General features: G+C 40.7%; 65 protein-coding genes, 1 tRNA gene and 2 riboswitches (2 of these 68 only partly in view). Of the genes, 18 read left to right on the top strand and 48 right to left on the bottom strand.

What is annotated here, in order from left to right; translation table 11 throughout:
• From BLR93_RS16850 to BLR93_RS16740, 23 genes are all read right to left on the bottom strand, one after another.
• Positions 1-584, bottom strand: the 5' portion of a protein-coding gene (locus tag BLR93_RS16850) for a TlyA family RNA methyltransferase (protein ID WP_093217152.1). 250 nt of this gene lie to the left of the window's left edge; the window shows 584 of its 834 coding nt (coding positions 1-584); its start codon is at positions 582-584; its stop codon lies beyond the left edge, outside the window.
• A complete protein-coding gene (gene dxs, locus BLR93_RS16845; RefSeq protein ID WP_093217150.1) occupies positions 581-2,473 on the bottom strand; it encodes a 1-deoxy-D-xylulose-5-phosphate synthase in 1,893 nt (630 codons plus the stop codon). The genes BLR93_RS16850 and dxs overlap by 4 nt, the downstream gene beginning before the upstream one ends.
• 166 nt (positions 2,474-2,639) lie before the next feature.
• Positions 2,640-3,215: a hypothetical protein gene (locus BLR93_RS16840; protein WP_093217147.1), complete on the bottom strand. Its 576-nt coding sequence runs from the start codon at positions 3,213-3,215 to the stop codon at positions 2,640-2,642.
• A 733-nt stretch (positions 3,216-3,948) separates the two neighbouring features.
• Positions 3,949-4,833 (bottom strand): polyprenyl synthetase family protein, encoded by an 885-nt coding sequence (locus BLR93_RS16835; RefSeq protein WP_245690184.1) that lies wholly within the window; start codon positions 4,831-4,833, stop codon positions 3,949-3,951.
• On the bottom strand, positions 4,834-5,064 hold the full coding sequence (locus BLR93_RS16830) for an exodeoxyribonuclease VII small subunit (protein ID WP_093217144.1): 231 nt from the start codon (positions 5,062-5,064) through the stop codon (positions 4,834-4,836).
• Positions 5,061-6,407: an exodeoxyribonuclease VII large subunit gene (xseA, locus tag BLR93_RS16825; protein WP_093217142.1), complete on the bottom strand. Its 1,347-nt coding sequence runs from the start codon at positions 6,405-6,407 to the stop codon at positions 5,061-5,063. The genes BLR93_RS16830 and xseA overlap by 4 nt, the downstream gene beginning before the upstream one ends.
• A 45-nt stretch (positions 6,408-6,452) precedes the next feature.
• A complete protein-coding gene (gene folD, locus BLR93_RS16820) occupies positions 6,453-7,307 on the bottom strand; it encodes a bifunctional methylenetetrahydrofolate dehydrogenase/methenyltetrahydrofolate cyclohydrolase FolD (protein ID WP_093217139.1) in 855 nt (284 codons plus the stop codon).
• Positions 7,308-7,318: 11 nt separating this feature from the next.
• Positions 7,319-7,699, bottom strand: coding sequence for a transcription antitermination factor NusB (nusB, locus tag BLR93_RS16815; RefSeq protein ID WP_093217182.1), 381 nt, complete (start codon positions 7,697-7,699; stop codon positions 7,319-7,321).
• Between the two features lie 289 nt (positions 7,700-7,988).
• A complete protein-coding gene (locus tag BLR93_RS16810) occupies positions 7,989-8,387 on the bottom strand; it encodes an Asp23/Gls24 family envelope stress response protein (RefSeq protein ID WP_093217137.1) in 399 nt (132 codons plus the stop codon).
• A 20-nt stretch (positions 8,388-8,407) separates the two neighbouring features.
• Positions 8,408-9,763, bottom strand: a complete 1,356-nt coding sequence (accC, locus tag BLR93_RS16805) for an acetyl-CoA carboxylase biotin carboxylase subunit (RefSeq protein WP_093217134.1) — start codon at positions 9,761-9,763, stop codon at positions 8,408-8,410.
• A 12-nt stretch (positions 9,764-9,775) separates the two neighbouring features.
• A complete protein-coding gene (gene accB, locus BLR93_RS16800; protein ID WP_093217132.1) occupies positions 9,776-10,264 on the bottom strand; it encodes an acetyl-CoA carboxylase biotin carboxyl carrier protein in 489 nt (162 codons plus the stop codon).
• 307 nt (positions 10,265-10,571) lie between these two features.
• Positions 10,572-11,144 carry a SpoIIIAH-like family protein gene (locus BLR93_RS16795; protein WP_093217129.1) on the bottom strand — a complete coding sequence of 191 codons (573 nt, stop codon included), beginning with the start codon at positions 11,142-11,144 and terminating at the stop codon, positions 10,572-10,574.
• Between the two features lie 12 nt (positions 11,145-11,156).
• Complete coding sequence (gene spoIIIAG, locus BLR93_RS16790; protein ID WP_093217127.1) at positions 11,157-11,804, bottom strand: stage III sporulation protein AG; 648 nt, start codon at positions 11,802-11,804, stop codon at positions 11,157-11,159.
• 1 nt (position 11,805) lies between these two features.
• Positions 11,806-12,360: a stage III sporulation protein AF gene (gene spoIIIAF, locus BLR93_RS16785; protein ID WP_245690188.1), complete on the bottom strand. Its 555-nt coding sequence runs from the start codon at positions 12,358-12,360 to the stop codon at positions 11,806-11,808.
• 70 nt (positions 12,361-12,430) lie between these two features.
• Entirely contained in the window at positions 12,431-13,621 is a 1,191-nt protein-coding gene (gene spoIIIAE, locus BLR93_RS16780) for a stage III sporulation protein AE (protein WP_093217123.1), read from the bottom strand.
• A gap of 28 nt (positions 13,622-13,649) precedes the next feature.
• Entirely contained in the window at positions 13,650-14,039 is a 390-nt protein-coding gene (spoIIIAD, locus tag BLR93_RS16775) for a stage III sporulation protein AD (protein ID WP_093217121.1), read from the bottom strand.
• A gap of 3 nt (positions 14,040-14,042) precedes the next feature.
• The gene (gene spoIIIAC / locus BLR93_RS16770) at positions 14,043-14,249 is read right to left on the bottom strand and encodes a stage III sporulation protein AC (RefSeq protein ID WP_093217118.1); all 207 of its coding nucleotides are present in this window, start codon (positions 14,247-14,249) and stop codon (positions 14,043-14,045) included.
• A 21-nt stretch (positions 14,250-14,270) separates the two neighbouring features.
• Positions 14,271-14,783 carry a stage III sporulation protein SpoIIIAB gene (gene spoIIIAB, locus BLR93_RS16765; protein WP_093217116.1) on the bottom strand — a complete coding sequence of 171 codons (513 nt, stop codon included), beginning with the start codon at positions 14,781-14,783 and terminating at the stop codon, positions 14,271-14,273.
• Positions 14,728-15,705 (bottom strand): stage III sporulation protein AA, encoded by a 978-nt coding sequence (gene spoIIIAA, locus BLR93_RS16760; RefSeq protein WP_093217113.1) that lies wholly within the window; start codon positions 15,703-15,705, stop codon positions 14,728-14,730. The genes spoIIIAB and spoIIIAA overlap by 56 nt, the downstream gene beginning before the upstream one ends.
• Positions 15,706-16,023: 318 nt before the next feature.
• Positions 16,024-16,581: an elongation factor P gene (gene efp / locus BLR93_RS16755; protein WP_093217111.1), complete on the bottom strand. Its 558-nt coding sequence runs from the start codon at positions 16,579-16,581 to the stop codon at positions 16,024-16,026.
• 27 nt (positions 16,582-16,608) lie between these two features.
• The gene (locus BLR93_RS16750) at positions 16,609-17,670 is read right to left on the bottom strand and encodes a M24 family metallopeptidase (protein WP_093217108.1); all 1,062 of its coding nucleotides are present in this window, start codon (positions 17,668-17,670) and stop codon (positions 16,609-16,611) included.
• A 5-nt stretch (positions 17,671-17,675) separates the two neighbouring features.
• Positions 17,676-18,116 carry a type II 3-dehydroquinate dehydratase gene (gene aroQ / locus BLR93_RS16745; RefSeq protein WP_093217106.1) on the bottom strand — a complete coding sequence of 147 codons (441 nt, stop codon included), beginning with the start codon at positions 18,114-18,116 and terminating at the stop codon, positions 17,676-17,678.
• 57 nt (positions 18,117-18,173) lie between these two features.
• Positions 18,174-18,686, bottom strand: coding sequence for a YqhR family membrane protein (locus tag BLR93_RS16740; RefSeq protein ID WP_093217103.1), 513 nt, complete (start codon positions 18,684-18,686; stop codon positions 18,174-18,176).
• Between the two features lie 284 nt (positions 18,687-18,970).
• Here BLR93_RS16740 and BLR93_RS18160 point away from each other — a divergent pair, with 284 nt between their 5' ends.
• Complete coding sequence (locus tag BLR93_RS18160; protein WP_175559396.1) at positions 18,971-19,189, top strand: hypothetical protein; 219 nt, start codon at positions 18,971-18,973, stop codon at positions 19,187-19,189.
• Between the two features lie 525 nt (positions 19,190-19,714).
• Entirely contained in the window at positions 19,715-20,101 is a 387-nt protein-coding gene (locus BLR93_RS16725) for an SA1362 family protein (protein WP_093217095.1), read from the top strand.
• A gap of 130 nt (positions 20,102-20,231) precedes the next feature.
• Here the strand turns inward: BLR93_RS16725 and mntR are convergent, their stop codons facing one another.
• Complete coding sequence (mntR, locus tag BLR93_RS16720) at positions 20,232-20,651, bottom strand: transcriptional regulator MntR (RefSeq protein WP_093217092.1); 420 nt, start codon at positions 20,649-20,651, stop codon at positions 20,232-20,234.
• Between the two features lie 303 nt (positions 20,652-20,954).
• On the bottom strand, positions 20,955-23,516 hold the full coding sequence (locus BLR93_RS16715; protein WP_093217090.1) for a vitamin B12-dependent ribonucleotide reductase: 2,562 nt from the start codon (positions 23,514-23,516) through the stop codon (positions 20,955-20,957).
• 376 nt (positions 23,517-23,892) lie between these two features.
• Between BLR93_RS16715 and BLR93_RS16710 the strand changes: the two genes are divergently transcribed.
• A complete protein-coding gene (locus BLR93_RS16710; RefSeq protein ID WP_093217087.1) occupies positions 23,893-24,285 on the top strand; it encodes a rhodanese-like domain-containing protein in 393 nt (130 codons plus the stop codon).
• A gap of 128 nt (positions 24,286-24,413) precedes the next feature.
• Here BLR93_RS16710 and gcvPB read toward each other — a convergent pair whose 3' ends face one another.
• From gcvPB to gcvT, 3 genes are read right to left on the bottom strand one after another with little or no spacing between them, the layout of a single operon-like run.
• Positions 24,414-25,874: an aminomethyl-transferring glycine dehydrogenase subunit GcvPB gene (gene gcvPB, locus BLR93_RS16705; protein ID WP_093217085.1), complete on the bottom strand. Its 1,461-nt coding sequence runs from the start codon at positions 25,872-25,874 to the stop codon at positions 24,414-24,416.
• Positions 25,867-27,213, bottom strand: a complete 1,347-nt coding sequence (gene gcvPA / locus BLR93_RS16700; protein ID WP_093217082.1) for an aminomethyl-transferring glycine dehydrogenase subunit GcvPA — start codon at positions 27,211-27,213, stop codon at positions 25,867-25,869. The genes gcvPB and gcvPA overlap by 8 nt, the downstream gene beginning before the upstream one ends.
• Before the next feature lie 22 nt (positions 27,214-27,235).
• Complete coding sequence (gene gcvT / locus BLR93_RS16695) at positions 27,236-28,345, bottom strand: glycine cleavage system aminomethyltransferase GcvT (protein ID WP_093217080.1); 1,110 nt, start codon at positions 28,343-28,345, stop codon at positions 27,236-27,238.
• A 159-nt stretch (positions 28,346-28,504) separates the two neighbouring features.
• Positions 28,505-28,589, bottom strand: a riboswitch (glycine riboswitch).
• A 3-nt stretch (positions 28,590-28,592) separates the two neighbouring features.
• Positions 28,593-28,682: riboswitch (glycine riboswitch) on the bottom strand.
• 168 nt (positions 28,683-28,850) lie between these two features.
• On the opposite strand from gcvT, the gene BLR93_RS16690 reads away from it, so the two are divergent.
• Entirely contained in the window at positions 28,851-30,524 is a 1,674-nt protein-coding gene (locus BLR93_RS16690) for a DEAD/DEAH box helicase (RefSeq protein WP_093217077.1), read from the top strand.
• Positions 30,502-31,317, top strand: coding sequence for a YqhG family protein (locus BLR93_RS16685; protein ID WP_093217075.1), 816 nt, complete (start codon positions 30,502-30,504; stop codon positions 31,315-31,317). Before BLR93_RS16690 ends, BLR93_RS16685 begins: the two co-directional genes overlap by 23 nt.
• Positions 31,318-31,372: 55 nt before the next feature.
• Here the strand turns inward: BLR93_RS16685 and BLR93_RS16680 are convergent, their stop codons facing one another.
• Together BLR93_RS16680 and BLR93_RS16675 are read right to left on the bottom strand one after the other, a co-directional pair.
• Positions 31,373-31,552, bottom strand: a complete 180-nt coding sequence (locus BLR93_RS16680) for a YqzE family protein (protein WP_093217072.1) — start codon at positions 31,550-31,552, stop codon at positions 31,373-31,375.
• Positions 31,553-31,587: 35 nt separating this feature from the next.
• Positions 31,588-32,091, bottom strand: coding sequence for a shikimate kinase (locus BLR93_RS16675; RefSeq protein ID WP_093217069.1), 504 nt, complete (start codon positions 32,089-32,091; stop codon positions 31,588-31,590).
• A gap of 109 nt (positions 32,092-32,200) precedes the next feature.
• Between BLR93_RS16675 and comGA the strand changes: the two genes are divergently transcribed.
• The 9 genes from comGA to BLR93_RS16630 all read left to right on the top strand — a co-directional run bounded on the left by comGA (position 32,201) and on the right by BLR93_RS16630 (position 36,574).
• On the top strand, positions 32,201-33,226 hold the full coding sequence (comGA, locus tag BLR93_RS16670; protein WP_093217067.1) for a competence type IV pilus ATPase ComGA: 1,026 nt from the start codon (positions 32,201-32,203) through the stop codon (positions 33,224-33,226).
• Complete coding sequence (gene comGB, locus BLR93_RS16665; protein WP_093217064.1) at positions 33,174-34,235, top strand: competence type IV pilus assembly protein ComGB; 1,062 nt, start codon at positions 33,174-33,176, stop codon at positions 34,233-34,235. The genes comGA and comGB overlap by 53 nt, the downstream gene beginning before the upstream one ends.
• An 11-nt stretch (positions 34,236-34,246) precedes the next feature.
• Positions 34,247-34,555 carry a competence type IV pilus major pilin ComGC gene (gene comGC / locus BLR93_RS16660; protein WP_093217062.1) on the top strand — a complete coding sequence of 103 codons (309 nt, stop codon included), beginning with the start codon at positions 34,247-34,249 and terminating at the stop codon, positions 34,553-34,555.
• Positions 34,539-34,991 carry a competence type IV pilus minor pilin ComGD gene (gene comGD, locus BLR93_RS16655; RefSeq protein WP_093217059.1) on the top strand — a complete coding sequence of 151 codons (453 nt, stop codon included), beginning with the start codon at positions 34,539-34,541 and terminating at the stop codon, positions 34,989-34,991. Before comGC ends, comGD begins: the two co-directional genes overlap by 17 nt.
• Entirely contained in the window at positions 34,978-35,316 is a 339-nt protein-coding gene (locus tag BLR93_RS16650) for a hypothetical protein (RefSeq protein ID WP_093217057.1), read from the top strand. The genes comGD and BLR93_RS16650 overlap by 14 nt, the downstream gene beginning before the upstream one ends.
• Before the next feature lie 22 nt (positions 35,317-35,338).
• Positions 35,339-35,710: a ComGF family competence protein gene (locus BLR93_RS16645; protein WP_245690187.1), complete on the top strand. Its 372-nt coding sequence runs from the start codon at positions 35,339-35,341 to the stop codon at positions 35,708-35,710.
• On the top strand, positions 35,685-36,077 hold the full coding sequence (locus BLR93_RS16640) for a hypothetical protein (RefSeq protein WP_093217052.1): 393 nt from the start codon (positions 35,685-35,687) through the stop codon (positions 36,075-36,077). The genes BLR93_RS16645 and BLR93_RS16640 overlap by 26 nt, the downstream gene beginning before the upstream one ends.
• A gap of 48 nt (positions 36,078-36,125) precedes the next feature.
• Positions 36,126-36,197 (top strand) — tRNA-Gln (locus tag BLR93_RS16635).
• A gap of 134 nt (positions 36,198-36,331) precedes the next feature.
• The gene (locus BLR93_RS16630; RefSeq protein WP_093217049.1) at positions 36,332-36,574 is read left to right on the top strand and encodes a DUF2626 domain-containing protein; all 243 of its coding nucleotides are present in this window, start codon (positions 36,332-36,334) and stop codon (positions 36,572-36,574) included.
• Between the two features lie 71 nt (positions 36,575-36,645).
• Here the strand turns inward: BLR93_RS16630 and BLR93_RS16625 are convergent, their stop codons facing one another.
• The gene (locus tag BLR93_RS16625; protein WP_093217047.1) at positions 36,646-37,266 is read right to left on the bottom strand and encodes an MBL fold metallo-hydrolase; all 621 of its coding nucleotides are present in this window, start codon (positions 37,264-37,266) and stop codon (positions 36,646-36,648) included.
• 157 nt (positions 37,267-37,423) lie between these two features.
• On the opposite strand from BLR93_RS16625, the gene BLR93_RS16620 reads away from it, so the two are divergent.
• On the top strand, positions 37,424-37,588 hold the full coding sequence (locus tag BLR93_RS16620; protein ID WP_093217044.1) for a DUF2759 domain-containing protein: 165 nt from the start codon (positions 37,424-37,426) through the stop codon (positions 37,586-37,588).
• Between the two features lie 70 nt (positions 37,589-37,658).
• On the opposite strand, the gene BLR93_RS16615 is transcribed toward BLR93_RS16620, so the two are convergent.
• The 6 genes from BLR93_RS16615 to BLR93_RS16590 all read right to left on the bottom strand — a co-directional run bounded on the left by BLR93_RS16615 (position 37,659) and on the right by BLR93_RS16590 (position 44,409).
• Positions 37,659-38,438 carry an ABC transporter permease gene (locus tag BLR93_RS16615; RefSeq protein ID WP_093217041.1) on the bottom strand — a complete coding sequence of 260 codons (780 nt, stop codon included), beginning with the start codon at positions 38,436-38,438 and terminating at the stop codon, positions 37,659-37,661.
• Between the two features lie 10 nt (positions 38,439-38,448).
• Complete coding sequence (locus tag BLR93_RS16610) at positions 38,449-39,147, bottom strand: ABC transporter ATP-binding protein (RefSeq protein ID WP_093217039.1); 699 nt, start codon at positions 39,145-39,147, stop codon at positions 38,449-38,451.
• Between the two features lie 319 nt (positions 39,148-39,466).
• Positions 39,467-41,383, bottom strand: coding sequence for an LTA synthase family protein (locus BLR93_RS16605; protein ID WP_093217037.1), 1,917 nt, complete (start codon positions 41,381-41,383; stop codon positions 39,467-39,469).
• Positions 41,384-41,662: 279 nt separating this feature from the next.
• Positions 41,663-42,628, bottom strand: a complete 966-nt coding sequence (locus tag BLR93_RS16600) for an ROK family glucokinase (protein ID WP_093217034.1) — start codon at positions 42,626-42,628, stop codon at positions 41,663-41,665.
• Positions 42,629-42,641: 13 nt separating this feature from the next.
• The gene (locus tag BLR93_RS16595) at positions 42,642-42,839 is read right to left on the bottom strand and encodes a YqgQ family protein (protein WP_093217032.1); all 198 of its coding nucleotides are present in this window, start codon (positions 42,837-42,839) and stop codon (positions 42,642-42,644) included.
• Between the two features lie 106 nt (positions 42,840-42,945).
• Positions 42,946-44,409, bottom strand: coding sequence for a spore germination protein (locus BLR93_RS16590; protein ID WP_093217030.1), 1,464 nt, complete (start codon positions 44,407-44,409; stop codon positions 42,946-42,948).
• Between the two features lie 209 nt (positions 44,410-44,618).
• Between BLR93_RS16590 and BLR93_RS16585 the strand changes: the two genes are divergently transcribed.
• Entirely contained in the window at positions 44,619-45,497 is an 879-nt protein-coding gene (locus BLR93_RS16585) for a hypothetical protein (protein WP_093217028.1), read from the top strand.
• Here the strand turns inward: BLR93_RS16585 and BLR93_RS16580 are convergent.
• The 4 genes from BLR93_RS16580 to rpmG all read right to left on the bottom strand — a co-directional run bounded on the left by BLR93_RS16580 (position 45,473) and on the right by rpmG (position 48,223).
• Positions 45,473-47,005: a rhomboid family protein gene (locus BLR93_RS16580; RefSeq protein WP_093217025.1), complete on the bottom strand. Its 1,533-nt coding sequence runs from the start codon at positions 47,003-47,005 to the stop codon at positions 45,473-45,475. The genes BLR93_RS16585 and BLR93_RS16580 overlap by 25 nt on opposite strands.
• 128 nt (positions 47,006-47,133) lie before the next feature.
• Entirely contained in the window at positions 47,134-47,322 is a 189-nt protein-coding gene (locus BLR93_RS16575; RefSeq protein WP_093217024.1) for a hypothetical protein, read from the bottom strand.
• Positions 47,323-47,398: 76 nt separating this feature from the next.
• Complete coding sequence (locus BLR93_RS16570) at positions 47,399-47,956, bottom strand: 5-formyltetrahydrofolate cyclo-ligase (RefSeq protein WP_093217021.1); 558 nt, start codon at positions 47,954-47,956, stop codon at positions 47,399-47,401.
• Between the two features lie 117 nt (positions 47,957-48,073).
• Entirely contained in the window at positions 48,074-48,223 is a 150-nt protein-coding gene (gene rpmG, locus BLR93_RS16565; RefSeq protein WP_093217019.1) for a 50S ribosomal protein L33, read from the bottom strand.
• A gap of 281 nt (positions 48,224-48,504) precedes the next feature.
• On the opposite strand from rpmG, the gene BLR93_RS16560 reads away from it, so the two are divergent.
• The gene (locus BLR93_RS16560) at positions 48,505-48,864 is read left to right on the top strand and encodes a hypothetical protein (protein ID WP_093217016.1); all 360 of its coding nucleotides are present in this window, start codon (positions 48,505-48,507) and stop codon (positions 48,862-48,864) included.
• An 11-nt stretch (positions 48,865-48,875) separates the two neighbouring features.
• A complete protein-coding gene (locus BLR93_RS16555) occupies positions 48,876-49,355 on the top strand; it encodes an endolytic transglycosylase MltG (protein WP_093217014.1) in 480 nt (159 codons plus the stop codon).
• Between the two features lie 35 nt (positions 49,356-49,390).
• On the opposite strand, the gene phoU is transcribed toward BLR93_RS16555, so the two are convergent.
• The 7 genes from phoU to BLR93_RS16520 all read right to left on the bottom strand — a co-directional run.
• Positions 49,391-50,050, bottom strand: a complete 660-nt coding sequence (gene phoU / locus BLR93_RS16550) for a phosphate signaling complex protein PhoU (RefSeq protein ID WP_093217011.1) — start codon at positions 50,048-50,050, stop codon at positions 49,391-49,393.
• Positions 50,051-50,072: 22 nt separating this feature from the next.
• Positions 50,073-50,849, bottom strand: a complete 777-nt coding sequence (gene pstB, locus BLR93_RS16545) for a phosphate ABC transporter ATP-binding protein PstB (protein ID WP_093217009.1) — start codon at positions 50,847-50,849, stop codon at positions 50,073-50,075.
• Between the two features lie 12 nt (positions 50,850-50,861).
• Positions 50,862-51,683, bottom strand: a complete 822-nt coding sequence (gene pstB / locus BLR93_RS16540; RefSeq protein ID WP_093217006.1) for a phosphate ABC transporter ATP-binding protein PstB — start codon at positions 51,681-51,683, stop codon at positions 50,862-50,864.
• Between the two features lie 23 nt (positions 51,684-51,706).
• On the bottom strand, positions 51,707-52,594 hold the full coding sequence (gene pstA / locus BLR93_RS16535; protein WP_093217004.1) for a phosphate ABC transporter permease PstA: 888 nt from the start codon (positions 52,592-52,594) through the stop codon (positions 51,707-51,709).
• A complete protein-coding gene (pstC, locus tag BLR93_RS16530; RefSeq protein WP_093217001.1) occupies positions 52,594-53,517 on the bottom strand; it encodes a phosphate ABC transporter permease subunit PstC in 924 nt (307 codons plus the stop codon). Before pstC ends, pstA begins: the two co-directional genes overlap by 1 nt.
• A gap of 78 nt (positions 53,518-53,595) precedes the next feature.
• Positions 53,596-54,561, bottom strand: coding sequence for a phosphate ABC transporter substrate-binding protein (locus BLR93_RS16525; RefSeq protein ID WP_093216998.1), 966 nt, complete (start codon positions 54,559-54,561; stop codon positions 53,596-53,598).
• A 228-nt stretch (positions 54,562-54,789) separates the two neighbouring features.
• Positions 54,790-56,175, bottom strand: partial view of a peptidoglycan D,D-transpeptidase FtsI family protein gene (locus tag BLR93_RS16520; protein WP_093216996.1) — the 3' portion only. It continues 747 nt past the right edge of the window; the window shows 1,386 of its 2,133 coding nt (coding positions 748-2,133); its start codon lies beyond the right edge, outside the window — the gene reads right to left on this strand; the stop codon is at positions 54,790-54,792.

Below are 56,175 nucleotides of genomic sequence, written 5' to 3'. Positions count from 1 at the left end.
ACTTGTTCCCTGCCGGCTTCAAATTGTGGTTTAATAAGTGCAACTACTTGTCCGCCGGCTTTGATAATCGTAGCTAATACTGGAAGTATTAATTTCAACGAAATGAAGGAAACATCAATGGATGCGAAATCAGGTAAACCCCTGTTAAACATATCAACCGTTACATAACGGAAATTCGTTCTCTCCATAACCTCTACCCGGGCATCATTGCGGAGTTTCCAGTCAAGCTGGTTATAGCCTACATCTATGGCATAACTCATGGTTGCGCCATTCTGCAAAGCGCAATCCGTAAACCCTCCGGTAGATGATCCGATGTCGACCACGGTTTTGCCCGACATATCGATAGAAAAATGTTTGATCGCTTTTTCCAGTTTTAGCCCGCCTCTTCCTACGTAAGGAAAAAGCTTGCCTTTGACTGTCAATGGAATGTCATCGTCCACCTTCATGCCTGGCTTATCCAATCGCGCCTGGCCCGAATAAACCAATCCAGCCATGATCGATCTTTTCGCTTTTTCTCTTGTTTCGATCAATTCCCTATCCACTAACAAAGTATCAAGCCTTGTCTTTTTACTCACTTCGATCATGCCCTTTGCTGTTTACTTGGCAGCATTTGCTGTATGTTTTGAACAGTTTTTTCTTTGGTAAGTCCGATTTCTTCCATCAGCTCTTCCACTTTGCCGTGTTCTATATAGCTGTCCGGAATTCCCATCCGCCTGATAGGTTGGTTGGTATAATTATTTTCTTCAGCAAATTCCAAAATAGAACTTCCGAAGCCGCCTTTTAAAACAGCTTCTTCTATTGTAAGAATAGGGATGTTTTTAGACATCAACCCATGAAGCATTTGTTCATCTAAAGGTTTAATGAATCTTGCGTTGACAACTTGGACAGAATAGCCCTTTGCCTGCAGCTCATTGCTTGCGTCCATCGCCATAGGCAAGGTTGTCCCAAATGTAAGAATTGCTGCATCGTTCCCCTCTCTGAGGGTTTCCCAGCTTCCAATATCAATCTTAGTTAATGTTTCATCCATTGGCACACCTAAACCATTCCCGCGTGGATAACGCAGGGCAATCGGGCCGTCATCATATTCAACTGAAGTATGGACCATGTGTTGGCATTCATTCTCATCCTTAGGCATCATCACTACCATATTTGGGATGCTTCGTAAAAATGCGATATCGAAGACTCCCTGATGCGTTTCGCCGTCTGCACCCACCAAGCCCGCTCGATCAATACCAAATATTACGTTTAGGTTCTGTCTGCAAACATCGTGTACCAATTGATCATAGGCTCTTTGTAAAAATGTTGAGTAAATTGCCAAGAAAGGCTTCATCCCCTGGGTGGCCAATCCTGCCGACATCGTCGTTGCATGCTGCTCTGCTATTCCCACATCAAACAGACGATCGGGAAATTCCTTTTGAAACTTCTCCAATTTTGAACCCAAAATCATTGCAGGTGTAATGACTGTAACCCGTTCATCCGTTCTAGCCTTTTGCTGTAACGTTCCGCTGACAACCTCACTCCATGCTGGCGGAGTATCTACAGGTTTAATTTTTTCCCCAGAATCAATTTTATACGGACCGACACCATGCCACCTGTCCTTCAAATCTGTTTCAGCGGGCTGGTATCCTTTGCCTTTCTGCGTAATCACATGGATTAAAACCGGTCCTTTTGTTTTCTTGGCATACTGCATATTTTCTTGCAAGGCTGAGAAGTCATGGCCGTCGACCGGGCCATAGTAGGTAAACCCAAATTCTTCAAACAACATACCAGGTACCATGAAATATTTCATGCTGTCTTTAACCCTTTCGGCGGTTTGCGCAATCCGGCCGCCAACAGCAGGAATTTTCTTCATTAACCATTCCAATTCATCTTTCACACGATGGTACTTGCCTGCGCTTCTCATTCTCCCTAACGCATTGTGTAAAGCGCCGACATTATTGGCTATGGACATCTCATTATCATTTAAAATTACGATTATATCTTTTTTCTCATGCCCTATATGGTTCAAAGCTTCCAGCGCCATTCCGCCGGTTAGTGCCCCATCCCCTATAATTGGCACTATATGGCTGTTTTCCTTCTTTAAATCCCGGGCAATTGTCATACCCATTGCGGCAGACAAAGAAGTAGAACTATGACCCGTTTCCCATACATCGTGCTCGCTTTCCCGCATCTTAGGGAAGCCGCACAAGCCTTTATACTGTCTTAAAGTATCGAATTGCTGGGATCTTCCTGTCAAAATTTTATGAATATACGATTGATGGCCAACATCAAAAATAAATTTATCTTTGGGGCTGTCAAAATATTTATGGAGTGCTAATGTCAGCTCTACAACTCCTAAGTTGGCACCAAGATGTCCACCTGTGACCGATAATTTTTCAATTAAAAACTGGCGTATATCTGCTGCTAATTGTTCTAATTCTTCGTTCGACATTGTTTTTAAAAACGAAGGATCTTTTATTTCTGTAAGATCCATAACGGGAGTCCTCCCCTACACGATAGTTTTCTTTCACAAATAATCCGGTTCATGCTGGATGTATGAGACGGAAGTAAATATTCATTTCTTTATAGTATAACAAATATCATTTTTTTACGTATCAATAATGATTTACACGAATCGAAACCAACCCTAATTATACCAACTAACTTTTATTAATCAATTGTATTTTAAACTTGGTTTCGATAAAAGCAATTACTTTTCCAACAAAAAAGATGATATTGGTGGAAGCATGGATGGCAAAGTATTTACCGATTGCCTTCCCCCCTACTGTCAATGCAGCGACAAGGCTGGTAAGAATCACTGAAATGACAATTTGAAAGGTGGAGCCTTCTGAATATCCAAAACCATTGGCTACCTGGATAACAACTATTGCCGATGCTGTTCCACTGACTATTCCGGAAATATCTCCAATCACGTCGTTACAAAAGCTGGCAAACCTGTCTGCATTACGGACAATTATCAGCGCTTGCTTGGAACCGCTTACCTTTTCTGCTGCCATTGCGTTGAACGGCACTTCATCAGCAGCTGTAGCAGCTATTCCGAGCATATCGAAAAAAATGCCGATAAGGACAATAACCAATACAATCAATAACCCCAGAATCCAAGCAACACCGCTTAACACCGAGGAGGATATGACTGAAAAAATAGCCGCTAGCACAAATGTGATAACGGCAATACTTAAACTGAATTTTAATGATTTCTGTAGTTGTATTTTCATTATTTACCCCATAATCAACATATATGTAGTCAGGAATGGTCATTTAAAAGGTAAAAACTGCGGCTTAGGTCCAGTAGGTTTTCCCAGATGGATACCGAATGTTGCCATTCTGGCGGTTCCCCTTTAAATCCACCTTAGCTTTGTTGCCAATAGCTAGACTGGATTACCACTTAGTCCGCACTATAATCCCTTTTAAATGTCCATTGGAACAGTCTAGGAGATTTCCTCGGCAGTCTTTGGCCGTTCCCTAGCCTCTTTTGCAGCACTGATTTCAAATGGAGCAAAAGCGGGAAAGAAAGTGGCCACTTTCCTTCCGCTTATACCATTATCCCCTCAGGGCCACTCAAGGCAGGCTACGCTGCGAATAGAGATTCCCTTTCCCTATTGCGCAGGTTCATACCCCATTCCATAGCGGCTACTAGGCTTAGCCTCCGCTACAGAGATGGGCCTCCGCGGAAGCAGGGTCCTCGCCCACATGCCTTTGTGGATCGCCCTGCAACCTTAACTCCCAGCACTGACCCAAGGCTGGGCGCCTCAAGCCAGCACAAGGAACTTCATCGATGTGCCCTTTGGCGGATTTTTAGGCCCGCCTTCAGGAACGGAGGACCGACTAGAATACTGCACCATTCCTTTTAAAGCTATTATAGCACAATTCCCTCTATTTCTCAATCCCGGACAATCGCCCTTACGCGCCATGCAACGTTATTTATCAGCCCTTCATATATGATAATATTTAATGGTCCCTTGAACTGAAATAATCGGTGATTTCCAACAGGATAGAACTTTCAACACCGGCTGCCTTTAATGCCTGTCTAGCCTTGTCCAAGTAAACATCTTTCTGGCGGATGGCTCCCTCTAATCCAAGTAATTTCGGATAAGTGCTTTTAAAGTTGCCCTCATCACTGCCAACTGGTTTTCCAATTAACGCTGGATCTCCATTGATATCCAAAATGTCATCCTGGACCTGGAAAATTAACCCTAGATAATAAGCATATTCTTCCAATGATAATAATTGCTCTTTCGCGGCTCCTCCGATTAATGCTCCTGCTACGACAGCATATTTTAGAAGCTGACCCGTCTTAAGTGTATGAATTTGTTCGAGTTCTTGCAAATTACTTTCCTTGTTTTCCGCCTGCATATCGAGAATTTGTCCGGCAACCATTCCTTTTGGTCCGGCAGCTTCTGATAGAAGCTTGATCAAGGTGACTTTCTGTCCGTCTGTCAATTGTTCTTCTCCTGAAATAATATCAAAACTGTATGTCAGCAGTCCGTCACCTGCCAAAATAGCAGTTGCTTCATCAAATTGTTTGTGATTGGTCGGCTTCCCTCTGCGGACATGGTCATCATCCATGGCTGGGAGGTCATCATGGATAAGCGAGTAGGTATGTACCATCTCCAGGGCAGCTGATGTTGAAAGGGCTGCTGATGTCTTGCCGCCATAAGATTCACAACTGGCTATCAATAAAACAGGCCGGAGCCTTTTCCCACCAGCTTCTGCTGAATATTTCATTGATTCTTTTAATCTGGAAGGGATAGATAACCTGCCGATCCTACTCATTAACTCATCATTGACAAGCTGTTGCTTTTCTTTTAAATATGCTGCTAAACTTCCCGTCACCTATTCGTCCTCCTGGATGGAAAAAGGAACAGAATCTCCCTGTTCGTTTACTATCTTAACCATTTGTTCTTCTACGTTTGACAGCTTATCACCGCAAAGCTTTGAAAGCTTCATGCCTTCCTGGTAATAATTAATCGCTTTTTCAAGCGGCACTTCCCCTTCTTCCAGCTTCTCCACGATTTCTTCTAATTGTTTCATTGCTTCCTCAAAAGAGATTTCCTGTTCACTCATTCTGTCTCCTCCTCAATTCCCCATACCTGGCAGTCCAATTGACCGTCGTATAGTTTCACAGTCACTTGCTCTCCAGGCTGAATATTTTTTGTCGAGGTTAATACTTTCCCGTTTTGATGATAGGAAATGGAATATCCCCTTTTCATCGTATTTAGTGGATTTAGTAAGGATAATTTATCAAGGTTTGTATTAAACCGGTCCTGATGCACCTTAAATTCCTTCTCAAAAGCACGCTGGTTTCTCTGATGTAACTGTAAGAGTTCACGATTCTGGTGATTAATCTGCATTTGCGGATGCTTTTGCATGAGCCGCTTATGCAGGTTTGTCCATCTTTCCTGTTTTTGGGTATATCTAACAGTTAATGCCTTTCGAAGTTTCTCTACATTCCGGTCAAGCTCTTGTTCCTTTTGTTTCAGCAGCTGTCCCGGATAGCGGAATGCATACGACTTTTGAATTTGTGCGAGTCGATCTCTTGCATTGGCCAGCCTTGTTTTTAATGCGCGGTTTAATGACCGGTCCATTGAGAATATTCTTTCTTTAATTTCTACTTGCGAAGGAACAGCAAGCTCGGCAGCTGCCGTTGGAGTTGCCGCCCGAACGTCTGCCGCTAAATCGCTGATTGTAAAGTCAGTTTCATGACCGACTGCCGAAATGATTGGAAGTCGGGAATCGTGAATTGCTCTTGCTACCACTTCCTCATTGAAGCTCCATAGCTCTTCAATGGAACCACCGCCTCTTCCGACAATCAATACATCAAAACCGGAAAAACGATTAGCTGCCTCAATTGCTTTCACTATAGAGGCAGCCGATTGATCGCCCTGCACCAAAACCGGAAACAAAACGACTTTGGCAATGGGAAATCGCCGGTTGATAGTGGTGATAATATCACGTACTGCTGCCCCTGTTGGAGAAGTTATCACACCGATTTGCCGGGGGTAAATAGGAATCCTCTGTTTTATTCTTTCATCAAAAATCCCTTCATTGCTGAGCTTCTCTTTTAATTGTTCATATGCCAGATACAGAGCACCAATTCCGTCAGGCTCCATATGAGTGATGTATAATTGATATTGGCCTTGCGGCTCATAGACACTTAGTTCTCCTCTGATAAGCACATTCATCCCATTTTCTGGTCTGAATTTCAGGGAACGATTGTTTCCTGCAAACATTACCGCCTGAATGCGTGACTTGTCATCTTTTAAGGTCAAGTACATATGTCCCCTGCTGTGGTGCTTGAAATTGGAGATTTCCCCTTTAAGCCATACTTCTTTTAAGTGCTTGTCCATTTCAAACTTCCGCTTAATATATTTCGTTAACGCACTAACTGTTAAATATTTGTCATTCATAGCAAAACACCTGCACATCTGTGGAATATTATTGCGGGCTTACCTTTACAGCTGATGATGTTGTTTAGCTGATTTAATTGTATTATGTAATAGCATTGTAATAGTCATCGGCCCTACGCCCCTGGGTACAGGCGTTATGTAAGACGCCTTTTCCAGCGCTGAGTCAAAATCAACATCACCTGTAAGCTTTCCATTATCCATCCGGTTAACACCAACATCAACCACCACGGCCCCGTCCTTGATATCATCGGCTTGGATAAAGTGAGCTTTACCTACTGCTACAATTAATATATCTGCGTTTTTTGTAAATTCATTCATGTTCTTGGTTCTTGAATGGCAGTAAGTTACCGTTGCGTTTTCGTTTAATAACAGTTGACCGACAGGCTTTCCTACAATGTTGCTCCTACCCACAATTACGACATGTTTTCCTTCGATTTGGATGTTTTTCGATTGGAGCATCGTTAAAATGCCATAGGGTGTGCATGGAAAAAATGTATCCTTTCCCGTGAGCATACGTCCAATATTAATAGGGTGAAAGCCATCAACATCCTTCTCCGGGTTAATCGCTTCGATAACTGCCTGTTCTTCGATATGGTCAGGCAGTGGCAGCTGAACGAGAATTCCATGGACCTCAACATCGTTGTTAAGTTCAGAAATTAGTTGAAGCAGCTCTTCCTGAGAGGTAGACGAAGGCAGTTCGATTAAACGTGAACGAACGCCAACTTCTTCGGAGGCTCTTTGCTTCCCTTTTACATAAGATTGAGAAGCAGGGTCATCACCAATTAAAACTACTGTGAGAGCAGGAATAACACCTTTATCCGCTAATTTTTCTACTTCCTTTTTCATTCCTTGTCTTAAATCCGCTGCTAATTCCTTGCCATAGATAATTTCTGCTACCATTTGTAATCCCCCTATTTTAACATCTTAGAAAGAACGCCATTGATAAATTTACCTGATTTTTCATCACCATAACTGTTCGCCAACTCGATCGCTTCGTTTATGGCTACACTATTCGGTACCTCTTCATTATAAAATAATTCATATGTCGCTATCCGCAGCAAAGTCTTTTCGACAGATGCCAGTCTGTTAAACGTCCAATGTTCCAAGTGTCCATCAATTTTCTGATCGATTTCCTGCCTGTATTTTGTTACCCCATGAACGAGGTCATTGAGAAATGAATCCTCCGAAGGGCCTTCCATGGCATGCTCTATTGCCTCGTCCGGTTCAATATCATTCACATCCATCTGGAAAAGGACTTGGAAGGATTTTTCTCTTGCTGTGCGTCTTTTCATCATTTCATTCTCCTTTTGTTCGTGTTCAAAAAGAAGGATAAACGGGTTAATTAAGAGAGAAAATTTAACTAAACAGTTGTTTCCAAGCTTTTCGAACTTCCGCTTAAGCATTTCTGTTTCAAATGATAACATTTTACATGATACAAAGCCATTTCCAAGCTAAAAACCCCATTAAAGTTTTTATAAATCATTTAACTGGTCATCATCAGCCGATTCAGAGCTCGACTTTTATTATCAAAACTTTCATCAAAAAAGGCCAAGAGACTGCTGCCTCCTTGGCCTTGGCTGACTATTCCATTAGCTCTTCCGTCTCGTCTTTCTGTTCAATTTGTACACCAACGATGTGGATATTGATCTCGTCTATTTCCAGAGCAGTCATATTTCTAAGCGCCTGCCGGATATTTGTTTGTATTTTTTGCGCAACTTCTGGAATGGACGAGCCGTAATCCAGCACAACAAACACATCGATTAAGACGCCGTTTTCTGTTAATTCCACCTTGATGCCTTTTCCGTGGGATTTTTTGCCGAACCTTTCAGCAACACCAGAAGCAAAGTTACCTCTCATAGCGTAAACACCTTTTATTTCTGTTGTCGCAATCCCAGCGATTACTTCAATTACTTCAGGAGCTATTTCCACTTTTCCCAAGTCCGAACCTTCACTCACATTCAATAAAGAGTTATCATTCATTGTGTTCACTCCTTTTTATGCTATTCATCTTCCATTATAGTATATTTCTCCAGGAATTTTGTATTAAAATCGCCATCGATGAATGTTGGATGTTCCATCATTTTGGAATGAAATGGAATAGTCGTATGGACGCCTTCAATAACATACTCGCCCAATGCCCTCTTCATCCTGCTTATCGCTTCTTTCCTGGTAGCTCCGTAGACGATAAGTTTAGCAATCATGGAATCATAATATGGAGGAATCCTATAACCAGGGTAAACAGCCGAATCTACACGAACTCCTAACCCTCCTGGAGGTAGATACATTTCTATCTTTCCAGGCGAAGGCATGAATTGCTTGAATGGATTCTCAGCATTAATTCTGCATTCGATTGCCCAGCCCTCGAATTCGATATCTTCCTGCTTGAATGACAATGGTTCGTTGTTTGCAATTTTAATTTGTTCTTTAATCAAATCGATTCCCGTCACCATCTCAGTCACAGGATGCTCTACTTGAATCCGTGTATTCATTTCCATGAAATAGAAAGTTTCTTCTTTTTTATCAAAAATAAATTCGATGGTCCCCGCTCCGGAGTAATCTACAGCCTTTGCAGCTTTAACCGCTGCGTCTCCCATTTTTTTCCGGATAGCAGGCGTGACTGCCGGCGATGGAGATTCTTCTATCAATTTTTGCAAGCGGCGCTGAATTGTGCAATCCCGTTCGCCTATATGCACGGCATCGCCATGATTGTCGGCTAATACTTGGATCTCTACATGGCGGAAGTCCTCGATATATTTTTCTAAATAAACACCTGGATTCCCAAATGCGGTCTCTGCCTCTTTTTGGGTCACTCGGATTCCTTTAACTAATTCTTCTTCTGTTTTAGCAACACGTATTCCTTTTCCGCCGCCGCCTGCAGTTGCTTTAATGATTACCGGATAGCCGATCTCTTTAGCAACTCTGCGTCCCTCTTCTTCATCAGCGATAATTCCTTCTGAACCAGGTACGATTGGTACCCCTGCAGCTTTCATTGTTTCTCTTGCCACATCTTTTGTACCCATCTTTTGAATGGCATAAGCACTTGGTCCGATAAAAGTGATATTGCAGGCTTTGCAAATTTCAGCAAAGTCGGCATTCTCGGACAAGAAACCATATCCTGGATGGACAGCATCAACTTCAGTCAACGTGGCAACACTCATTATGTTCGTAAAGTTTAAGTAGCTATCTTTACTAAGGATAGGCCCGATGCAATAAGCTTCATCGGCCAACTGTACATGGAGGGACTCCTTATCGCCTTCTGAGTAGATTGCTACTGTTTCTATATCCATTTCTTTACAAGCACGTATGATTCGAACAGCTATTTCTCCCCTGTTCGCAATCAGGATTTTCTTAATCACTTTGTCATCCCCTTACTTTGCCTTCACTCTGAATAATGGTTGTCCATACTCTACCAGCTCACCATTTTCGACGAGCACTTCGACGATTTCCCCGTTAACGTCTGCTTCGATTTCATTAAATAACTTCATTGCTTCAACGATACAGACAATCGTATCTTTAGAGACCGTGTCCCCTTTTCTTACGTATACTTCACTTTCGGGGGTAGGAGAACTATAAAAGGTTCCAACCATTGGCGAGACAATTTCATGGTCATAATTTTTCGCTGTATCCTCCTCCTGAGCAACCGGAGGATTTTCCTTAACCGGCTCTGGCTGTTGGACAGGGCTGGCAGGCACTGTCTCTTGTGGAGAAGCTGCCTCTTGAACAGTGGTTTTCTCCTTGATTTCGCCAGTCTGTTTTTTCATAGAAACCTTTGTTCCGTTTGATTCATAGCTGAATTCATCAATACTAGATTGATCAATCAGTTTAATTATTTCGCGTATTTCTTGTACTTTTAACATGCTTTTCGGCACCCCTTTTTATCTGCAATTTAACAACAGGTACTAATAACTCCTCTTAGTATTTTACGAAAAGCCAGCCAAAACATCAACTATCTGCTTATGAATGAGAATTTTCCCCTCTATATATATGATTATACCAATGTGTATCCGCAATGACTAATTTCTTTTCTTCAGGGTTCCCAACAGGAACCAGCTTTGCCTGGCAGCGGTTAAACAATAAAAAACCGATTCATCCGCTTTTAGCTTTAGGGCGGGAATCGGTTTTTCCAAGACTTCTATTCTAGCAAGTATGATAACTTGTCCTGAATTAATCTACTGGTTGGTACTTAACTTCTATTGTTACTTCTCCAAATTCATCTTTTACCATTTGAATGATATTATTTGCCTCTGTCCGTGATAATTCTTCTGCTTTGACGGTAACAACCACTTCATTATCTTCCGAGCGGACTAGAACATCTTCGTATTGATTCTCTGATAAGATGGTTTCTTCGATAATCGACTCTTTTTTGGCAGCCTCATCGAGTTGCTGCATTTCTTCATAGGCTGCATTTATTTCATCCGTAGAGGCGCTGCTGGAGGCAACAATTTCTTCCAGCCTTTCTTTCATGGAGCTTCTTTCATCCTGGATGTCCATCCGGATAGAGGTGAACAATTCATCAGTGGATGTTTGTGATATGACAGAATCCCCTTCCTCCAGAACTTCTGCATCTCCTTCCGCGGAGTCTGTTGTACTTGTAGATGTCGCTTGTTCCTCATTTCCCTCTGTGGAATTATTTAAAAATGCAAGTTCCTCATTATTAGGAGAACTCATATAAAATACGCTCAACACAATCATTAAACTCAACATTGTCAGTAACCAAACCGTTTGCTTTTTTAGCATTCCAATTCCTCCTTATTTATTTTTAGGCATCACAGAAATTCTGTGAGTCGGAACATCCAGGACTCTGGATACTGCTTCGACAACCCATTGCTTCACCTGCATGTGGTCAACTCCCTTAGCTACTATGAGGACCCCCCTTACATCCGGCTTTTTTGTATGGATAAGAAGCGGAACTTCTTTATCACCTTGTCTGACTAATACAACTTCTTGTTCTCTTGTAGAATCTTCAAGCGTACGTTCTCCCCCATTTTTGTCTGTTTCATCTGTCGTCTGCGTGCCAATGATTAAATTTTTTTCATATACTTTCTGTTTGGTAGAATCCAAATTAACCATCGTTTCTACTTCTGATACGCCCTGGATTTTTTCAAGCAAGGCTGTCAACTGATTCTCGTAGCTGCCTTCCAAATCGGAGATCGGCTCTTCTTTTTCTGTGTTTTTCTTATTAAGGAAGGCTTCCTGTTCTTCGTTAGCATCGGTATCAGGAGTGACAGAAAGCATCGTATCTTTCTGCGTATTGTCAGATGAAAAAATTCCGCTGACTAATATCAGTAATAGACCAACTAGACCTAGAATAAGCAGATATCCCAACTTAGAAGGTTTGTTCTCATTTCCTTGCTTTAGATTTAAGCGGGAAAGTAATTTCTTAAGTGGATTGTTCACTCTATCCCTCCCTCCAATCAATGTTGATGGTTTGTTTTTCCAATTCCCATTGTTCAAAGAGAAAATTACTGATTTCTCCAGTGTCAGGGAGTTCTTCTTCCGCCGGCTGATCGTCGACGTCTATTACTACTTGTTCAACTTCTCCTTCTGTTGTTTGCAAGCCTTTTTCAACTAGCGTTACATTCACTGCTTGCAACGATTCAAAGGACATTTCCTTCCCCTCGACAAATTGGAAAGCTATATCGGCGATGACAACTCCATACTCTTTCTCCAACCCCTCTTCCACTTCGTTTTTCATTTGGACAGCCATTTCTTCTAAAATATATGCATGTTGGGAGGCTTGTATTTCATTTTTCTTCAAATCAATAGAATTTTTCATATTTTCTTCTGTAACATCCGTCTCCAAGCCATTGAGAGCGTTGGCCATCATGGTATCGATATCCATTTGGAAGAGATGGAATAAAGGTTGTAAGAATATGAGAATCAATATAAGGCCGACAACTACCTTAATATATTTTTTCATCGAGGAATTGGGCATGAGCAGGTCCACCAGCATAGCCAGCAGCAAAAACATGATGATTTGTGTAACCCATTCGGTGAGTGTACTTATAGCAATCCCCTCCCGTTCAGCGCAGCATGACCGTTAGATTGCTGGCGGCCACTAAAATGACTATTGCCAAAAAAAACATTAAGGTTACGATCAGCAGCGCGGCAAAGATATATATAATATGCTTGCTAATACTATCCATGCATTCAATTACCGGACCATCGCCGATAGGCTGTAGCAAAGCAGAAGCAAGTTTATAAATTAGTGCGATCACAAATATTTTTACTGCCGGAAATAAAGCGATACCAAGAACGACAAACACCCCTACAAGCCCGACAGCGTTTTTTAGCAAAAGGGATGCACTGAGCACTGTATCTGCCGCATCAGTAAACATTCTTCCTACAACTGGAATGAAATTCCCTGTCACGAACTTAGCCGTTTTCAGTGCAATCCCATCCTGGATTGCACTTGCAGCGCCCTGGACAGAAATCACCCCCAAAAAGGCAGTTAGAAAAACTCCTAAAAGACCGATTCCGATGTTTTTCAACAGGTCAGCCAACTGTGTTGCTTTATAATTTTCATTAAGCGTGCTGACAATGGAAAGTAGGGCAGAGAGGAAAAATAGCGGCAATACAATGGTGGAAATCAATAAAACACTAATATGAATAAGAAAAATGACAGCAGGATGAAAAAAAGAAACCGCCGCCAAACTTCCGAAAGAGGCCATAAGCCCTAATAAAAGCGGAAGAAGGGCAACCATAAACCCGCTCATCATGTCGATAGATTCCTTTGCATAGGATGCAGCTGAATGAAAACTATTCAGCGCCAACACAATCAATACCAGGTAGACAATTGCATAAGCAATTTTACTAATATTTTGATTTTCAAAAGAAGACTGTAATGTTTGTAAAATAACACAAAACAAAGTTAGAATAATTAACATTCCAAGTAGCTTGCCATTAATAATAACTTCATGGAATAAATATTTTGCTATACCTTGCATCCATTCTTTGAATGATAGCGATTCCTTGTTTTTTATAAATTCGACCAGCGTCGTTTTCTGCAAACCTGGCAAATAGCCCCCATACTCATCGACTATATGGTTCCAATAGCTTCTAATCTCCTCTAAAGATACGGATTCAACTGTTTCCTGATTTAATTCATCCAATTTGTTATTGTCTCCTGTTACGGCGGCAGCTCTAGAAGGTGCTATATTAACAACGATTAGTACGAAGGCAAATAACGCAATTATTTTTACTAAATGATTCATGCACCCGACCAGGCTCCCTTCTTCTACCTTAAACTGGCAAAAACCCGAGAATTGTTTCAATTACAGCTGTTAATATAGGAACAGCTAATACGAGAATAAAGATCTTACCAGCAAGCTCAATTTTAGCCGCTACCGAGCTTAGTCCGGCATCGCGGGTAATATGAGCCCCAAAGTCAGCTATATAAGCAATCCCAATAATTTTAAGGATTGTTTCGATATAAATACCGTTAATACTTGCCTTTTTGCCCAGATTACTTATTAAAGAAAAAACTTCGGCAATTTGTTGGATGACAGACAGGAAGATGAAAATGCCGGTGATCAAAATAAGTATGAAAGCTAGTGATGATTTTTGGTCTTTTAGAAGGATAAAAAGCAGGCTGGCAACAACGCCTAAACTAACAATTTGAAAGATTTCCATCGATTACCCCTGAAACAGGAAAACAGATTTAATTTGTTGAAAAAGATTGGCTATCTCGTCTATGACGATAATCATGACGATAATAAACCCAACCACTGTAGCAAAATGGGCGATATCTTCCTTCCCCATTTGTTTTAAAATGGTATGAATCATTGCAACGATAATGCCAATTCCTGCAATTTGAAATAGAATCGTAGCCTCACCAAGCATCAATCTTTACTCCTTTCCTGTCTATATCAAGAGTAGGACCACCAGTAACCCAGTTAGAAATCCAAGACTTTTAACCATTTTGCTATATTTTAATTGCTGATCCTGAGCTTCCTGCAACTCTCTTTCCAGATGAGTCAGTGCTAAATGGATATGTTTTTGCTGTTGTTCAAAATCATGCTGGCCTAACGTTCTTCCGAACTGGCGCAGGATTTCTTTTTCATTGCCTTTTAATGAAGACAATGGCCAAAACTTATTCAACTGGGATTCCCATGTCTCGTATAAACTAGCGGGATTATCGCGCAAATCTTTGCTGACAGCTTCGAAAAACAAAGCAATTGGATTAGGAAGTTGAAGTGCCAATGTTTCACAAGCGTCAACTAACGGTGCCTGGCTATATAAAATTTCTGCTTCCAAAATTTGCAGTGCGCTTTTTAGTTGTCTAATCTGCTTTGGGCGGTCGGTTAACTTCCTGGAAAATTCAAAGCCTACCCATGTTGTGGCGCAAAGCAGCAGAATTGCTCCTACCCATTTCATTTTGTTTGCACCTCTGTTTCTTTAAGACATTCTCCCCATGTTCATTGAAAATTCCTCTAATCTGGCCAGGAAATTGATTGCGCTCTAAGATCACAAACCGCTGAAAAACTTGTCCGCGGAATAGAGGCTCAAGCGACGGCCTTTTCTTTAAATGGCCAAGGCTGTCGCCATGGATAGAGCAAATAATTCTTACCCCGGCATGCAAGGCCTCCATTAATGCTTGTACATCTTTACTGCTCCCGATTTCATCTACAACCAATACCTCCGGAGACATCGAGCGGATCATCATCATCATTCCTTCTGCTTTAGGACAGGCGTCCATAACATCCGTACGGAGCCCAAGATTATGTTGAGGGATACCGTCAATGCTGCCGCCTAATTCTGAGCGTTCATCGATTACTGCTGTTTTTTTTGCAGGAGCCTTGCTCCACCCACTTGATACAATCCGGGTGATGTCTCTCAACATCGTCGTTTTGCCTGTTTGCGGCGGACCAACTATCAAAGTGTTTAAGTATTCTTTCTCATATAATTCAGGTACTATACTTTCAGCTGTTCCGCGCTTTTCTTTGGCAATTCTTATATTAAACGAAGAGATATGCTTGATTGCTTTGACTGTCCCATCGTTGGTGTTAACTTTGCCGGACAATCCAATTCGGTGCCCGCCTTCGATTGTGATAAACCCTTCTCTCAATTCGTCTTCCAGCCGGTATAGCGAAAATTGACTGAGCTGGTTTAGTAAGAATAAACTATCTTCTTTGAGAGGAATAAGCGATTCTGCCCATTCATATCCATTGTCAAATACCAGTTCGATCGGCCGAAAAATTCTAATCCTGATTTCTTGTAAGCTTGTCCAGCGTTTTTGCAGCACTTCAGCTAATCCAGACTTAATGTTTGAAGAGAATAAACGCAAGATCTCTTCCACCCAATCACCCTCAATCTACTAAATTACTTTTTATAACAGCCATTGGTGAAGATTTGCGATTTCTTGTCCTCCACTTGGAAACAGTTAGTTAACCAAACCCTTACCAACAATGTATGCCGACTGCCATCATTTATGACAAACAAGATAGAGAGAAAAAGGATTAATACAGTTAGAGAATAAAGGCCTATTAGAAACGAAAATACTAGGGTAGAATATAGTGAGGAAAACGATTACTAATAGGACTAACTAAATAAAAAAAGCCTGCTGCATCTTTTGGATGTAGCAGGCTTTTTCATACTAATAAATTTTCTGCTGTTATCAAGCTCTGGAGACATATTTACCGTCTGCAGTGTTAATTAACAATACATCGCCTTCATTTATAAAGAAAGGCACTTGTACACTCAAACCTGTCTCTAATATTGCAGGCTTTGTACCGCCGCTGGCTGTATCTCCTTTTATTCCTGGTTCGGTTTCCGTTACTTTTAATTCTACATTGTTTGGCAGTTCAACTCCAAGAGTTTCTCCCTGATAAGTCATGATGCTGACTTCCATGTTCTCTCTTAGAAATTTCAATTCATATTCAATTTGGCTCGTTTGCAGTTCCAATTGTTCATAAGTGTTGGAATCCATAAAAGTATGTGTATCTCCCGAAGCATATAAATATTGCATTTTATTATTTTCAATGTGCGCCCGGTTAACCTTTTCACCAGCTCTGAAAGTCTTTTCCTGAATATTGCCATTTCTGATATTGCGAAGCTTGGAACGGACAAATGCAGCTCCTTTTCCCGGCTTTACATGCTGGAAGTCAATTACCTGCCAAATACTGTTGTCTACTTCAATTGTTAAGCCTGTTCGAAAATCGTTCACTGATATCATGTAATAATTCCTCCTTCGATCCCTTACCTATAATGTAATCAATTCTTTTGGCGCGAAGCTTAGAGATTCATTGCCGTTTTTAGTTACCAATGTATCATCTTCTATTCGGCACCCGCCCACATTGGGCACGTAAATTCCCGGTTCAACCGTTACGACCATTCCTTCCTCCAGTGTTTGTTCTGACCGGTAGGAGAGCATAGGTCCTTCATGGACATCAAGTCCTAACCCATGGCCTGTAGAGTGGCCAAAGTATTCGCCAAACCCTTTTTCCGCGATATAATCTCTTGTTAATGCATCTGCTTCTTTTCCGGTAATTCCGGCTTTTATTCCTTCCATACCTTTTAATTGAGCTTGCAAAACGGTATCATAAATTGTTTTTAACTCATCGCTTATCTTGCCGACTGCTACTGTCCGTGTAATGTCGGAGGCATACCCCTGATAGAGAGCGCCAAAATCCAATGTTACCAATTCGCCAGATTTTATTTCTTTTTCAGAAGCAACACCGTGCGGCAAAGCTGAACGCAATCCGGAAGCGACAATGATATCAAAACTGGATGAAGCAGCCCCCTGTTTTCTCATGAAAAACTCGAGCTCATTGGATACCTCTATCTCTTTAACTCCAGGCTTTATGAAAGTAAGAATATGCTCAAATGCCGCATCAGCGATTTTTGCTGCGGACTTAATAATATTAAGCTCCTCATGCGACTTAATCAAGCGTAATTTTTCAACAATTCCACTAGTGGGTACGAATTCCGCGTCTACTTTGTCACTGTATTGTTGATATATCCCATATGTAAGATCATTTTTTTCAAAGCCTAAAGTCTTACTTCCCATTTTTTTAAGTTGTTCTGCTACCTCCAGATGGATTGGCTGTTTATGTTCGATGATTTGAAAGTCTTTCACCTGTTCATTGGCTTGTTCGGTATACCGGAAGTCTGTGATGAATAAGGCTTCATCTGCGCTAACTAATGCTACACCTGCAGTTCCTGTAAAACCAGTTATGTATCTGCGGTTTTTAGCACTGGTGATCAACAATGCGTCAATATTGCTTTCCTTAATTGCGGCTCTTAATTTCTCCAATTTCCCCATGGTTTTCATCCTTTCTTCGTTTCTTCCAGAAATGCTAAAGCGGCTAATCGATATCCCATTGTTCCTAGTCCTACAACTTGGCCGCGGCAAACTGGAGCAAGCATCGATGTGTGCCGGAACTCTTCCCGCTGATGTACATTGGAAATATGAACTTCAACAACAGGAACAGATATACTGCTGATGGCATCTCTAATCGCTATGCTTGTATGCGTGTAAGCCCCTGGATTAAAAACGATCCCTTGGTATTTTTCATCAGCTTCCTGCAATTGATCAATTAGATCTCCTTCATGGTTTGATTGGTAGGCATCGAGCTGAAATCCGTAGGAATGAGCAAGTTCCTTTAGATCTGCTACGATATCCTCCAGTGTTTCAGCACCATATATTGAAGGCTCCCGCTTGCCCAATCTGTTAAGATTTGGCCCATTCAACATTAATAAACGTCTCATTGTACCTCCCGCCCAATCACCTTTAAAATCTAATACAACATGTTCAGTTTATCATAACTAACCATTTTTTGAATAATGATTTCCATCACCTCGCTGACCATCCTCATAGTTATAAGAAATGGAATACCCGATGAATGTACCGTATAATAGAAAAAGACAAATCGTAGTTACCACAGTATTACTGTCCAGGCGTGTCATATGAGGGACATTCGGAAACACAGGCTGCAGCAAATAAAACACCAAAAACCACAACGCAATGCCAAACAATGCGCTCGGCCAAATTCCTTCTACCTTTTTCAACAAAAAATAATAGACAGCAGCCGTTCCTATCGATAGCAGTCCAATCATTAGAATGGACAGCAGTTCGCCCATCCATCTATCTGTCCACGCTGCGGTCAACCATGACCTCAAAAGGAAGGTTGCCGGCGTGAATGCCGTAAAATTTAAAAAAGCGGCTATGAAACCGATAATGCTCCAGAGGACACCACCTACAAAGCCAGTGTACAATGCTTTCCTGAAAAACGGGACAGCCTTTTCCTGTTTATTCTGTTCTAATTTTTTATTTTCCATTGAAGACACCTCCATCAGTTAGAGTGGCCCACTTCCCCTGTTTCCATCCATTTTCAGCTGCTTCTTTGCCAAAAAAGAATGTGCTAGTTAAGGAGGGAACGGAAAAACGGAAGCACTATGATAGGTAGAATTTTAAAAAAGCGGTCTGTGTGGGTTTTAATTTCCATACAGACCGCTTTTCGTCTAACTTCAAGAGGTTTGTGCCCTCTATTCCTCATTAGTTTAACGATTCGCCGCGAAAATTGCCATCGCACCTTGAACGCACATGCCTTCGAGACCCGAAGATGAGGCGACATCATATCCGTGTCTATGCTTCCATTCGCTATTTTCAGCTTCAATCTATGACCTCTGTTGCTTCCGCAATGGCGATCGGTGGTGACGCCTGCGGTAACAGTACGAGGCGAAGATTCATTTGTTCAAGTGATTTTCTTGACCAAGTTAGCGGAGACCGTGCCCGCGGCAACCACCGACAAGCGATTCGTGGAATCAACATCAAACTTTGACAGCCCCTTCAGATTAGAAAGGACTTTTTCAGTGGCCTCTAGTTAAGTGATCGTTTTTTTAGTAAAATAAAATAGTAACCAGTAATCTGATCATATAGTGCCCGAGAGGAGATCAGATGAATTGCTGATAATGATGAATATATTTTCTTGATAACGGAAATAATTTAATATGAACAGGGTCACTGTCTATTAATCCAACCAAGGTTATTACTGTTTTTTTTAATAAAGGTGAAAAAAGCAGAAATGAAATTAAAAACTTCATAGCATCAGGTGTACTTTCCTTTTTTTCGGGGAAGTTATACTTACAATACCATCTCATGCATTCAGCTTTTTTATCCCTGCTTATTCCCGCCCTCAAACACCACCCGCAATCGGCGGACCAACCGGTACACAATGGAGCGCTTTCCAAGCTGCAAGAAATATATGAAAAAGTATTGCAAAAGCATGATAAAAAGCTTGAAAACAGTGGTATAAGACATACTAAAGGTAAAATTGTTATACGATAGTGAAAGGAGGAAGTAAATAATGTATCGCAATAAGATGTCCCTCTTAATTTATCTACTGATTGGCCTTGCAATTTTTGGTTTTGCCACACAGTTGTTTACTAATACCGCTTCACTGATTACAAATTTACTAGTGATGGTCGCTGTAGGCGCTGTATTATATGCAGTTGTTTATTACTTTTTTATCAAAAAGCGTACATCAAATGAATTAAAAAAGTATAAAAAAGCAGTCAAGCAATCTAAAATGAAATATAAGGGCGATGAGGCAAACAGCAAGAAAGCATTTTCCCAGGCTGCCAAAAAGCAACCGCCTTTGTTGAAACAGAAAAAAACAAGCCGGACCCGTGCTACTCATCTACGAGTAATTGATGGAAATAAACATAAACGAAAAAATCGAGCTTCTTTGTAAAGCTCGATCTTTTTTTAGGAGAAATATTTGCCGGTCAACCGCCAATAAAAAGAAGTACTGAACACGTGGATTCAATACTTCATTCATCGGTAGTATGATGGAAATTATATGGGTTGTCTAATTATGTAACCTAATCTTCTGCTTTTTGGTGAATGGCTTCAAGCTCCTTAACTCTCTCTGCATCCTCTTCAAAGAATTGCACCAGGTCACCGATCCTATCAATGGAATTCCAGCTTAAATGATGCTCGATACCTTCTACATCTTCGTAAATGTTCTCTTGATTAACGCCAATTAATTCAAGAAATTGTTCTAGTAACTCGTGACGGTATACCAGGCGTTTCCCGATTTTTTTCCCTTTTGGGGTTAAAATCAGCCCTCTATATTTTTCATAATTTAAATACTCATCTTTATCCAGTTTCTGAACCATTTTTGTTACGGAGGATGGATGAACATGCAAGGCTTCTGCTATATCAGAAACTCTGGCATATCCTTTTGCTTCGATTAACATATAAATTTGTTCAATATAATCTTCCATGCTTGGTGTAGGCATTCTAATCCTCCATTCACTTCTTCATTCCAGCTTATACCTCGTCCCTATAATAAAAGGATACAATAGTTTATTTGTGGAAACAAGTTCGTTCTATCAATAGCAAAACTCCGCAAAGTTTCAATTTTTCTGTTCCTGGAACAAGAAATACTCAACAATGCAAAAGATTGATAGTTAGATTTCACTTTTTTTACCGAAAGTGGACGGCCGTTCAAGCCAAACCGTTGGACGCGGAATGTGAGCAGGAAAAAGGCTGCCGAGAAAACTTTCTCGACAGCCTGAAAATGCTGGTGCTGCTAACCTTTTTTATAGTCCGCACTTTAACTGAGCATTGCAATTGGTACAAGTATTACACCCGCCGATATCTTCCACGGTACCTTTACGGCATACTGGACAAGTGTCGCCGACTTCCGATCCAATGGTTACTTTGGTTTTTTCAAGTTCATGAATTGTATCCATTAAAACAACATGCGGTTTATTGCTTTCTTCCTTTTCCCGACCATCTTCATCAAAACTATTGTCTTCTGCTTTTAAAGAAAGGACCTGGGTGTCACGGCTGCCGTCAACATAAACGGTTCCGCCCTTCGCTCCACCATTATAAAGCCTGCGGTATACACTCTCCACTTGTTCTACCGAATAACCCTTAGGTGCATTGACAGTTTTCGATATTGAACTGTCCACCCATTTCTGGATAACGCACTGTGTATCTGCATGAGCTTCTGGAGCCAGCTCCATGGCCGTGACGAACCATTTCGGCAGGTTATCTGCATCTTGTTCCGGATGGTTGTCTAAATATTCCTGGACAATATCTGCTTTCACTTCAATAAACTTGCCTAAACGACCGCTTCGGTAATAGGAGAATGAGAAGTAAGGCTCTAATCCAGTAGATACTCCTACCATCGTTCCTGTACTGCCAGTCGGCGCCACTGTTAATAAGTGTGAATTTCTGATTCCATAATCAAGAATATCCTGTCTGATATCCTCTGGCATCTTCTTCAAATAACCGGTGTTGATAAAGCGTTCACGCAGTTCTTTCGTTTCTTGTTCCGTATCACCTACTAAGAACGGGAAGCTTCCTTTTTCTTTTGCTAATTCAATCGAAGACCGATAAGCTGTTGTGGCAATTGTTTCAAATATTTCATCCACCAGTCGGTTTCCTTCCGCTGAACCGTATTCTGTTTCTGTGTATATTAACAAGTCATGCAGCCCCATAACACCCAAGCCTACCCGGCGCTCGCCCAAGGCTTGCTTCTTGTTTGCTTCAAGGAAGTACGGTGTAGCATCTATCACATTATCCTGCATTCTGACCCCTGTTTCGACAATGCTTCTCAACTTATCAAAATCCACTTTTTTGTTTACTTTATCAGCAACGGAAGCAAGGTTTACAGCAGCCAAATTACAAACCGAATATGGAGCCAGCGGCTGTTCCCCACATGGATTTGTAGCTACTACTTGCTGGCCATATGCCTTAGCATTGGTCATATCATTGGCATTATCAATAAAGAAGATACCAGGCTCTGCTGAGTACGTCGCACAAATGTTAATCAAGTTCCACAGTTCTTTCGCTTTCATCCGGCGATATACACGGATACTGTAGCCTTGCTCTTCCCAACGGCGTACATCCCCTACTTCATGCCAATTCTCATTATAAGCTTTCATCTCTTCTGTTGAATAATTCTCTACATTTGGAAATCGAAGTTCATATTCAGCATCATTCTCTACGGCTTCCATAAACTCTTTAGTCAAACAAACAGATATATTTGCACCGGTAAGGAATTCTGAATTATGCACACTGTATGTACCCCCAGTGTTCAGCTTCTCTTCTGCTTCTTTTATAGCATTTTCCGGGAAGCCGCCAAGGCCCGGCATATTTTTGTAATTAACTATTCCTTGGTAAAGGTCCATTTCCGTAGGTGTCAGCGGAGTGAACTTCAGCTTTTCCTGGGCAAGTCTTTTAATTTGCTCATCTTCGGTATTCTCTATTAGAAAACGTAATATTCGCGGATTTTGCATTTTAGAAATGATAAATTCCACAATATCCGGATGCCAATCTGCTAACATAATCATCTGTGCGCCACGGCGAGATCCTCCCTGTTCAACCAGGTGGGTTAATTTTGCTATATCATCCAACCAGGAAACAGATCCGGATGACTTTCCATTTACCCCACGTGCAAGTGTATTCCTGGGACGTAAAGTGGAACCATTTGTTCCAACTCCACCACCTCTGCTCATGATTTCCATAACCTGCTTTCTATGTTCGGAGATGCCTTCACGGGAATCCTGAATGTATGGCATTACGTAACAATTGAAGTAAGTAACATCTGTCTCGGCACCAGCACCATAAAGTACACGGCCGGCCGGTATGAAATTCATGTTTGATAATTCGTGATAAAAACGTTCAAAAGCTTCGTTTTGCTTTTCTTTTGAAGTTTCTACCTTTGCCAGTCCGGTAGCATTCCTTTTTGCAATTTGCTCATAATAGATCTCCAATGGTTTATCAATTACATCCAATGGGCGGGTAACTACTCCCGTTTTTGCTTCGTCATCATTATCAAGAACGGAAATAAAATCTTTATCCACTTGGATATCAACGAGCTTGTTTTCCCAATCAATTGCTTTGACAAAGCCAAACCCTCTAGCAGGAAACTTCGGGTCTGCTTTGACTGTAAGTACGACGAAATCTCCTTGTTTTAACGTGTTCTTTTCTGTGTCCTTGAATGCATATCTATCCAGCATAACAAGCCGTGAAACGCCTTTATGAGTGATTTTCATGTCCGGGCTGATTGGATGGACTTGTTCAAATAACTCGATATCCTTGTTTAACTGTTCGACATTAATTTTATTTTGTATTTCTGTGATGGTTTTCATATATATCATCACTCCTTATCCCTTGTTCAAATAGTATAGTATTCAATTTACCACATTACGCTCACATAAAACAATATATAGTGCTTGAATTTTTAAAGTCATACTATATATTGTGAGTTAGAACGAAGGAAATCAAGTTTGTCAAAGTAGAGAAAGGGCAAATTCAAATGCTATTAAAAGAAAAAGACAGAAATAAAGCTAATATTTAATACAAACCGCTTTTTTTATTATTTGCATTTATTGTTGAATTTTGTTGAAGACAGATAAAAAACTACTATTGGTACGAAAAAACAAGATTAAGGAAATATCCTTTGAAAAATGGTATAATCATCTCTATAATATAATTTGATGCTATAGAGAAAATGGGGGAACAAAAATGGGATTAGAATTATTGCTGATACTTGCTATTTTAGTTGTGGGTTTCGGTATATATAGATTCTTCAAACAAAGAAAGATTTTAAAAACATTAACAGAAGATGAATTTCGCCAAGGTTACCGTAAAGCTCAATTGATTGACGTGCGGGAACAAAAGGAGTTTAACGGCGGACATATATTAGGGGCTCGCAATATTCCGCTTTCACAGCTGCGGACGAGGATGGGAGAATTACGCAAAGACCAGCCGATATATATGTATTGCCAAAATGGGACCCGGACTGCCAGAGCTGCCTTGCTCTTAAATAAGAAAGGCTATCACGAATTATACCAATTGCAAGGTGGATTCAAGAAATGGAACGGAAAAATTAAAAAGGCGAAAGCACCACAATATTAGCTTCCAATCAGCCTGCAGGGCGATTATCTTCTGCAGGCGTTTTTGTGGGTTTGATAGAAATACCGCATATATATAGTATGACAAATAACAACAGGGCCTGCCGATTATAACGGCAGGCCCTGTTGATTTCATTCTTTTATATAGCGCAGTATTGGTTTACGGGCAGCAGTGGTTTCGTCCATTCGTTTTACTACTGTTGTGTGGGGCGCCTCTTGGACGATTTCCGGATCTTCTTTTGCTTCATTAGAAATTTGTATCATTGTATCAATAAATCCATCCAATGTTTCTTTTGATTCTGTTTCTGTCGGTTCAACCATGAGAGCTTCTTCTACATTTAGCGGAAAATAGATAGTCGGCGGATGGTAGCCAAAGTCCAAGAGACGTTTGGCGATATCCAACGTGCGGACTCCCAATTTCTTTTGGCGTTTGCCGGACAATACAAATTCATGCTTGCAATGCTGCGTATAAGGTAAATCGAATTCCGTCTGCAGCCTTCTCATCATATAATTCGCATTCAAGACAGCAAACTCACTAATCTTTTTCAACCCTTCTGCTCCCATTGTCCGGATATAGGTATATGCCCGTAAGTTAATACCGAAGTTTCCGTAATATGGTTTCACTCTTCCTATCGAATCAGGAAGATCATCATCAAATACATAGCTTCCATTTCTTTCTACCAAGGCAGGCTTTGGCAGGAATCTCGCCAGCTCTTCTGTCACTCCAACCGGGCCTGATCCTGGTCCACCGCCGCCATGTGGTCCCGTAAAGGTTTTATGTAGATTCAGATGAACAACATCGAATCCCATATCGCCAGGGCGGGCATATCCCATAATGGCATTCAGGTTGGCTCCGTCATAATAAAGCTTTCCTCCTGCTTCATGGACAATTGCCGCCATTTCTACGATATTCTCTTCAAATAATCCTAGCGTGTTTGGATTTGTCAACATAAGAGCTGCAGTATCTTCGCCCACCACGCGTTTTAAGTCTTCCAAATCTACTGTGCCGCGTTCGTTCGATTTAACTGTTACCGCATCAAATCCTGCTACCGTAGCTGATGCTGGGTTGGTGCCGTGCGCTGAATCAGGGACTATCACTTTGGTACGCTTTCTATCCCCATTCGCCTCGTGAAAAGCACGGATCATCATTAACCCTGTCCACTCGCCCTGAGCGCCAGCTGCCGGCTGCAAAGTCACTTGATGCATGCCGGTGATTTCCGCCAAAGAGGTTTGCAAGTCATACATCATTTTCATAGCTCCTTGGACTGTTTCAGGTTCCTGATAAGGATGAATGTGGCTGAAACCTTCCATTCTTGCGACCGTTTCATTCATTTTGGGATTATATTTCATGGTGCAAGAGCCTAGCGGATAAAACCCAGAGTCAACGCCGTGATTACGTGTGGACAATGCTGTGTAATGCCTGATGATCTGTAATTCGCTGACTTCCGGCAGTTCAGGTGCCTCGGTACGAATATAGCTGTCATCCAGCTCATCTTCCAAATCAACTTCCGGAACATCTAACTCGGGCAGACTGTAACTGGTTCTACCGTATTTACTATGTTCAAAGATTAAAGGAAAATCCTGCTTATCCATGAATATCCCCCACTTCCTTTACAAAATTGTCGATCTCTTCTTTGCTTCTTATTTCCGTAACAGCAATTAACATATGGCCAGATAATTGGGAATAACACTTACCTAAATCAAAACCGCCGATAAAACCTTTCGGAAGCAAAAGCTGATTAATTTCAGTAATTGGCCGTTGTAAGTCAATCACCAGTTCATTAAAAAACGGGCCTTGATAAACGACAGGAATCCCGCGCTCTTCTAGTTTCTTTTTCAAATATCGGGCTTTTTGCATATTTAACCAGGCCATTTTTTTAATACCCTGCTTGCCAAGCGAGCTCATAGCCACAGAAGAAGCAAGCGCATTCAGTGCCTGATTTGAGCAGATGTTAGAAGTCGCCTTATCTCTGCGGATGTGCTGCTCTCTTGCCTGCAGCGTTAACACGAACCCGCGCCGCCCCTCTTCGTCTGTTGTCTGGCCTACCAAGCGTCCTGGCACTTTCCGCATTAACTTTTTCGTTGTGGCAAAATAACCACAATGCGGGCCGCCGAACTGGGCTGGAATGCCGAATACCTGTGTGTCGCCAACGACAATATCCGCTCCAAATGAGGCTGGAGGAGTTAAATAGCCAAGTGCCAGCGGATTACTGGAAACGATGAACATTGCCTTCTCTGTTTCCAGCAGCTGTTGCACTTCCTGCAACGGTTCGATTTGGCCAAAGAAATTCGGATACTGGACAATGACGCCAGCCGTTTGGTCATCAATCTCAGCTCTTAAGGCTTCCAAATCGATAACACCGTCTTTTTGCCTTATTTCTATCACTTCCAAACCCGGTCCCTTCGCATAAGAATGAATCACCTGTCTGGACTCTGGGTGGACGGTCTCCGCTACTAGTATCTTATTTCGTTTTGTTTGGGAAGCACTAAGGTTAGCAGCTTCTGCCAAAGCTGTGGGACCATCATACATGGAAGAATTAGCTACATCCATTCCAGTCAATTCACAAATCATCGTTTGAAATTCAAAAATTGCCTGCAGCTCGCCTTGGGATATTTCCGGCTGATAAGGAGTATAGGCTGTATAGAATTCTGAACGTGAAATCACATGATCGACAATCGACGGAATGTAATGATCATATACACCAGCTCCCAAAAAGGAAGCATGGGATTTCAGGTTGACATTCTGTTTCGAAAGACTGGATAGCTCTTGTAAAAGCTGAGGTTCACTTGTAGGTTCTTTAATATTTAAGGATCCATTGAAACGGATTTGTGGCGGGACATCAGAAAACAAATCATCCGTAGATTCAATGCCGATCGTCTTAAGCATTTCCTGTTTATCTTCTTCTGTCATCGGTAAATAGCGAAATTCCATGGTTTATCCCCCTTGGCTAGCATTATTTTTTTGAACGTTTATAAAAAGGTGTAGGTACTACCTTCGCTTTTAATCTGCGCTTTCTGACCTGAACGTAAAGCTCTGTTCCCAGCTCTGCATAGTCAGCCTCAATTAACGCTAAACCCACATTTTTCTTCAATGTCGGTGATTGTGTTCCAGTAGTTACAAAACCAATTTTATCTTCGCCTGTGAACACTTCATAGCCAGTGCGCGGAATCCCTTTATCTATCATTTCAATACCTGCCAATTTACGCTCCGCACCTTCTTCCTTCTGAATCTTGAGCGTTTGTTTGCCGATAAAGTCAGCAGACTTATCCGTTTTCACCGCAAAGCCCAGTCCAGCTTCCACTGGGGTAATATCTGCCGTTAACTCTTGGCCGTATAATGCAAGGTTAGCCTCAAATCTTAGCGTATCTCTCGCACCTAACCCAACTGGCCTAATGCCTTCCGCTTCGCCAGCCTGCAATATTTTTTGCCAGAGCCTGACCCCTGCTGCGGGTTCTATGTAAATTTCAAACCCATCCTCGCCTGTGTAGCCCGTTCTCGAAACAATCGCTTCCGTTTCAAGGCCTGAGAAAACTACCTGGTTATCAAACCGAAAAAATTTTATTGCTGATAAGTCCGTTTTCGTCAATTTCTGCAAAATCGCTTCAGCCTTGGGACCCTGAACAGCTAACTGCACATAATCATTCGAGCGATTGCTTACATGAAGTCCATCAGGTTTATGCTCCAACAGCCATTGATGATCTTTGTCTGTATTTGCAGCATTCACTACTAACAGAAAGCTGCTCTCCTCCAGCTTATAAACAATCAAGTCGTCTATTGTTCCCCCGTTTTTGTAACACATAATCGTATATTGCGCCCGCCCGGGGGTAAGCTTGGAAAGATCGTTTGTCAACATTTTTTGCAGAAACTGCTCGCTATTTTCCCCTTCAACCAATATTTCGCCCATATGCGACACATCGAAAAGCCCTGCCGAATTCCTGGTTGCTTCATGTTCTTCCTTAATACTTGAGAACTGCACTGGTAGTTCCCAGCCCCCAAAATCCATCGTTTTGGCCCCGCTCTTTTCATACTCGGGAAATAAAGGGGTCCTCTGTAATTCTGCCATCATACCAACTCCTTTTAATTAATTAAATCAACCTGCCTTACAACCAATAGTACTTGTCGTTCTTTGGCAACGTGAAGACCAGAAACTTGTAAAAGGCAGTCGTTGCCGCTCTTCCCTTAAACAACAAAAAAACAGAGATTTTTCCGTAATTAGAAAAATCCCTGTCCTTGCACCAGAAAGTTTCGTCCTGCATTAGCACAGGGCTTGCTTCTTAGGTGGTTTACAAAGTAAACACTCTCCAGAGTTGCGTCCTATAAGAGTCTTTTTGCCTGAGAGATTCACGTAAAGTTTGCTCCTTCGGCGCTACCAAAAAAGTAGTCTCTCCTCTTATAATCATTCGCCATATTAAATTGTCATCTTTCGGGCATAATAATCATAAACTGTGATCCAATTATTTAGATTACCATTGTCAAAACGTTTCAATTTTTTTAAATTCAGCATTATTATATCACAGCGCCGTGAATCTGTGGGAGTGAATTGAATTTATTTTAAAGGGGGCAAAGCGATGAATATACAACTAAATAAAGACTCTGAATTTATCGAGGAATTCGAAACTGCCTTGAACCATGACGGTCCCTTTTCTTCATGGGACTTATTTCAGATGTCCTACTTATCCTCACAGGCAACCTTGACAACCGAATTTACCGGTTTAATTGCACCTAAGCATTTGCCTCATGTCGAATTCCTTCCTCATCAGCTCGACTGTGCGGAACAAATTGTTGAAGAGATGAATGGCAGAGGCTTGTTAGCAGATGAAGTGGGATTAGGAAAAACGATAGAAGCAGGTCTCATTCTAAAAGAATATATGATTCGAGGCTTGGTAAAAAAGGCTTTAATTCTCGTCCCGGCCTCCTTGGTGAACCAATGGGTCCTGGAACTAACCCAAAAATTTTACATACCAGCAGTCTCTCAGGGAAAGCGTCCTGTATGGGATCAAAACAAAGTGATCGTAAGCTCCATGGATATGGCCAAAAGATCCCCCCACAAGGAAAAAATATTAGACCAGGAATATGATTTCGTTTTAATAGATGAGGCGCATAAGCTTAAAAACCATAAAACGAAAAATTATGAATTCGTCCGTGCATTAAGAAAAAAGTACTGCCTGCTACTTACTGCGACACCCGTACAAAATAAATTGAGCGATATATTTAACCTTGTGTCGATATTAAAGCCAGGCCACCTTGGCAGTTATGAAGATTTCACAGCCAACTTCGGCAGGGACAGAAACAATTTATTTAATGATAGCCACTTAAAACAGTTAATCCAAAAAGTAATGGTAAGAAACAGACGCGGAGATACCAAGGTTGATTGGACAGAGAGGAAGGTCCAGACTGTTTCCATAGAATTCAGCGAGGAGGAGCAGGAAGCATATAACCGGCTCACTGCGATCACCAGGGATGCCAGCACCTTTTCATCGATTACCTTGACCAGGGAATTGTGTTCCTCTAGGGAAGCCTGTTATTTATCAATCAAAAAAATGCTCAGCCAAGACACAGAAATCCCTAATAGACAGGCATACGAGGATTTTCTAAAACAAATAGAGCAATTGCCGCATCACGCAAAGGCTGATAAGGTAATTGAATTACTAAAGGATTCTGATGAGAAGTTTATTATTTTTACTGAATACCGCGCGAGCCAGCTTTATCTGCAATGGTACCTTCAACAGCATGGCATATCGTCTGTCCCTTACCGCGGCGGTTTCAAGCGGGGAAAAAAAGATTGGATGAAGCAGCTTTTTGAAAATCATGCCCAAGTGTTGATAGCTACAGAAGCGGGAGGCGAGGGCATCAATCTTCAGTTTTGCAATAACATGATTAATTATGACCTGCCTTGGAACCCGATGAGGCTGGAACAGCGAATCGGAAGAATCCACCGGTTTGGCCAGCAGCATGATGTCAACATTTATAACTTTGCTGTTAAGAATACCATGGAAGAGCATGTGTTAAGCCTGCTCTACGAAAAAATACATCTCTTTGAACGAGTCGTCGGTAATTTAGACGCTATACTTGCAGAACTGGAAATTAATGATGTGGAACAGGAAATCCAGACAATCTTTACAGAATCAGAAACAGAGGGAGAAGCAAAAATAAAATTAGATAATCTTTCCTCTGTCATCTCACTAACACAGGAACGAATCAATTCAAAGGAGGATTGGAATGGCAATAGAGAATCTTCATGATTTCCTGACGGATTACTTTACAGCCAATCATTGCGGTATTTTAGAAAACGAAAATGGGAAAGTAACCATCCAGCTGACCGATGAAATGGATGAATTGATAATGAATCGTCCGTTTTATTGGCATTATATTAAACAAATCGGGCAGCAGGGCCAGCCAATGAAGGTCACTTTCATTACTAATCCAGATCGGCGGGATGAACAAGGAGAATGGGTCCACTTTGGAAGTCCGAGGCTTCATCAAATTTTCAACACGCTTGGACAGCAGGGGAAAATAACTAGACAATTCGAACAAGTTGATACCGCTATGCAGCGTAGTCCGTTAATCCCATGGCTAGTAATCAATCTAAAAATCATTTACCGCGGAAAACATAAAAAGGATGAACTGCTTTCGTATGGTTTACAGTTGATCAATGGTACATTAGTTAGTCCGATGATGGATAAGCTAATAAAACTTAAGCTTCATACGGGAATTCCTGACTTTTGTTATACGATTACGCCGTTAATCCGCTATAAGAGCGGCTACCAAAGAATTATCCGCTATGTCGAAAAATATTTAAACACCAAAGACTATACGTGGGCTAAGGAATCATGGGAACATTTATATGAGGAAGGAAAACTTTTGGAATACTTTTATAAAGATGTCTCCACTGATGGGGAAAAGCAAGAACAGCTAAAGCAATCCCTTTCGGAAATTGAAAAGCGTTTCCGGCCCAATATCTCCATTGACATTGTTAACGGCGGAATCTTTTACCTAAGCCAGCAAACATCCAATACTATCAGTTCAAATGGTTAATGAACCTTTGAAACGGCAGACTATTAAAAACAGCAGACCTGGTTATCTCGGTCTGCTACTTTTTTCTCTTTATTAATAACCGGAAAGCGAAAGGAATCAAACCAAGCCATTGATCCGAAACATCATCTGGTTCATGCTTTCTGCCACTCTTCCGTTTTTTTCTTTCCTCCTGCGGCGTGTCCATATACTTGACGATCTCCTGAGTCATGAATTTAACATAATCGTTTCCAGACATATAAAACATCCTTTGCTTTTAGTTATATGTCTAGCTTAACCGTATTGCTGTTTTTTTATAAGTTCGATGATTTCATCTGCAATCTGTTCAGGTGTTTTGAAATCTGTCGTTACTCTTACCGTTGCGGCATCCTCATACTTGGCAAGCCGGCTGGTATACAATGCTGTCTTATCATGACGCTTCCATAAAGGGCGTGATTGGTCTTCTGCCAATCTCTTGTTAATCTCTTGGAGGGAAGTATGTAAATAAACGATCGTTCCATTTCTTTTCAGCCATTCCCGGTTTTTTTCCTTCTCCACGATGCCCCCTCCTGTGGCAATCACCGTATCAAGCTTAGGCATTTTTTGAAGGATTTCTGATTCGTACTTTCTAAATGCAGCCTCCCCTTCTTCTTCAAAAATGGCTGGTATCCTCTGCTCTTGTTCTTCTTCAATTGCTTTATCTGTATCTATGTACGGCAGGCCGAGTTTTCTAGCCAGAGAGACCATTACACTAGTCTTGCCGCTCCCCATAAAACCGATTAAAAATAGTGATTTCAATTTATAACCCTCTCCTAAAATGTTTTAAATTTTTTTCATTCCTTGCAGGAAAAATTAATCGTTTGTCGAAACTACCCTTACTCCCAGAAAAAGCGAGGTGATTTTATTATTGAAAACTGCTTCAACTTTTTCCAAAGAATTGCTGCTAACCGCCACTTCATCAAATGCCTCTGACATCCACTTCTTTCCCCGCAAACACCAAACCCACATCTTTTTTCGCATCCATGGCAAAAGAACCTTCCACACCCTTATTCCGAATAAACGGTATGAGATGATGTTAAGTTACTACAAGTTTACATCAGGAATGGATATTGGAGAAGTCAGAAAACCACAAAACGGAACAGTGTTTTTTCAAGATGACGAAAACCACCATTTTTCGCTTCGGTTATCAACACTTCCCGTAACTAACTCTGAAAGCCTGGCAATTAGAATTCTTCCTCAAACACAAGCTCCTCAACTAGAAAAACTTTTCTTGTTTCCGCACCAATTGAATAGAGTGAAACAATGGCTGTCTTATCGTTCAGGTATTATCCTTCTTACCGGACCAACCGGCAGCGGAAAGACGACCACCCTTTACGCGCTGTTACAGGAGTTGTTACATGAGCACTCGCTGCAAGCCATCACCTTGGAAGATCCGATTGAAAAGGAAATGGATAATCTTATTCAAGTACAAGTGAATGAAAAGGCTGGCATTAGCTACCATGCAGGACTGAAAGCTGCCCTCCGGCATGACCCGGATATCTTAATGATTGGAGAAATCCGCGATCACGAAACCGCCCGTTTTGCCTTTCACGCTGCTCTTACCGGCCATTTGGTGCTCTCTACGCTTCACGCCAAGAATGGGTCCGGAACAATTCATCGACTACTGGAAATGGGAATTCCACAAAGAGAATTACAACAAGTCTTAAAAGCTGTTGCTTCCCTGCAGCTGCTCCCTATCGAATTAGGAGGCCGGAAATCACGCGCCGCTATTATGGAGCTGCTGGAAAATGAAAGTCTAACACAAGCAATTAATGGGTTAGATCCTGCTCAGAAGGGCAGCTGTCAATCATTTGCCCAGTTAAGGAGGAAAGCATTTGCGTATGGATATTCAAGCAAGCAGGAAACTCTTACCACGCTCTTTACTTCACCCTAAACTGAAGAGCGGGGATCAGCTGCTTTTCCTTAAAAGGTTAGGAAGACTAATCACCAGCGGTTATCCGCTCATGGAAGCTTTAGCAATGATCGGATGGGATCCAAGACTTTCAGATACTGCCGCTGAAATATCTGATTCTTTATACCACGGACAGCCAATTGACAGAGCTTTTGAAAAAGCCCGTTTCAGCCAGAATATCACTTCCTATTTATACTTTGCCAGGTCTAATGGTGATCTAGAGTCAACAATTAACCTTTGCTCTGAAATGATTGAAAGGCAATTATCGCAATTGCATCAGTTTCAGAAAACAATTAGATATCCTTTATTGCTAATCGGATTATTCACCGTTTTGTTGTATTTTGTTAAAAACTCCGTTTATCCTGCTTTTATCCAGATAATTACCTCATCTGGCGAAGCCCCGGTTATTACTTCTCTTTCTATTCTTATCATCGATATCCTGTTTAACTCGATGATTGTATTTTTTTTAGGTTGTCTGATCGCCATACCTGTCTGGCTTGCTGCAAGACAACACATCCCGATAGATAGACAAATTAAATGGTGTAGCAGGGTTCCGGTTATAAGCAGTTACTTGCGTCTGAAAACTACATTTTTATTTGCTTTGCATTTAGGTTCGCTGTTAAAAACCTCTATCCCGATCAAAGACGCATTTCAAATTCTTAATCATCAGCAGCGGCTCCCCATCCTATCTTTTTATGCCGGCCGTATTGCGTCCAATCTGGAGAATGGCCGCCACATCACCGGTATTTTGCCCTCTCTTATTTTATTTGAACAGGAACTGACTGGAATTTTTCAAAAAAACATCAACGCCAAAGAGCTGGAAAGAGATTTGCATATATATGCCGACTTCCTAACCGATCGGATGCAGGAGAAAATAAACAAGGTAATTGCGCTTATCCAACCAATTGTATTTTGTCTGTTGGCCGGGCTAATTATTTTTGTCTACCTTTCCATTATGCTGCCTATGTTTCAGTTAATAAAAACAATCTAAAGGAGAAAAAAATGAAAAATGACAAAGGCTTTACCCTTATTGAAATGTTAATTGTGCTAACAATCATCTCTGTGCTTCTTATTTTGATCCTTCCCAACCTTTCTGATAAGAACGAGGATGTCCAGTCGAAGGGATGTACAGCATTAGTAGAAATGGCCGCAAGCCAGGTACAGGCTTATCAAATTGATAATGGAATAGAGCCAGACTCTATAGATAAGCTTCTTGAAGACAATTATCTGAAAACAGATACATGTGCCAACGGTTCAAAACAACTTCAGCTTTCGCCAACAGGAGAAGTAACCCTTGTATCTGTCCAGTAATTGGAATAAAAAAGGATATACCTTAGTCGAAGTCATGCTGGTGTTAAGTATTACTGTCTCCCTCATCGCTATTGGATTCTCTCTACCCCGCTACTTCCTCCATACTTTTCAAACCAAGCAATTCTTCCAGCAATTCAATAATGATATTCTCTATCTGCAACAACTCTCTCTGGCTTCTAAAGAAAACATTTATCTTTTGATTGATCCAGAAAACCAGCAGTACACTATTCACCAAGGGGGAACAGGTAAAGTTCTCATCCAACGAAATATTCCAGACCACTGCCATATCGAATTAAGGACCTTAAAAATGCCAATCTCTTTTACCGATAAAGGAAGCCTAAGAAATCCAGGTACGATGATAGTGGATACAGGAAATAACCAATACAAAGTAGTCTTCCCACTAGGGAAAGGGAGGAACTATATTGTTGAGCAATAGAGGGTTTTCAAGCATTGAATTGTTAGCAGCCTTTTCTATATTGATGTTGATAATGATTACATTACTGCCAACCGTATATGTATTAAAAAAAGAGGAACGGATATTAAGCCAAAGAAGAACTGTTCATTCTTCATTGCATGATCATTTGTTGGGTGTACTTCACACCGATAACTTTCATCCCTCCGCGTTCCAAGAAGAAATCGGAACTTTTACTGTCCATTTTACGTTCACCCGGCAAGATCATTTGATAAAAGGATGTGCTTCATGGAATAATGCTAAACAAATGGAAGAAACCTCCTGTCTATATGGATACCCAAGTGAATAACAAGGGATTTACGTTTGTGTCGATGCTTTTAAGCCTGTCCATCTTATTAATAATGCTGCCTTTCTTAGCCTTTATTTACGATTCCCTGCACACGGAGGATTATTTTGATGAGCAATCGGCAAGATTATTTTTTCAGCTCATGGCTGACGAAATTAATCAGTCCAAAAAAGTTGATATCCTAAACAATGAAATCACTCTCGAAAAATTCAACAAGGATACAGTTACCATAACTAGGTATAAAGATGTCATTCGTCGACAAGTGCTGGGAGCCGGGCATGAAATACTGTTAAGGAACATTCAGCAATTTGACGTAGAGGAGCTTCCTTATGGAATAAAAGTGAAGATCGTTTCTTTGGAAGGAGCAACATATGATAAAACTTTCAACTTTCCATAAACAACTTTTAAAAAATGAAAAAGGGTTCGTTTTTCCATTAATCGCTTGGATAGCTATCATGCTTGTCACAGCAATCAGTACGACCGTTTCTCTCCATATGAATAACATGGAGATAACCAAGCAAAATTTTGAACAAGCTAAAATAGAAACAATCCTGCAAATGGGAACAGAGGAGCTTACTGAATATATCAGTGAAACACCAGACAGGGCTGCCGGGGAATTGAAGTTAGATTATCCGTATGGCAATGTCATCGTCCGCTTTCAAACCGAAAGCAGCAATCACATATCCGCTATTTTTTGGATCGAAACAACTAACGGTTCTGTATCTAAAAAAATAAAACATGTTTTATTAAAAAATGAAAGCTAACCAATGTATATTAATTAGTATTACTGCACAATATATGGACGAACTCAATGGGCTATAGCCAAGTGGTAAGGCAGCGGATTTTGATTCCGTCATTCGCTGGTTCGAATCCAGCTAGCCCAGTTCTTTTATTTTTTATAAGCGGTATTTTGGTTTTGTGTAAAATCCCTCTCATATATGATAAGATTGATTTACAATCTTTGTTTACTCGTTTATAATAACGATGATACATAACCTTTGATAAAGGAGGGGAAAGTATGGATAGAATGTATCGTGTTCTTGCTTTTTGGACAGGTATATTTACTGTTATGTTTTATGTTGGCGATATGTACAGCCTAGCCGTCTTATTTTTAGCTCAAACGGTGTTTTTCATAGCTGTAAGTTATTTAAAATTATCCGAACGCATGTATATGTACTTATTCGGTGCCTATTGCACCCTGTTCTTCATCGGTTTTACTTACTATTCCAACTTCATACTCGTTCCCGGATTTGGGCACTAAAAACGAAAGCTCTAAGCCTTTGATCATGGCTTAGAGCTTTTTGCTGCCAATATTGTTGATTGCACGAAGCCTTATTTTATAAAATCATTATCAGCCTTTTCTTCTCCTATTTGAGTAACAGGCCCATGACCAGGATAAACAGTATAATTGTCAGGGAGGGTGAAGAGTTTATATTTGATAGTATTCATTAATAAATCAAAATCTCCGCCCGGCAAATCTGTCCTTCCAATGCCTTTTTGAAACAAGGAATCACCAGAAATGACACCTTTGTCTTCAGGGAATACAAAGGAGACGCCTCCTGGGGAATGTCCGGGTGTCTCGATGACCTCTAACGAAAAATTACTGATTTCCATTTGACCGCTAGTAAAGAATTCATCGGCAGGACGCGCAGTGATCAAATCCATACGGAATAATGCCGATCCATTCAGGTTAGGATTGGAAAGCCAGTCAGACTCTTCTTTATGTACGTACACAGGAATTTGGAAGGTATTTCTCACTTCATCAACAGCTCCAATATGATCAAAATGAGCATGCGTCAGTAAGATTGCCAGAGGCTTTAGTTTTTTTTTCTCCAACCAGTCAATCAACACCTGAGCATCCCCTCCTGGATCAACTATAAGAGCCTCTTCCTCCTTGATTACAATATAACAATTAGTCCCTAGTGGGCCTAGTGACATTTTCTCTATCTTCATTTCATCACTCCTTCTTAAAAATAAGTATAATTGTTCCTGTATATCTCGACAAATCATTCAAATTGTTTTAGAATGTATGAGGAGATCATATCTACTACATATTAATATATGATAGTTCCTATACAATCATAGGGACTCCATAAGGAGGTTTGGAATAATGGTTTTAGCACTAATGCTATTAGTCGTAGCAATTTTATGCGCTCTTGCTGTATTCCGTGAATTAAAAGCTAAAAATATGTTTGCTGTTGCGTTTGCAGGTTTATCCACTTTAGTCTTTGGCTGGTTTTCCATCATGACTATATGGGCTGAATTGTTTCATTAAATCACGCTCTATATAATCCCTTGTTTCCAAGGGATTTTTTCATGCGATTAACCGGGTCATCCAACCCCGCCTACTGCGATTGTCCCTCCTTGATTGGGACAAGCTGCGCCTGCTTATTGAAGAAAAAGCGATAGACCACCAATGTAATAAATATTGCGCTTAAAGATACAGAGGAAAAAATGCTGATCGAAATAATTAGTTGATACTTAATGGCCATTACTGGTTCTATGCCGCCAAGTATCATTCCTGTCATCATCCCAGGCAGCTGGACAAGACCAATCGTTTTTAAACCATCTACATTAGGGATCAAGGAAGCCCGCAATGTTTTTTGGATAATTATTTGTGCTGCCTGCCTGGGAGAAGCACCAAGGGATAAAGCAGCTAACAGCCTCCCATTATTTTCTTTGAATTCACTTTTAATCCTTTCTAACGCTAAGCCCATTGCTACCATACTATTGCCTATCACCATTCCGCTCATCGGAATGACCTCTGATGGCTTAAAACTGATCATATCGAAAATAAGCCATAAGGCCAAGACGCTGGCTTCTATCAATAGAAGACCAATCAAAATAGCAGGAAATACGTACGGAAGCCCTTGCCCTTTATTCCGTGCATGTAAGGAAGCTATCAAAATCATGGCACCAACCATAATTGGAACACCGATGATTGCTCTTAAATCAAACAAAACGTTTAGTAAATAGCCAATAAAAAACAGCTGAGCCGTACCTCTGATTGTCGACCAAACGATGTCCTTATTCATCCCAAGCTGATAGCGGTACGAAAGGCTCAATGGAATTAGCACAAAAATGATTAAGAATAACAACGAATAGTTTGATATATCAGGAGCCATCTCCCCCCTCCTATCTGTTCAAAAAGTTTTTCAGGGTCTCATTTTCCGGACTCGTGAATATTTCTTCAACTGGTTGGTCAACTAACAATTTTCCTTCGCTCATAAACATCCCACGGTCCCCTAACCGCTTAGCTTGGGAAAGATCATGGGTAACCATTATCATCGTAAGGTTTTTCTCTTTGCCCAACATTTTTAATAAATCCTCTATCTCTTCAGTTGTGCGCTCATCCAGAGCACTTGTCGGTTCATCAAGCAATAATACATCCGGTCGATTAGCGAGCGTTCGGGCAAAGGAAATCCTTTGCTTTTCTCCCCCAGAAAGCTGATTAACATTTTTATGAAGGATTGTTTGCGGCAAGGCTACCATTTCCAACAATTCGCTCGCTTGTCCTTCGTCCCAACTTTCAAAAAGAGATGGGCCATACTGTAGATTATCGTAAACAGTTCCCGGAAACAAATGGTGACTCTGCATAACTAGTCCTACCTGTTTTCTTAACGAAGCAACATGGTAATCAGTGATTGGCTTATCTCGATAATGAATCCTTCCTTCTGTTGGATCTTTTAACCGATTAAACAAAAAAAGCAAAGAGCTTTTCCCCGCACCTGAAGGACCGAACAAGACCACTTTTTCGCCTTTGTTGATCTTAAATTCGATATTACTTAGCTGTGGGGTTGATACGCCGGAAAATACAAATACTTCATTGTTCATAAATCATGCACCTTCATTTTCATATTAACGGTATACCATAACTTAGCGGTATAACTACTTCCTTATACATAATAACGGTAATTGATTTTGTTTCATAGGAGGCAAATACAACATAGAAGCCCAAACACGCGTATAACTATTTCCTTTGATGTAATTTTTCCGATTATTTTCTTGTTGAAACTAAAGAATCATCGCCGCTTGGATTTTATTTTCTCGGATAACAAACAAAGAGACCGAAACTTAAAAAAAGATCAAAAAAACAGGCTGGCGAGATTCACCCGCCAGCCTGAGTATTCCCCTAAAGGAAAAACTTTGGTCGTCATTGTTCACTTTCACTGCTTTCGCTTTCGCTATTTCCAAAATCATAAAAACGGAATAAATCTCCATAAATGATTTGGTCAGAATATGATAACTCTTTTTCCACTTTTTCCTTCACAGGCTGGCAAAGGCCTTCAGTATCCTCGGGCTGCTCAAGACCTGTCGGTTCTTTTTCCAATAATTCTCCGGATTGACGATCATAGCACTGGCCTTTACTATAAACATATTTGTCACTAATAAAGTCTCCATTACGTAAGGCAATAAAGTTTTTACGATCCTCAGCAAACAAATCAGTACCAAAGGTGATGTCTTTCTCACTTTCTACTCCCAACAGACTAAGAATAGTAGGCTTTACATCGATTTGGCCAGCGATGTCTGATATGACTCCGCCTTCTTCTCCAGGAATATGGATGAAGAAAGGAACTCGCTGTAACTGAATGTGTTCGTAAGGAGTGATTTCCTTACCTAAATACTGCCCCATCGCTTTATTGTGGAATTCACTAATTCCATAATGGTCACCCATCAGTACAATAATTGAATCTTCATATAAACCAGACTCCTTTAGTTCTTTAAAGAACTGTTCAACAGCTTCGTCTGTATAACGGACTGTTGGAAAGTACTGGTTCAGAGTTTTTGAATTGGAATCATATTGATCAATAGATGCATCTTCTTCACTTAAATCAAATGGATAATGATTGGTCAGCGTAATAAACTTCGAATAAAATGGCTGTTGTTGGGATTCAAGATATTTCATCGATTGTTCAAAGAACGGCTTATCCTTCAAACCCCAGCCAATCGAATTATCTTCCGTAACTTCATAAGAATCTAGATCGAAGAACTTGTCATAACCAATATTGTTATACATCACGTCACGGTTCCAAAAGCTTTTGTTATTAGCATGGAAGACTGAAGTGAAATAACCTTCCTCATTTAAAATCTCAGGGGTTGCATTGTATTCATTTTGGCCATGCGTAAAGAAAACTGCTCCCCGCGATAAAGGATACAAAGAGTTTTCCACTAAAAATTCTGAGTCTGATGTCTTTCCTTGCTCTGTTTGATGGTAGAAATTCTCGAAATAGTAGCTTTCATCAATCAAGTCATTCAGGAAAGGAGTTATTTCTTCCCCATTTACTTCATTGTTGATTACAAAGCTCTGTACGGATTCCAAAGAGACAAAAATCACATTTTTATCCTCTGCTACTCCAAACAGGTCTGACTTCTCTTTGCTTGTCGCTTTCTCCTTCACATACTCCGTTATTTCCGGCATTTCATTGCCATCGGCAAATACCCGCTGCGCCTTTGTTTTTGATTGTAAGGCGGCATCATAAATATGGTAATTAAACAACCCAATATTTTTGACAAGGTACTCCCGGTCAAATGTACGCTGTAATAACTGCGGGCGTTCAATTTCCGCTAATGTGTAGTTGAAAAGCAAGAATAAAAGCGATACACTGAGCGCCAATGTTTTACCTCTTTTTCGGTAACTTGCCGAAATAACGGCAGGGCGCTTCTTACTCAAGTACCAGATAATCGCCACATCTGCAAATAACAGCAGATCCGGTAGATGGACCAGTGAAAAAATACTGGAACCTAAGTCAGCAGCATTGCTGCCTTGGAATAAAACAGGGATGGTAATAAAATCGGTGAAATTCCTATAAAAAATCAGATTGAAATAAATAATAATTGTTCCTAAAAACGCCATATAGCGTAAAAATTTCATTTGCCTTCTTTCTTTAAACCAAACACTGATTGCAAAAATCAAAAAGGCAGAAGCGAATGGATTGATGAACAAAATAAATTCCTGCATCATATTATCCAGCGAAATATTAAATATAAAGCGATATACTACATATGTTTTTAATCCAAATAACACAGTAGCTATAATATACAAGGGTATATTAAAAAGTCTTTTAGACATTGTGCATTTCCTCCTTAAATCCGAGTTCCATTTTCATAGTTTATTATATTAATTGAGAGTTTACGTCCATTTTACATTATTATATTATATTCCACCGATTGAAATAAATAAACACTATTAATAAGACGTTTGTAGTTTCCAGAAGGTTTCATTTTTCTCTGAAAAAATTTTACATCGATTTAATATTTCTATATTTTAATAGACATTCGCAAAAAAATAAACCCTTCCAAGGGATTATTTTCAAAGATACCCGTTTAATATTGTATTTTATTTTCCTAGTTAGCTAGAACCTTGTTGTCTTACTAAATAGGCAGCACCGAGGACCCCGGCGTCGTTCCCTAATTGAGCAATAACAAACTCGCAGCCTTCACTTATTCGGGGCAGTGCGTATCGATCGAATGCTGCCCTTAAAGGTGTCAGTAATTGTCGGCCAGCTTGAGAAACCCCCCCGCCGATGACAATTTTTTCCGGATTGATAATTGTCGCTGCATTCGCTATAGCAAACCCGAGTACATCCGCTGTTTTAGCTACAATTCGTCTGGCAGCTTCATCACCGCTATCTGCTGCTGCAAACACATCTTTAGCATTGATTTCTCCGTTTTTGCGAAAGGTTTCCACTAATATCGTTTCATTACCTGACTCGATAGACCGCATGGCTTGTCTGACAATGCCTGTTGCCGAGGCTACTGTTTCCAAACAGCCATTCCGCCCGCAGTTGCATGGCGCTCCATCAACTTCCGCAGTAATGTGCCCGATTTCTCCTGCTGTTCCATTGACGCCATTCAAAACCTGACCATTGGCAATAATACCGCCGCCCACGCCGGTACCGAGTGTAATTGCAATCAAATTGTCCACTTGATTACCTGATCCCTTCCAGTTTTCTCCTAAAGCGGCTATATTAGCATCATTATCAACGATTACTGGCAGACCTGAAAGGCTTTCCAGTTTTTCTGCCAGCTCGAAATCTTTCCATCCGATATTTACGGCAATCGAAACCACTCCGGTAGCAGGCTCCACAAACCCAGGAGCACCTGCTCCGATGCCGAGCAACTGTTCAAGGCTGATATCGCTATCCATTATCCTTTTCTCCACTGACTTCCAAATATCTGTTGGTATTGATATTCCTTTGTTTTCTTTATTTGTATCGATTTCCCATTTATCTTTAATACTTCCCATTTGATTGATAAACGCCAATTTTACGGTAGTTCCACCGATATCTATACCAACAGCATACTTTTCTGCCATTCGATTATCCCCCTTATTGATCTCGAAGCTTAGCTCGTTCTTGTTTTAAAAGTAATATAGCCATTTGATATTCGGAAGGTTCCATGCACTGGGATTTATACAGCTCTTTTATCTCTTCCTCCATCATTTCTAAATCGGCTATCCGATTTCCTAAATAAATAAAGGTTCCAAACCTTTTTAATAATTGTTGGACGTCATAAATCGTTTTCATCTAATCACCATTGACCATTATACCAATCTTTTTGGCAGTTGGAAACGATAAACCAGCCTAATTTGGAATAATTATTCGCTTTTAAAGTAAAAAGAACCCAGATCGGTTAACGATCTGGGTCCTGTGGATTCAGAAAAGTAGGCCTGCGGTTTTTCAGCGGGATTGGAGCCCGCAATATAACATCTCGAAACGGACGGGCAGAAAAAGGGATAAACGGCCATAAGTAACCAATCCTGAAAGAGTCCATTCTCATAAGGTAAAAGATCCATATAGTAATCCCGGCAACGTATCCTTTAACCCCGAATACAGCAGTGGCGAGCAATAAAATTATCCTGACAAGTCTATTTGCCAGACTTAATTCATAACTTGGTGTTGCAAACGTACCAATGGCAGCTACCGCCAAGTATAACACCACTTCATAGGAAAATAAGCCAACCTCGACAGCAACTTGTCCGATTAGTATGGCGGCAACGAGTCCTAAAGCTGTAGCCAAGGCTGTTGGAGTATGGATAGCAGCCATCCGCAGCATATCAATTCCTGCTTCCGCTACCAAAAACTGAAGAAGGATGGGAATTGTTCCGTCTTCACTTGGACCTATGAATCCCAATTCTTGTGGAAGCAAAGATGGGTCCATGGACAACAAATAATACAGCGGCAATATAAATATCGACGCAATAACAGCTAGAAACCTGACCATTCGCAGATAAGCGCCAACTAGTGGTTTTTGCCTGTATTCTTCTGCATGCTGCAAATGATGCCAAAAGGTTGCCGGCGTTATCATGACACTTGGAGACCCATCGATAATGATAAGGATATGTCCTTCATAAATGTGGGCGGCAGCTGTGTCAGGGCGTTCCGTGTACCGGATAGTGGGGTACGGATTCCAGTGCCTGCCGCACAAATACTCTTCGATTGTCTTTTCAGCCATAGGCAAACCATCGGTATCTATTTTTTTTAGGTGTTTTTTTAATATTTTTACGTTTTGTTTATCAGCAATATCTTCTAAATAACAGACACACACATCTGTCTTGGATCTTCTTCCGATACTTAAGTATTCCATTCTTAGAGACCGATCGCGTATTCTTCTTCTAGTCAAGGCCGTGTTAAATACGATTGTCTCTACGTACCCATCCCTGGATCCGCGGACAACCCTTTCCAAATCAGGTTCTTCCGGTCCTCTAACCGGGTATGTCCGGGCATCGATGATGATGGCGTACTCCAGGCCGTCTACAAATAAAGCAGTAGGACCTGCCAGAACAGTGTCACAGGCTTTATTTAAATCCTGTTCTTTGTCCAGCTCTATATAAGGAATGTGCGTCTTCAACAATTTTTCCAGAGGATCCGGTTCAAGCTGCTCGGGCTCCAGCCTTGATAATAGTTTCATTAATAAATGAAGAATATCATCTTTGACAAAGCCATCGATCATAAATAAAGCCATTTTTTTACCAGCGTATTCCAAATCAAGGTGGATCACGTCAAAGCTTTTGTCAACGCCCAATCTTTCTTTTACATAGGCCACATTGTCATCAATTTTGCGGTATATAGGCAGTTTATTGTTTTCTTTTTCCATGGTCTCATCCTAATTGGTTTATTAATTAGTATTTTGCACGGAAACACAATTACCATACTAAGGTTCAACAAATTAATTTTGGACGAAGTCAATCAGATATCGTTTCTTCTGTTTCATAATAATTAACTTGAACACATATACCTTAACAAACACTTATTATAGGAATTGCGCTTGGTAAATACCAAGCGTTAATTAAAGGAGCATCCTTTATGAGAAAAGCAATTATCTATCTTGCCATCTTTATCATAACAATTTCTGCTATCTATCTGTTTTTCATGAGACAAGAAGATCATGCAGTCATAAAATATTTTCCCTTAGATGAGGATTTAACTTTTACTAAGTATATGACAGACTTGGACATCCTATCTGAAGTGGACATAGATGAGTATGATGTCCAGTGGAAAGCATCCTCTGACATCGACAAAGCTATTTATTTAAGACAGGATGTCTCTTTGTTATATGTCGATGGGCGTTTAAAAGGCATTCTAAGTAAATGGAAAGAAAATGGACAAACCATTGAACAAAAAACCAGAATACATGGAGAAGACAGCAGCCATTTCCAAGCGATTACCTTTCATCATGGAGAACTGCATTACCCTGATGACGAAATCAAGAGCATCCAGGCGATGTCCTATGATGAGTTATATGTAATCGACTCCCCCCATACCGCACTAGAGTCCTTTGATCAACCACTCAATCAAAGCCAGGAAGAGTGGAAGGACACATTGGACCATGCAACAAACCAACAGTTAAGTTTTCACTGGAGACAATTAATCAACCACTTTGATATTCCTGCGGAGACTTATACTATTATCCCGCTCACTGAACTGTACGAGTTCGAGAAAAAACCAATTCCCGGACTAAACATAGAGGAAACACAACAAGTAATCGGCCAGTTATGGGAAGGACTTTACAAAAATTACATTTTGGGGATCACTGGTACCCAAAGTAATCAGCACCCCATCAATACGTTCATTCCGCTCGTTTTATTTGATAATAATGGCAAACACCTAATTGTCCTTTACCAGGACGAAAAGGAAGAAAAGCAACAACTGCTGCAATATTACCCATCCTTTGATAACCGTTGATTCAATGAAGAGAAGTTTTCGTTATCCGGCTGGAGTCTGCTTGCTTTGTCAGCGTGCTGTTTTGCCTTCTCTCCTTTTCCATTGTTCATATACAATAATGCAAGATTATAATGAGCCTCTGCAAAATCAGGCTTTATTTCCACGCATTTCTCCAAATCGCTGATGCTCTCTTGCGTATGGTCAAGATTTAAATGGGCAAGGGATCGGTAAAATAATAATTCAGCCTCATATTTTTTCCCTTTATCCAAGCCTTCATTCGTATAAGCGAGTGTCTGCTGATAGTTTTCTTCCTGGAATGACTGCTGGGCAAGCTGCAGCAAGTTTGTAGCAGAATAATTCCACCCATATATAATCAAAGTACAAATCAAACTAGTATATAGAAGCAATGCAGCAAGCTGGGAGCCCCATTTTTGTTTCTTGGGCAAAGAAACAATCCCAGATGCCAGAAAACCGCCGGACAGTCCACCTAAATGTGCTCCATTATCGATTTGAGGCACAGCCAATCCTAAAACAATGTTGACGCCTAAAATAAATAACAGGCTCCAGCCCATTGTCTGGAAAAATAATTTCTTATATAAAACTCCAAAAAATAGCAACGCTCCAAATAATCCAAAAATAGCTCCAGAAGCTCCTGCTGAAATCTGTATATTAAACGCAAAGCTGGATAACCCACCGGAAATGCCCGCCAATAAATAAATGAAAGTAAACCGGTAATTGCCATAAATCCGTTCTACTGCACTGCCTAAATAATATAGCGCAAGCATATTCATGGCTAAATGCAGAAAGCCTATATGAAGAAACATCGAAGATATAATCCGCCACCATTCCCCTTCTAATATAGCAGGATTGTATTTGGCTCCGAATTCTATCAATGTATTTGTGTTCAGGCTGCCGCCTTTTTGTTCCAATAACAGAAACATAAGTATATTTAAAGCCAGAAGGATATATGTAACCAAGGGTTTCCCTTGATGAAAAACGGCGGCTTCTTCTTTATTCCTGATATACAACTGTTCCCGCAGCCTGCCTCTTACTTCTTCCGTAGTTGCCTCCATTTCCTCTTCTTTGGAAGGGATTGAAATTGGAAGATGATCAATGCCCAAATCCTCATACAAACGGCTTTTTTCCGTTTCTATCCTAATATCGTCCAAATAGTACACTTGCATTTCTATTGGTTTCCTATCTTTTACTATTAATGGTTTTTTTATTGATTCCCACTCATCGACAGGAGCGTGTGTGGATACATATACATTATGAATCTTCACTTTTCTGCCGAGCAGTAGTTTCCGAAGGTTTTTAACCTTGTAGATGACTGTCGCAATATCTTTCTTTAAGTGGTTTTTCCAATCAAAGCTTTGATGGTACAGCCGGACGACATGAGAAGTGTCTTTTATTTGTTTTTCCATCCAGATTTCCTGGTTATCTTTCTCTATATGGAGTAATTCAAAACCATGGTTATCGACCAGGTCTTCAGATAAGCGCAAAAAGTAATACTCTTCTTGTAAATGCATGCTGCCGCTCCCCCTCTCCCTTTCATCATACCATGGATAGATTGGACAATTACATTGAAAGAACCTCAGCCAATGCTTCCACAAATAACCGACCGGCATGTATTTAAACAAAAAAAGAAACGCTCAGCTTATGATGCTGAACGTCCCAAAATAGCAGGCAGAATCTTCGCCCTAACATAAGGCATATTCATTGATACTGTAACAGCCAATTTTCTTAATGTGTTTACTGCCAATAAAGCATTAAGTATCTTAAATCGCTTCTGGAATACCATACTTACGGCAATGATTATAGAACCAGCAATTAAAAATGCTCTCAATATCAGCACCCTTTCTTCTAAGAATGCTGTTAGTTTGCAACAATTACGTGATTTTATGCTTTTCCTTTTTCAATACTTAAAAAAGCAAACCATCCTCTGTAATGATATGATCTACCGGTATGTCATAATCATCCCGCGGACATTCTTCAATCATTTGCTCGTTGCTAGTCAAAGCTAGCGTAAGATTTTGAAAACCAGCTAAATAACGGTCATAATAACCACCGCCATAGCCAACTCTGTATCCGTCACGATCAAAAAACAAACCAGGAACGATTACTAAGTCAATCCTTTGCTTATCTATGGGACAAGTCAACTCAGGATTTGGTTCTAACAAGTCCATATAGACACACTCTAATTGGCTGTAAGATTGCAATTGATAAAAAACTAATTCCGGCTTGGCAGGAAAGCATTTTGGCACACATACTGTTTTGTTTTCCTTCCACGCTTGTTCAATGATGGTGCTGGTATCCCATTCATGTTTTTGTGAAACGGTCAGTGCTACCATATCAGCTGATTGCCAGAATGAGGAGTCGAATAGATGCCTTGCTATCCCTTCCTCAATAGCCCGCCTTCGTTCGGAAGGGAGGTTTTTGAGCATTCTTTTTGCCTGGATTCTTAAGTTCTGCTTATCCATATTTCTCACCAGCCCTATGTATACTTATGTGTCTATATGATAAAAAACCCTTACCAGACATTGGTAAGAGTTTTCATCCCACACGATCTCCGGGTTGCCCCTTCATTAACCGTATGATTATTTTGTTTCACGATGCAACGTATATTTACGCAAACGTGGAGAATATTTTTTAAGCTCTAAACGTTCAGGATGCTTACGCTTGTTTTTAGTGGTAATATAATTGCGGTCACCTGTTTCGGTGCAAGCAAGTGTAATGTTAACACGCATTCGTTATCCCTCCAAACCTCTTCAAATGTAATCAACATTTCAATTCATATCTTTTTTCAGACTTAATAATACTATCAAATAAATAACGAAATATCAACCACTTAGATAGAAAAGCATTCAAATTACGACGATTGTATGGTATAACTGACTATGGACACAATTGGAAAAATTAATTTTTCCAAAAGAAATATATGGGAGAACACCTTTTGTTGTTCTCTGTCTTCTGTTAGGCTAACTTAAGGTCGTTACCTTCTAAATTACGAAAGAAATGAGGAATCACCATGGTTTATACCATTTCTACCCTTCTTGCAGTCGCAATTATCCTGCTGATAATGTCTTTTTTTCTGAACGACAGATTTAAGAATATCGAAAGCCAATTAGAGCAATTTTCCATCTCTTCGATGCAGGAGTCCTACCAACTCAAGAAAAAAATCAAGATACTGGAAGAAGAATTATTGACAGATGATCTCGGTTTTATGGAAGAAACAATACCGGCAGTCGACAAAAACCAACCACCGATGTTTCAAAAAATAGTCGAGATGAACCGTCAAGGGAAAGACATCGATCAAATAGCAAGAGAAACATCGTTGAGTGAACATGATGTCTTTTCTATCATTAATCAGTTTTCCTCTGAGAGATAAGGAGTATTATCATGAAACAACCAATCCGGGCTTTTGCCCTAGGCCTTTTGGCAGCCACGCTATTGTTGGCATTTGCCTTCTATTTTGACGGAAATAAAAACGAACCAGCCAAGGATATGACAGCCTCAGATATGATCAATCACTTAGAACAGGAAGGCTATGTTGTTAAATCAGCTGATGAAATACAAGCGGAACGCCAATCAAACGAACAACAGAAGCAAAAGGAAGAAGAGCAAACAGAAGAGAACAGCCAGGCTGAAAAACAACAAGCTGAGGATAGTCCCGAAAGTATAGAGTTAGAAATTGAATCAGGAACATCAACGGAAGAAATAGTAGATGTCCTTTATCAATCTGGCATAATTGAAGACAAACAGAGCTTTACGAGTTATTTAATTGATAAAAATTATAGTACTAAAGTTCAAATTGGCCAGTTCACCATTCACGAAAGCATGACTTATCAGGAAATAGCGAATGAAATTACCGGTCAGTAACCAAACGAACACATCGGAAGATGTGTTCGTTTGGTTTATTCATTTAAATTTAATGTCTCTCCTTTGACCAAGTAAAGAATGCTTTCTCCGATATTTGTTGTATGGTCCGCAAAACGTTCAATATATCTGGCACTAAACGCCATTTGCATGATATGTTGAATTTTTTGTGGATTGGTAGCTGTTTCCTCGAGCATTTCTCTAATAATTTCTCCATACATACTGTCGACCAGATCATCTAGCTCCGATAACTTTCTGGCCAATGTGATATCTTCATATTCAAAAGCCTTGATGGAAAGATCAACCATTTTTAATGCGATATTTTTCATGTCTGTTAATGCCGGGTGAATGGTTAAACCATGTTCTTCTCCTAAGTGAATGGTTGACTTAGCTATGTTTTTAGCGTTATCCCCCATCCGCTCTAAATCGGAAGAAATTCTCAAAGCGATGATCAGCCTTCTGAGATCGGTAGCAACTGGCTGCTGCCGCGCGATAAGCAATATAGCATCTTCATTAATTTTCAGCTCTTTTTGGTCGAGCTTTGTATCATACGAGATAATATCGTTAGCCATGTCAATGTCCTGGTTATATAAAGCCTCTAATGATTTTTCGAGAAGCTTCTCCGTCTCATGCGCGAGACTAATAATATCCCCTCGTAATTTTGACAACTCTACCTGGAACTGTTCTCTTGCAACCATCGATATCCCTCTTTCCTAAAGTTTATCCAAACCGACCTGAAATATAGTCTTCCGTGCGTCTGTCGACTGGCACAGAAAACAAACTACCTGTATCGGTGGATTCTATGATTTCACCATGTAGAAAAAACGCCGTTTGATCAGATATTCTGGCAGCTTGCTGCATATTATGGGTGACAATAACGATTGTATATTGATTCTTAAGTTCAGAAATCAACTGTTCAATTCTAAGAGTAGAAACGGGATCAAGGGCAGATGTAGGCTCATCCATTAAAACTACCCGCGGCTTAGTGGCAATCGTTCTTGCAATACAAAGACGCTGCTGCTGGCCGCCAGATAAACCAAGCGCAGAACTGTTTAAGCGATCCTTCACTTCGTCCCACAAGGCTACATCTTTTAAAGAACTTTCTACTATCTCATCCAGCTGCTTTTTCTTTTTTACTCCATGGATTCTCGGACCATATGCAACATTATCGTAAACGGATTGAGGGAAGGGATTGCCTTTTTGAAAGATCATGCCAATCTGCTTTCTAAGGTTAACTAAATCGATCCTATCTTTTAAGATATTTTGGCTGTTAAATAAAATGTCTCCAGACATATGAACACCCGGTACTCTTGTTATCATTAAATTAAGGGTCTTGATAAACGTAGACTTGCCACAGCCTGAAGGACCAATAATAGCCGTTACCTGATTTTCGGGTATTTCCAAGTTTAAATTTTTAAGTGCCTGTGTATTTCCGTACCATAAATTCATGTCTTTTACATCAAACACCGTTTTATGTTCAGTTATTGTCTCAGTCATCTTTTTATCCCCCTATCCGAATCTTCCAGAAATATAGTCTTCGGTTTTTCCGTGTGCCGGATTGGTAAATATCTTTTCCGTTTCATCATATTCAATAACCGAGCCATTTAGAAAGAACGCCGTTTTATCAGATATCCTTGAAGCCTGCTGCATATTGTGGGTAACAATAATGATTGAATAATCTTCTTTTAGCTGCAAAATCAACTCTTCAATTTTCGCGTTAGAAATAGGATCTAATGCGGATGATGGCTCATCGAGCAATAACACGTTCGGTTTCATCGCCAGCGTTCTTGCTATGCAAAGCCGCTGCTGCTGTCCCCCTGATAAGGAGAAGGCCGACTCATGCAGACGATCTTTGACTTCATCCCAAAGGGCGGCTTTTCGCAAGCTTTCTTCGACCACTTCATCTAACTGCTTCTTTTTTCTTTTCCCATAAAATTTCAGGGCGTGGGTAATGTTGTTATAGACCGATTTAGGAAAAGGATTCGGTTTTTGAAACACCATGCCTATTTCTTTACGTAAAGCAATGGTATTAATGTTTTTATCTAATAAGTTAATATCCTCGTAAATTATTTGACCTTCATTTCTGGCGATCGGGATTAAGTCGTTCATTCTGTTAATCCCCCGAAGGAAGGTAGATTTCCCGCAGCCTGAAGGTCCAATCAAAGCTGTAATAGCATGCTCGTCAATATCAAATGTGGCGTGTTTGACTGCCTGATTATCCCCATAAAAAATGCTTAAGTCCTTAATTTCTAATATCGTATCTTTTTGCTTATCTATTTCTCTTTTTTTATTTTTATTTGTTTGAGGTTCAATCGTAATAGTACTTGCCATCATTAATACCCCTCTATCTTTAATTATTTACTGGCAGTGACTTTTTTGTGGACGATACTGCCAAGCCATCTAGCCAACAGATTAAAAACCAATACAGATAATACAAGGACAGCAGAAGATCCATTGGCAATTTCTCTAATATCAGGCATAATCCCATTAGTATTTACTGACCAAATATGAACAGCAAGCGTTTCGGCCGGCCTGAAGATGTTTAAGGGCGATGTCTCCGAAAAAGGATTTAAATCCAGATAATCAAGCCTCGGAGTTGATAATCCCGCTGTGAAAAGCAGTGCTGCAGCCTCTCCGAACACTCGTCCAGACGCTAAAATCGCACCGGTTAAAATCCCGGGGAAAGCGGAAGGAATCAGCACGGTTTTAATGGTATGCCAATGGGTAATGCCAAGCGCCAAACCAGCTTCTTTCTGTTCAGGCGGCACGGTACGGATTGCGTCTTCACTAACGCGAACCATTACTGGAATATTAAATATCGTCAAAGCTAATGCACCGCCAATTATTGTATAGCCCCATCCAGTTGTATTGACAAAGACAAGTAAACCAAACATTCCAACGACAATGGACGGCAATGAAGCCAGCATCTCTATACAAGATCTGATGAAGTTAGTGATCTTCCCTGGTTTTGCATACTCTGCCATATAAATTCCGCCGCAAACTCCTAATGGGACAGTAATCAACATCGTAATAAATAAAATATAGAAAGAGTTGAATAGTTGATCCCTGATACCGCCGCCCTCCCGCACTGTACTTGATGGAGTAGTCAGGAATTCCCAGGAAATCTGCGGCACTCCCCTAATCAAAATAAACGAAAATAGTGCAACAAGTACGGCAACGATTATCAATGCTAATGAGGTAAATATACCTGTGGCAATTCTGTCTGCTATCTTGCTGTTCATTATATTTTCCTCCTAGACGACAAGTATCTGACAATCAAAATAAACACGAATGAAATAATTAATAATATTAATCCCATCGACCATAATGTGTTATTCTCGATGCTTCCATAGGTTGTATGGCCCATATTCAACGTAATAATCGTGGTCAAAGTGGCTGATGGATCCAGGAGACTTGAAGGCAGTGCCCTCACATTTCCAATCACCATCTGAACAGCCAAAGCTTCTCCAAATGCCCGCGCCATTCCCAAAACCACTGCTGTCAGCAGTGAAGGCAATGCAGCAGGGATTAATACTTTTTTTATAGTCTGCCAGCGAGTAGCACCCAGCGCTAAAGAACCTTCTCTTAAACTATTGGGCAATGACCCCATGGCATCCGTAGCAATCGTGGTGATTGTCGGAAGGATCATTATAGATAAGACAATTGTTCCGGCAAGGATACTAAACCCTGTTCCTGATGAGTATTCTCTAATAAAAGGCACTAAAACTGTAAGCCCTATGAATCCATAAACAACAGACGGAATTCCGACCAGCAGTTCGATGACTGGCTGTAAAACTTTCTTCCCCCATGACGGGGCTATCTCCGACATAAAGATAGCTCCTCCAATTCCAATCGGTGCAGCTATTAAGGCGGATAAGAAGGTTACCGCAAGAGAACCGAAAATAAATGGGAACGCCCCATAGCCAGGGTTATCTCCCAATGGATTCCAATTGGTACTAGTTAAGAACTCAATGGGACTTACACTATTCACTAAGAATGATTGAAGTCCTTTGGTGGTTAAAAAGACTGTCACGGATATTGTGGCTGTGATCATTATCAAGGCGCACAATGTAACCAGAATTTTTCCCCTTAATTCACCATAAGAATTGTTCTTTTTTGATTTAATCAATCGATCCCTAGCTGATAAAGCCACTTTATTCTCCATCGTTAACACCCCTATAAAGTCATTGTAGGGCAAATGCCTATCAGCATTTACCCTACCTTTCTTTTATTCTTTTATCTCTTATTTATCTGTCTGGTTTCCTTCCGCATCACGTTCTACTTCCATCTTCGTAGCCGCGATATACCCTTGCTCTGGCAATAAACCTGTTTGGATTTCATCACTCATCATGTAATCCAGGAAGGTTTTAGCCAAACCTTCTGCCTCGCCATTTGTGTAAGAGTGTTGATAAGCCCAAATCGGAAATTCTCCACTCTGAACATTTTCATCTGACGCTTCTACCCCATCAATTGACAGAGGTGTTACGGAATCATCGGTGAAATAAGAGAAAGCCAAGTAACCGATCGCACCTTCCGTCTCTCCTATGATTTGTTTGACGGTATTTGATGAATCCTCTGTTACTCCTTCGGCTGGAGTTTCGCCATCAAGTCCAAAGTTCACAAAAGTTGCCCGGGTACCAGAGGAATCTGGACGGTTTACTAAAGTAATATCTACATCCGCTCCACCTAATTCAGACCAGTTAGTGATTTCACCAGTAAATACTTTTTTCAAATCCTCTTTGGAAATATCCTCAATCCCTACTTCTGGATGAACAGCAGCAGTCATGCCAACCACAGCAACTTTATGATCAACTAATTCATCTGCAGGAATGCCATCTTTTTCTTCCGCAAAAACATCAGAATTTCCAATATCAACTGTTCCTTCGGATACTTCACTTAGACCTGTACCTGAGCCGCCGGCATTGACTTGGATGTCTGCTTCAGGATTTTCGCTCATGAATTGTTCTGCAGCAGCTGCTACTAAAGGCTGCATAGCACTAGAACCTGAAATAGTAATGGAACCAGAAGCTGATTCTTCGCTTGCGCCTTCGTCTTCTGAACTTGTATCATCTGAAGCACTTGCTCCGCTGTCCGATTGGTCATTGCCACCTGTTTCTTCATCTTCTCCATTGCCCGAACCGCAAGCTGCCAATAATCCAATCACCAAGATAAGTAATGCAGCAATTGATAATAACTTCGTTTTTTTCATACGTCTGTTCCCCCTACTATTTGTATAGTTTGAATGTTGCCTTTGCCGGCTACAAATTCATCTTAACGTACTAGTTTGAAGTTATAGTTAACTGCTTGTAAAGATAGTGTAAATTTAATAGAACGAAAGAACTATAGGTTGATAGAACCCGTTCAACTATTTCAAAAAACAAAAAAAAGCAGCGCCTGGCATCTGCCACGCGCTGCTTTCCTGTTACTTCTTCTACTATTATTCGTCCTTATCCTCTGCTTCTTGCTCGCCTTCTTCACTTTGTGAAAGTTCCGAATTCACGCCTTCTTTATCTCTTTCTTCCTTCAACTCAAAATATTTACCAATAATCCTTGTGCCGATTTTATGGTTAATATCATATTGGCTATTACTTATTCCATTGTTTGGTACAATAATTGCGAAAGCCACTTCTGGATCATCATAGGGAGCATAGCCAACCAGGCTCAAGTTTTCCGTATCTGCAAGTTTCTTTCCATCCTTATAAACTTCGTTTTCTGCTGTACCGGTCTTGCCAGCCACCTTATATTTTTCACTGTATTGAGCCCAGCCATGATTAGCAGCTGTTCCCTGGGTAAATACTTTGCGGAAACCTTTATGGACCCTGTCAAGGTATTGCTCATTCATCACAATTTTGTTTAGAACATCCGTATTAAAACTTTCTATTACAGGACCAAGCTCGCCTTTTTTTGCTTTTGGCTGTCTGACTTCGTTCACCAGTCGAGGGCGGATCCGATAGCCGTCATTGGCAATTGTCGATACATACTGGGCCAGCTGCATAGTAGTAAATGTATCATACTGACCGATCGCATAGTCCATTAAATTACCAGGCTGCGGCTCTTTGCCAACATAACCGGTCGATTCATAGGGATAATCGATACCTGTTTCCACACCTAGACCAAATTGCTTAAAGTAATTACGCATGGTTGTAAATGATTCCGGGTTAAAAGTAATGGAATTCATTCCATAATGGTAATTAAACTCGCCGCCCAACCGCATGGCGATATGGAACATATAGACGTTCGACGATTTTTCCAATGCTTCTACTTCATCGACATGTCCAATACTGCTGGAATATGAACTTTTTTCCAAATCCTTTATTTTAATTTTGGTATCATTGATGACAGTTCCCGGGCTGATTACTCCGGAATCGAGGCCCGCCAAAACAGAAGCACCTTTAACCGCCGATCCTGGCCTGTGGGCATCATACAATGTCCGGTAGGATTGATTATGGTACTCATCATTCTCCCGGTCATAGTGCTGGCCAGACATTGCCAACACTTCGCCAGTCTGGGGATTCATCATTACGACCAACGCATCTGACATATACTTATTTTTTGCAGGATGCATTTCAATGGCCGTCTTCAGTTCCTCTCTGGCGATTTTGTCGACTGCCTGCTGCAATTCCATATCAATCGACAACATTAAGTCATTGCCGCGCTGTCCTTCCGTAACCACCTCGGAACTGACGATTTTGCCAGCACTGTCGGTGATGTACTCTACCTGTTCTTTTCTACCTTTTAAAACACTTTCATATTGCTCTTCGAGTCCGCTCGTTCCAACACGGTCGTTACGGCTGTATCCCCTGCTCAAATAATACTCAAGGTT

Origin of the sequence: Sediminibacillus albus (assembly GCF_900101125.1) — a bacterium.
Lineage (GTDB): Bacteria > Bacillota > Bacilli > Bacillales > Amphibacillaceae > Sediminibacillus > Sediminibacillus albus.
Note: the sequence above shows the minus strand (reverse complement) of the source record. Positions and strands in the feature narration are given on the sequence as shown.

Bases quoted from the DNA above. Each gene is read 5' to 3' on its own strand.
- dxs (WP_093217150.1), bottom strand. From the start codon at position 2,473: ATGGATCTTACAGAAATAAAAGATCCTTCGTTTTTAAAAACAATGTCG.
- BLR93_RS16840 (WP_093217147.1), bottom strand. From the start codon at position 3,215: ATGAAAATACAACTACAGAAATCATTAAAATTCAGTTTAAGTATTGCC.
- BLR93_RS16830 (WP_093217144.1), bottom strand. From the start codon at position 5,064: ATGAGTGAACAGGAAATCTCTTTTGAGGAAGCAATGAAACAATTAGAA.
- xseA (WP_093217142.1), bottom strand. From the start codon at position 6,407: ATGAATGACAAATATTTAACAGTTAGTGCGTTAACGAAATATATTAAG.
- folD (WP_093217139.1), bottom strand. From the start codon at position 7,307: ATGGTAGCAGAAATTATCTATGGCAAGGAATTAGCAGCGGATTTAAGA.
- nusB (WP_093217182.1), bottom strand. From the start codon at position 7,699: ATGAAAAGACGCACAGCAAGAGAAAAATCCTTCCAAGTCCTTTTCCAG.
- BLR93_RS16810 (WP_093217137.1), bottom strand. From the start codon at position 8,387: ATGAATGATAACTCTTTATTGAATGTGAGTGAAGGTTCGGACTTGGGA.
- accB (WP_093217132.1), bottom strand. From the start codon at position 10,264: ATGTTAAAAGTACAAGAAATACGCGAAATAATTAAACTGATTGATCAA.
- BLR93_RS16795 (WP_093217129.1), bottom strand. From the start codon at position 11,144: ATGCTAAAAAAGCAAACGGTTTGGTTACTGACAATGTTGAGTTTAATG.
- spoIIIAF (WP_245690188.1), bottom strand. From the start codon at position 12,360: ATGCTGGTGGACCTGCTCATGCCCAATTCCTCGATGAAAAAATATATT.
- spoIIIAE (WP_093217123.1), bottom strand. From the start codon at position 13,621: ATGAATCATTTAGTAAAAATAATTGCGTTATTTGCCTTCGTACTAATC.
- spoIIIAD (WP_093217121.1), bottom strand. From the start codon at position 14,039: ATGGAAATCTTTCAAATTGTTAGTTTAGGCGTTGTTGCCAGCCTGCTT.
- spoIIIAC (WP_093217118.1), bottom strand. From the start codon at position 14,249: ATGCTTGGTGAGGCTACGATTCTATTTCAAATTGCAGGAATTGGCATT.
- spoIIIAB (WP_093217116.1), bottom strand. From the start codon at position 14,783: ATGAAATGGGTAGGAGCAATTCTGCTGCTTTGCGCCACAACATGGGTA.
- efp (WP_093217111.1), bottom strand. From the start codon at position 16,581: ATGATATCAGTGAACGATTTTCGAACAGGCTTAACAATTGAAGTAGAC.
- BLR93_RS16750 (WP_093217108.1), bottom strand. From the start codon at position 17,670: ATGGGGAAATTGGAGAAATTAAGAGCCGCAATTAAGGAAAGCAATATT.
- aroQ (WP_093217106.1), bottom strand. From the start codon at position 18,116: ATGAGACGTTTATTAATGTTGAATGGGCCAAATCTTAACAGATTGGGC.
- BLR93_RS16740 (WP_093217103.1), bottom strand. From the start codon at position 18,686: ATGGAAAATAAAAAATTAGAACAGAATAAACAGGAAAAGGCTGTCCCG.
- BLR93_RS18160 (WP_175559396.1), top strand. From the start codon at position 18,971: ATGAGGCGACATCATATCCGTGTCTATGCTTCCATTCGCTATTTTCAG.
- BLR93_RS16725 (WP_093217095.1), top strand. From the start codon at position 19,715: ATGTATCGCAATAAGATGTCCCTCTTAATTTATCTACTGATTGGCCTT.
- mntR (WP_093217092.1), bottom strand. From the start codon at position 20,651: ATGCCTACACCAAGCATGGAAGATTATATTGAACAAATTTATATGTTA.
- BLR93_RS16715 (WP_093217090.1), bottom strand. From the start codon at position 23,516: ATGAAAACCATCACAGAAATACAAAATAAAATTAATGTCGAACAGTTA.
- BLR93_RS16710 (WP_093217087.1), top strand. From the start codon at position 23,893: ATGGGATTAGAATTATTGCTGATACTTGCTATTTTAGTTGTGGGTTTC.
- gcvPB (WP_093217085.1), bottom strand. From the start codon at position 25,874: ATGGATAAGCAGGATTTTCCTTTAATCTTTGAACATAGTAAATACGGT.
- gcvPA (WP_093217082.1), bottom strand. From the start codon at position 27,213: ATGGAATTTCGCTATTTACCGATGACAGAAGAAGATAAACAGGAAATG.
- gcvT (WP_093217080.1), bottom strand. From the start codon at position 28,345: ATGGCAGAATTACAGAGGACCCCTTTATTTCCCGAGTATGAAAAGAGC.
- BLR93_RS16690 (WP_093217077.1), top strand. From the start codon at position 28,851: ATGAATATACAACTAAATAAAGACTCTGAATTTATCGAGGAATTCGAA.
- BLR93_RS16685 (WP_093217075.1), top strand. From the start codon at position 30,502: ATGGCAATAGAGAATCTTCATGATTTCCTGACGGATTACTTTACAGCC.
- BLR93_RS16680 (WP_093217072.1), bottom strand. From the start codon at position 31,552: ATGTCTGGAAACGATTATGTTAAATTCATGACTCAGGAGATCGTCAAG.
- comGB (WP_093217064.1), top strand. From the start codon at position 33,174: ATGGATATTCAAGCAAGCAGGAAACTCTTACCACGCTCTTTACTTCAC.
- comGC (WP_093217062.1), top strand. From the start codon at position 34,247: ATGAAAAATGACAAAGGCTTTACCCTTATTGAAATGTTAATTGTGCTA.
- BLR93_RS16645 (WP_245690187.1), top strand. From the start codon at position 35,339: ATGCTTTTAAGCCTGTCCATCTTATTAATAATGCTGCCTTTCTTAGCC.
- BLR93_RS16640 (WP_093217052.1), top strand. From the start codon at position 35,685: ATGATAAAACTTTCAACTTTCCATAAACAACTTTTAAAAAATGAAAAA.
- BLR93_RS16630 (WP_093217049.1), top strand. From the start codon at position 36,332: ATGGATAGAATGTATCGTGTTCTTGCTTTTTGGACAGGTATATTTACT.
- BLR93_RS16625 (WP_093217047.1), bottom strand. From the start codon at position 37,266: ATGAAGATAGAGAAAATGTCACTAGGCCCACTAGGGACTAATTGTTAT.
- BLR93_RS16620 (WP_093217044.1), top strand. From the start codon at position 37,424: ATGGTTTTAGCACTAATGCTATTAGTCGTAGCAATTTTATGCGCTCTT.
- BLR93_RS16615 (WP_093217041.1), bottom strand. From the start codon at position 38,438: ATGGCTCCTGATATATCAAACTATTCGTTGTTATTCTTAATCATTTTT.
- BLR93_RS16610 (WP_093217039.1), bottom strand. From the start codon at position 39,147: ATGAACAATGAAGTATTTGTATTTTCCGGCGTATCAACCCCACAGCTA.
- BLR93_RS16605 (WP_093217037.1), bottom strand. From the start codon at position 41,383: ATGTCTAAAAGACTTTTTAATATACCCTTGTATATTATAGCTACTGTG.
- BLR93_RS16600 (WP_093217034.1), bottom strand. From the start codon at position 42,628: ATGGCAGAAAAGTATGCTGTTGGTATAGATATCGGTGGAACTACCGTA.
- BLR93_RS16595 (WP_093217032.1), bottom strand. From the start codon at position 42,839: ATGAAAACGATTTATGACGTCCAACAATTATTAAAAAGGTTTGGAACC.
- BLR93_RS16590 (WP_093217030.1), bottom strand. From the start codon at position 44,409: ATGGAAAAAGAAAACAATAAACTGCCTATATACCGCAAAATTGATGAC.
- BLR93_RS16585 (WP_093217028.1), top strand. From the start codon at position 44,619: ATGAGAAAAGCAATTATCTATCTTGCCATCTTTATCATAACAATTTCT.
- BLR93_RS16580 (WP_093217025.1), bottom strand. From the start codon at position 47,005: ATGCATTTACAAGAAGAGTATTACTTTTTGCGCTTATCTGAAGACCTG.
- BLR93_RS16570 (WP_093217021.1), bottom strand. From the start codon at position 47,956: ATGGATAAGCAGAACTTAAGAATCCAGGCAAAAAGAATGCTCAAAAAC.
- rpmG (WP_093217019.1), bottom strand. From the start codon at position 48,223: ATGCGTGTTAACATTACACTTGCTTGCACCGAAACAGGTGACCGCAAT.
- BLR93_RS16560 (WP_093217016.1), top strand. From the start codon at position 48,505: ATGGTTTATACCATTTCTACCCTTCTTGCAGTCGCAATTATCCTGCTG.
- BLR93_RS16555 (WP_093217014.1), top strand. From the start codon at position 48,876: ATGAAACAACCAATCCGGGCTTTTGCCCTAGGCCTTTTGGCAGCCACG.
- phoU (WP_093217011.1), bottom strand. From the start codon at position 50,050: ATGGTTGCAAGAGAACAGTTCCAGGTAGAGTTGTCAAAATTACGAGGG.
- pstB (WP_093217009.1), bottom strand. From the start codon at position 50,849: ATGACTGAGACAATAACTGAACATAAAACGGTGTTTGATGTAAAAGAC.
- pstB (WP_093217006.1), bottom strand. From the start codon at position 51,683: ATGGCAAGTACTATTACGATTGAACCTCAAACAAATAAAAATAAAAAA.
- pstA (WP_093217004.1), bottom strand. From the start codon at position 52,594: ATGAACAGCAAGATAGCAGACAGAATTGCCACAGGTATATTTACCTCA.
- pstC (WP_093217001.1), bottom strand. From the start codon at position 53,517: ATGGAGAATAAAGTGGCTTTATCAGCTAGGGATCGATTGATTAAATCA.
- BLR93_RS16525 (WP_093216998.1), bottom strand. From the start codon at position 54,561: ATGAAAAAAACGAAGTTATTATCAATTGCTGCATTACTTATCTTGGTG.